This is a genomic window from Paraburkholderia madseniana, assembly GCF_009690905.1.
Classification (GTDB): Bacteria; Pseudomonadota; Gammaproteobacteria; order Burkholderiales; family Burkholderiaceae; genus Paraburkholderia; species Paraburkholderia madseniana.
This window is the reverse complement of the sequence record NZ_VOSW01000021.1, coordinates 1-56270: the sequence shown is the minus strand read 5'-3', so window position 1 is coordinate 56270 and position 56270 is coordinate 1. Positions and strand designations below refer to the sequence as shown.

Sequence of the window (56270 nt, the reverse complement as noted above, 5' to 3'; positions counted from 1 at the left end):
GCATCGCCGGAGGAAATCATCTTCGTGCGCGGCACCACCGAAGCGATCAACCTGATCGCGAAGACGTGGGGCGTGAAGCATGTCGGCGAGGGTGATGAGATCATCGTCTCGCATCTGGAGCATCACGCCAACATCGTGCCGTGGCAGCAGCTTGCCGCACAAACCGGTGCCAAGCTGCGCGTGATTCCGGTCGACGACAGTGGTCAGGTTCTGCTCGACGAATATCGGCGGCTGCTCAATGACCGAACGAAGATTGTGTCGGTCACGCAGGTGTCGAATGCGTTGGGCACGGTGGTGCCGGTCAAGGAGATCGTCGAGCTCGCGCATCGTGCAGGTGCGAAGGCGCTGGTCGACGGTGCTCAGTCTGTGTCGCACATGCGGGTAGATGTGCAGGCGCTTGACGCGGACTTCTTCGTGTTCTCGGGGCACAAGGTGTTCGGTCCGACCGGCATCGGCGTGGTCTACGGCAAGCGCGCGATTCTGGAGGATATGCCGCCCTGGCAGGGTGGCGGCAACATGATCGCGGACGTCACCTTCGAGCGCACCGTATTCCAGCCTCCGCCGAATCGTTTCGAAGCAGGCACGGGCAATATCGCCGATGCGGTAGGACTGGGTGCTGCGATCGATTACGTTCAGCGCGTGGGCATCGAGAATATCGCGCGCTATGAACACGATCTGCTGGCCTATGCGACGAGCGTGCTGCAGCCCGTGCCCGGTGTGCGCCTGATTGGCACGGCGCGCGACAAGGCCAGCGTGCTGTCCTTTGTGTTGAAGGGCTACGAGACCGAGGAAGTAGGGCAGGCGCTGAACGAAGAGGGCATCGCCGTGCGCTCGGGGCATCATTGCGCGCAGCCGATCTTGCGGCGCTTTGGCGTGGAAGCCACGGTGAGGCCGTCGCTTGCGTTCTACAACACCTGCGATGAAGTCGATGCGCTGGTGTCGGTTGTGCGTCGGCTGTCTTCGCGACGCTAATGAAAAGCGGCGGCCGTTTATTGCGGTCGCCGCTTTCCTACGCCTGCATTCAGGCAATTCCCGCCAGATAATCCCACGGATAAATTCCCTGCGCGTGTCCGTCGCTGAACACGATCTGCACGCCGTAGCCCATCGGCTGCACGTCGACAATCGCGAGGCGCGGCTCGATTCGCGCCACCTGGCCCGAACGCGTCAAGCGACGGCATGTCGAGCAAGGGCACCGCTCCCTCAGCGTGGCGTTGTCGATCCACTGCGTTTGGCCATCGCGCCACGTCAGGGACAGTCGCCCCGTCGCGGCATGAATCGTCACGTGTTCGGGCGCGTTCATCAGTGCGCCTTTTCAATCTGCGCCAACGCTATACGTGCGGCCTTGCGTACTTCCGGGTCGGGATCGGTCGCGGCTGTGTGCAAGGCCGGCAACGACGCTGCGTCGCCCAGTTCGCCAAGCGACAATGCCGCTTCCTTGCGCAGATTGCTGATCGCATGCGTGAGCAACACGGCGACCGCAGTGCTCGCGGTAGCGTTTGCGTTTGCATTGCCGAGTTTGCCTAACGCGCGGACTGCCTGCAGACGGACTTGCCAGTAGTCGTCGTCGAGCGCCGCGATCAATGCGCCCTGTGCGCCCGACGCGCGCAGTTTGCCGAGCGTGGCCGCTGCTTCTTCACGGACCTGCCATGCGGCATCGCGCAACGCGCTCAGCAACGCGGCGATGGTTTCATCCGTCGCTGCTGCGCCGATGCCCAACGCGCCGATTGCCGCGCGTCGCACGGCGGCGCTCGGATCCTGCGCGGCGATGGCGGTAAGAGGGCCAAGCGCGCGCTCGCTCTTCAACCAGCCAAGCACGCTCACGGCTTCGAGCCGCACACCATCCTCGCTCGCGCTCAGTGCGGCCAGCGCGGGTTCCAACGCACCCGCATAGCGTAATTCGCGCAGGCCGCGAAGCGCAGCCTGGCGCACGAACGGATCGTCATGCGTGGTCCACGGTGCGAGCAGTGGCCCGGATTCAGGGTTCTTCAGATTGGACAGACTCTGCGCGGCTGCGTCGCGGACATCTTCAGCACGATCTGCCAGCGCTTCGCACAGCGCCGTTACCGCGTCGGCGCGCTCCCATGCACCGAGCAGCTCGGCGGCTTGCGCCCGAACGTCCGATGATGTGTCGGTGCGTAACGCAGCGACAATCGGTCCGAGCAAGGCTTCGTCTTCGAGGTCGGCGAGCGCAAGGAGAGCGATGCGGCGCACGGCGGCGTCCGCGGACGCGAGGCGCGGCAGGAGTGCTGCGGCCTCCGGATCGAGGGAATAGGGGTCGAACGTCAGCGGAAGCGAAATATCAGTCATGAGTTGAGTGGTGTCTTGAGGATTCGCTACTAGCGCAGCAGATAAGGAATGTCGACCCTGACCGCATCGGTCGGGCAATCCTTCTCGCACGGCATGCAGTACCAGCATTCGTCGAACTTCATGTACGCCTTGCCTTTAGTCAGGTCGATCGCGAGCAGGTCGAGCGGGCATACATCCACGCAGACTGTGCAGCCTTTGTCGGCGATGCATTTGTCTTCGTCGATCGTGACCGGCGCTGCGCTGCGCTGGAAAATGTTGTGCGGTGTCGTAGACATGGTGGCTCCTCAGGTGTCCGCCAGCGCGGGCTCGCCGATGCGCAGGTTCTGATAGGCGTGACTCTCGTGGCTGTCGAGCGGCACCACGTACGGCTCGACAGCGCGTTTTTCGCTGACCATGCGGCCCGCTGCATCTTTCTTCAGATGCGTGTGGCAGAACCACTCCGCGTCATTACGCTGCGGATAATCGACGCGATGGTGGTACAGCCCCCAGCGGCTTTCCGTGCGATACAGCGACGCGTGGGCCGCCATTTCGGCGCAGTCGCGAATCGCCCGTACTTCCGCGGCGCGCATCAGTTCGTGCGGATTGTCGGCTTTGATCTGGTCGATGTCGGTGGCGATTTCAGCGAAACGTTGCAGGCCGATTTCCATCTTGCGCGTGACCTTCGGCGGCTGAAGATAGTCGTTCACCATGCGGCGCAGCTTGTATTCGACTTGCGCCGGCGCAAGCCCTGTCTCGCGTTCGAGCGGCGCATAGATTCGCGCCCGTTCGGCTTCGATCTGCTCGGTATCGAGCGCCGCATGCTCACGGCCGTCGACGTATTGCGCCGCGTTTTGCCCCGCGAACCAGCCGTAGGTGAATGCGCCGAGCATGTAGTTGTGCGGTACCGCGGCCATGTCGCCGGCGGCGTAGAGACCGGCGACCGTGGTTTCCGCGCGCTCGTTCACGTAGACGCCGGATGCGCTATGGCCGCTGCAAAAACCGATCTCCGAGATGTGCATCTCGATCATCTGCTGCCGGTAATCGGTGCCGCGTCCCGCATGAAATCGTCCCCGGCTCGGGCGCTCATTCGTGTGCAGAATCTGCTCGATGGTTTGAATGGTTTCTTCGGCGAGATGGTCGAGCTTCAGAAACACCGGTCCGTTACCGCTTTGGAGTTCCTGATAGAACTCCCACATCATCTGGCCGCTCCAGTAATCGCATTCGATGAAACGTTCACCCTTGCCGTTCGCGGTGAAGCCGCCGAGCGGGCCCGTCACATAGGCGCATGCGGGGCCGTTGTAGTCCTTGATCAGCGGGTTGATCTGGAAGCACTCGAGGTTCGCTAGCGCTGCGCCCGCGTGATAGGCCATCGCGTAACCATCGCCGGCGTTGGTGGGGTTCTCGTAGGTTCCCATCAGGTAGCCCGAGGACGGCAAACCGAGCCGTCCCGCCGCCCCACAACTGAGAATGACAGCCTTCGCGCGCACCACATAGAAATCCGCCGTACGACAATCGAAGCCCAGTACGCCGCAAGCGCGCCCTTGCGCATCGGTCAGAACACGCGTGACGACGATGCGATTGGTGATCGCAATGCGTGCGCGTTTGAGCTGCCGGTAGAGCACTTTCTTGATGTCATGGCCTTCCGGCATCGGCAGAACATAGGAGCCAATGTGATGCACTTTCTTGACCGCATAGTCACCTGTGCCGTCTTTTTCGAACTTCACGCCCCAGCGGTCGAGTTCTTCGATGGTCTCGAAACTATGCCGGGCGTAGGCGTAGACGGCTGACTGATCAACGATGCCGTCGTTGGCGATGGTGATTTCCTTCGTGTACTGCTCGGGCGTGGCGTGGCCTGGGATGACGGCGTTATTCAACCCGTCCATGCCCATCGAAATCGCGCCGCTGCGTTTGACGTTGGCCTTTTCCAGCAGCAGGACCTTCAGATTCGGATTCTGTTCTTTTGCTTTGACGGCAGCCATCGGACCGGCGGTGCCACCTCCCACGACGACCAGGTCGTACTCGATCACGTGCGTATTCATTTCGTGTTCCTTTTGGTCTTCTTCTCTTTCTGCCTGTCGATGCGAAAGCGGTACTGAAACGCGTCGCCGCGAAAATAGAGGTATTCGTAATCGATCGGTGTGCCGTCCGCGCTATGCGTCAGACGTTCGATGCGAAGCACCGGGCTGCCTTCTTCAACGTTCAGGGATTCGACGATTTCATCGTCGGCGAGAATCGCGTCGATGGAGACGTCGGCGTGGCCGAGCGGCACCACGCAGTCGTTCTCGAGAATCAGGAAGATGTCGCGCGTGACGAGATCGGCGCCGGCCAGGCGTTTGCCCAACGCTTCCGGCACCCACGTGATTTCGAGCGACACCGGCTCGCGATTGAGCATCCGCACGCGACGGATTTCGGCGACCTTCGTGCCTTCGGGCAGTTGAAGCCGGCTCGCGATGTGCGCGGTGGCGGGAATGAAGCGGATATGTTTGAGCTGGTTGACGATCTCATAGCCCATCGACGACATCGCTTCGGCGAAACCTTGCAACGCACTGACGTTCTGGAAGGCCTTCGGCTTGGAGACAAAGGTGCCCTTGCCGTGCAGTTTGAAAACGAGGCCTTCCTTTTGCAGATCGCCGAGCGCTTGCCGCACGGTGATACGGCTGACGTTGAACCTGGTGCACAGGTCGTTCTCAGACGGCATCTGCGAATGGGCCGCATACGTGCCGTCGAGAATTCGCGAGCGCAAAGCAGTCTTTATCTGCTCGTAGAGCGGCGGGGCGGAGAGAGGCAGCACGTTGGCCGGGTCGGGTTTCTGCATGATCTGTGGGTTGTCTGTACTTGTTATGACAAGTTGCATCACAGTCTAGTGAGGGAGCCTTGAGGGGCGAACGAAGATTTTGTGCTTTGTATTTCTGCGGAACAGCTTTTGGTGTGCCCGTTAGTGCCGGAGCCCCGGCGCATCGCGTTCGGCGGGCGGGTACCGAGTGGTGGGCGGTGGCAAGCAGCGTTGGCGAAGGACGATTAAACTGGCCCGACCTGTTTGCGATGGAGCTTGCTACATGTCACGTCAGCTTCGCCTCGGCGCTTTCATGCGTCCCACGACAATTCACACCGGCGCATGGCGCTATCCCGGCGCCTACCCCGACGCCAATTTCAATTTTGCGCACCTGAAGCGTTTCGCCCAGACGCTCGAGCGTGGCCGCTTCGACGCGTTCTTCATGGCGGATCACCTCGCGGTTCTCAACATGCCGCTCGACGCGCTCAAGCATAGCCACACGGTCACGTCGTTCGAACCGCTGACGCTGCTGCCCGCGCTGGCGGCGGTCACGGAACGGCTCGGGCTTATCGCCACGGCGTCCACTACGTTCGACGCGCCTTATCACGTCGCGAGGCGCTTTGCCTCGCTCGACCATATCAGCGGTGGCCGCGCGGGATGGAATCTCGTGACGACGTCGAACCCCGATGCCGCGCTCAATTTCGGTCTCGACGAGCATGTCGAACACGACGAGCGGTACCGGCGCGCCCGCGAGTTCTTCGACGTGGTGACCGGGCTCTGGGACAGTTGGGCCGATGATGCTTTTATCCGCGATACGGAAACCGGCACCTTCTTCGATCCGGAGAAACTGCATTTGCTGAACTACAAGAGCGAGAACTTCTCGGTGCGCGGCCCGTTGAATATTGCGCGCCCCGTTCAGGGATGGCCCGTCATCGTGCAGGCAGGTTCATCGGAAGCGGGGCGCCAGATTGCCGCTGAAACCGCCGAGGTGGTGTTTACCGCGCAAACCCTGCTGGCTGACGGCAAGCGCTTCTATGCCGATGTGAAGGGCCGGATGGAAAAGCTCGGACGTGAGCGCGATCACATGAAGATACTGCCGGCCGCCTTCGTGGTTGTCGGCGATACCCTGGAAGAGGCGGAGGAGATTCGGGCGCGGCTCGACACGTTCGTGCACTACGAGAGCGGCATCGCTTCGTTGTCGATTGCATTGGGGCATGACGTATCCGGTTTCGATCCGGACGGCCCGCTGCCCGAGATTCCCGAGACCAATGCGAGCCGGACCGCGCGGCAGCGGGTGGTTGAATGGGCGCAGCGCGACGGGCTGACGATTCGTCAACTCGCTCAACGCATCGGCGGATACTCGGGGCTCGAGATGGTGGGCACGGCGACAATGATCGCCGATCAGATGGAGCAATGGCTGGTGGAAGAGGGCTCAGACGGTTTCAACGTGATGTTCCCGTATCTGCCGGGCGGTCTTGACGACTTTGTTGACAAGGTCATTCCCGAGTTGCAGAAGCGCGGGTTGTTCCGGCGCGAATACGAAGGCGCGACGCTGCGCGAGAATCTGGGCTTGCCTCGGCCTGAGAACCGCTTTTTCGCTCGGGTGAAATAACCGGACTACAAATTGGCTTACTTCACGGCGCGTTTACGCGCCGAGGTAACGTCCGGAATCTCAATCGCGTGTTCGCCGGTCCGAGTATGCAGCGTGTTGAAAAAGAGCGCTTACGCGGTAGTGGCCGCTTCCCGTGGATGCAGATGGCGGCTGACAGGCCGTCGCAACCTGAAGTGTTCGCGCAGGGTGCGACCCTCGTAGTCAGTACGGAAAAGACCACGTCGCTGCAGAAGCGGAATCACGCCGTCGGCGAAGTCCTGCAAGCCACCCGGCAGAACATCCGGCATCAGATTGAAACCGTCGGCAGCGCCGCCTTTGAACCAGTGTTCGATATCGTCGGCAATCTGTTCCGGCGTGCCGACGACAACACGATGTCCGCCACCGCCCGCAAGCGCGCGGATCAACTGACGCGCCGTGTATCCATGGGTCCGCGCTTGTGCGAGCGTGGCGTTGAAGAACGTGTGATTGCCATTGCCGCTGCCGGGCAATGAGAGATCGTCCGGCAGGCGCTCGTCGAGTTTCAACCGGTCGACGCTAATGCCCAATATGCCGGCCAGCCGAGTGAGGCTATAGCTCCACGGAATCAGGTCGACCAGATCATCGCGACGGCGCAGGGCCTCGGCTTCGGTTGCGCCGATGATGGTGGTGAGACCGGGTAGCACGCGAATTGCGTTGTTGCCACGTCCCCATGCCGCAGCGCGAGATTTCAGTTCGCGCGCATAGGCGGCTGCCTCGTCGAACGACTGCGATACTGAGAACACGGCTTCCGCGTGCCGGGCCGCGAGTTCGCGTCCGTCAGCCGAGCCGCCGGCCTGGATCAGCACCGGATGACCCTGCGCACTACGCGGCAGGTTGAACGGACCATCGACACTGAAGTATTTGCCGCGATGGTCGATGCGATGCACCTTCGTGGTATCGATGAACCGGCCGCTCGCCTTGTCGCCGATGAAGGCGTCGTCTTCCCAGCTATCCCACAGCGCCTTCACCACCTCCGTGAACTCGGCTGCGCGCTCGTAGCGTTGCGCGTGATCCGGCACCGCCTCGCGGCCGAAATTGCGCGCTGAGCCGAGATCGGCGGTCGTCACGATGTTCCAGCCGGCCCGGCCCGCACTGAGCTGATCGAGCGTGGCAAAGCGGCGTGCGATGTTGTATGGCTCGTTATAGCTCGTCGATGCCGTGCCGATTACGCCGATATGCGTCGTGGCCGCAGCAATGCCGGCGAGCAATACGGTCGGCTCCAGCGCCGTGATCGGGCGGAAGTCGATCTGATCGGCAATCGAGGCGTTATCGGCGAGAAACACGGCATCGAATTTCGCCGCCTCGGCAATTTGCGCGACGCGAACGTAGTGGGCGATATCGACGAAGGCGCGCGGATCGGCTTCGGGCGTACGCCATGCGGAAGGGACAAAGCCGGAGTGGAGGATGTTGACGTTCAGATGAAGCTGGCGCGGCGGGTCGGTTCTCATGGTCTTTTCGAATGCGGAAGCAGCCAGCAACGAACGGACGAACGCTCTGACCGATTTGCCCATTGTCGAATAGCGAATCGCTTGAGACCACGAATGAATTCTGACATCGATATGCCGGTGAAGACTAAGCGTACGGCAATGTCTCTCTCTGGTGACGGTATGCAATGCGTCGCCATTGCCGGAGCATGTCGCGGCTGCAGTGGGTCCGCTTGGCCGGACCCGCCGGAGAAACAATGAAACGTCTGCCCTTGCTCAATTCGGGTATATGAAGGCTCCCATTAACTTGACCCGCCCACCGCTTCCCGATCGTACGGAAAAGCTTCCGCGTTCGAGCGAGCCGATCCTGACTGCCTCTGCGCTCACGAAGCGCTTTGGTGCAACCGTCGCGCTATCCAACCTCGATTTCTCGATCCATCCCGGCGAAGTCGTCGCGTTGATGGGCGCCAACGGCGCGGGCAAGTCGACACTCGTCAAGATCTTAAGCGGCGTGTATGCGCCCGACGGCGGGACCTTGACGCTGCTGGACAAGCCGTATCGACCTACGTCACCCCAAGCGGCTAAACAACTCGGCATTGCCACGGTGCACCAGTCGATTGCCGACGCGGTCGTACCGGCGCTCTCGATCGCGGACAACCTGCTGCTCGACCGCTTGTGCGATCCAGCGTCGCCATGGCGTGTGCCGCCCGCGGCGCGCCATGAGGCTGCGAGGCCGCTTGCCGAGCGGGTCGGGCTGGATGTCGATCTGTCCGCACCGCTCGGGTCGCTCTCGCTCGCGAGTCAGCAGCTCGTGACGCTGGCGCGCGCACTGGCTTCGCGTCCCAAGCTGCTGATTCTCGATGAGCCCACTGCCAGTCTTTCTGCCGCAGAAGCGGAACGGCTGTTCCTGCGGCTCGAGCCATTGCGTGAGGAGGGTGTCGCTATCCTGCTGGTTTCGCATCGGCTGGGTGATCTGCGGCGCATGGCGGACCGGGTAGCGATCGTGCGCGACGGACATCTCGTTGCCGATCTGCACCCGCCAATCGATTTTGACGCTGCCGTCGAGACGATGATTGGACGGCCTCTGCCGCAAGGCCGAACTCAGAACGCGAAATACGCAGCTTCGCTCGAACCCTGTTTCAGCGTGCGCGATTTTCAATTGACGCCGGCCAGCCGCTCATTCGATCTCGACGTCCAGCGCGGCGAGATCGTAGCGATAGCGGGGCCGGTGGGTGGTGGCAAATCGCGCTTCGCGAGAGCGATCTTCGGTGCGACCCACGCAAGTAGTGGTCAGATGGTGCTCGACGGCAAGCCATGGTGTCCGCGTTCGCCAGCCGATTCAATTCGCGCCGGCGTGTTCCTCGCCGGCGAGGATCGTTGGCGCACGTCGTTGTTTCCCGGCAGCGTGCCGTTCGCATCGATTGCGGGGACGCTCAGCTTTCCGTTTCTGTCGAACTGGTTCAGGCGCGGCGTGGTACGCGAGGCCGCAGAGCGCGGTGCCGCGATCGAAGCGATCAGAACCTTCGGCATTCGTTGCACCGGCCCCGACGATCGCCTGACGCGCCTGTCCGGCGGCAATCAGCAGAAAGTCGTTCTCGCGCGCTGGCATGTCGAACGCGCGCGCTTGTTGCTGCTCGACGAACCGTTTCAGGGCGTCGACGCCGGCGCGCGCGCCGACATCGTCGATACCTTGCGGCGACATGCCCACGAACGCGCGACGATTGTGTTCGTCAGCGATCTCGAAGAGGCGTTGGAGATTGCCGATCGCGTCGTGCGTTTCGATCGTGCGACGCTCGAGCGCCCAACTGTTCAACCAATCCATGACGCGAGCTCTGAACTTCATTAATGAAACCCCTCACACCTTCTATTACCGGCCAAGTGAAATCCGGCCGACGGGCGCAGTCAGCATGGCGTAGTTTGCGCGATCACATGGAGCGTACCGGCATCCTGCTCGTGCTGGCGATTCTGATTGCCGTGTTCGCCATCAGGGAACCCGCCTTCCTGAACATCGACAATCTGTTCAGCATCCTTCAGGCAGTATCGATTGTGGCATTGCTCGGCATTGGCGTGACGATCACGTTGGCGGCGGGCGGCTTCGATCTCTCAGTGGGCAGCGTGGCCGCTTCGGCTCAGATGGCGGCGAGCTATGTGCTGATCGTCTGGCATGGCAGCGCGCTGGCGGCCGTGGCCGCATGCGTCGCACTCGGCATCACAGCCGGTTTGTTCAACGGCTTGCTGATCACGCGGCTGCGCGTGCCGGACCAACTGGCGACGCTCGGCACTCTGTTCCTGCTGGCCGGTCTGCAACTGATTCCGACGGGCGGCCGCTCGCTCGCAACCGGTACCGTGTTGCCCGATGGCACGGAGGCGAGCGGGATATTCTCCGATGCGTTTCTGGCATTGGGGCGTCTGCGTCTTTTCGATGTCGTGCCGCTGCCCGTCCTGATTCTCATTGCGTTGACGGTGCTCGCCTGCATCGTGATGGAGACGACGCGCTGGGGCCGCGTGATCTATGCGATCGGCGGCAATGAAACGGCCGCGCGGCTGGCGGGTGCACCTACGGCGCGCTACCGGATCGCAGCTTATGTAGCCTCAGGGGCGATTGCGTCGTTGGGCGGCGTGCTGATCGCCGCGCGGGTCGGGCGAGGCGACGTCAGCGCCGGACACTCCCTGCTGCTCGATGCCGTGGCGGCTGCGCTAATGGGTTATGCGGTGTGGGGCGCGAAGCGACCCAACGTGTTCGGCACCGTAGTGGGAGCGGTGTTCGTCGGCGTGCTACTCAACGGCCTGACCATGCTGAATGCGCCGTACTACATGCAGGATTTCATCAAGGGTGTGTTGCTGGTCCTTGCGCTGGCGTTTACGTTCAGTGTTGGACGGCCTGCGGACTCACGCGGCTGAGGCCACCGGGTCGCCGAAATGTCGTTTGCCATCCGAAGGAATATCGATTGCCGAATCGTTCAGTTTGCGCATGCGGTGTCCGCTGATAGATTGAGCGCACAGTCATTCAAGCGGAGATTCCCATGGCAGAGATTGGCGAAGCGGCTTCATCGAATACCCGCGACGAGAGTAGACACGCGGTCCGTGTGATCGCCGATGACGCGCAGGCCATCGCGGTGGCGCACGAGCTTGCAGGCCGCCTCGCGCAAGGCGCGGCCGAGCGCGATGCCGAACGCCGCTTGCCCCACGAGGAGATCGAGTGGTTCTCGCAATCCGGGCTGTGGGCCATTACGGTGCCGAAAGCTTACGGCGGAGCGGGCGTGTCGTTCGTCACGTTGACTGAAGTCATCAAGATCATTGCAGCAGCGGATCCGTCGCTTGGGCAGCTACCGCAGAATCACTTCGGTCTGGTCGATGTGATCGCGCTAACTGGAACGGAAGAGCAGAAGAAGTACTTCTTCGCGCAGGTGCTGGGCGGCAAGCGTTTCGGTAACGGCTTTTCGGAGAAGGGCACAAAAAACGTGCTCGATCTGAAGACGAGCGTGAAGTGGGACGGGAGCGACTACGTCGTACAGGGCACCAAATTCTATTCGACCGGCGCGCTATTCGCCGACTTCGTCCCCGTACTGGGGCTCGATAGCGAACGCAAAGGCTGGCTCGCCTATATTCCGAAGGGCACACCGGGGCTGACCGTGATCGACGACTGGTCGGGCTTCGGTCAACGCACTACGGCAAGCGGCACAGTCGTGTTGGAAAGCGTACGCGTGCCGTCCTCGCACGTGTTGCCGGCGCATCGCGTGTCCGATTTTCCAACGCTCAACGGTCCGATTTCGCAGATCATCCAGGCCGCCATCGATGCCGGCATCGCGAAGGCGGCGCTCGACGACACGCTGACGTTCGTGCGCTCGCGCTCGCGGCCGTGGATCGACAGCGGGGTCGAGCGCGCGAGTGACGATCCGCTGACCGTGCGGGAGATCGGTCATTTGCATATCCAGTTGCACGCCGCCGAGGCCTTGCTCGAACGGGCCGCGCGCGTGATCGACGAGATCGCCGCGAAGGCCGAAACGACCGAAGACGACGTGGCGCGCGCATCGGTTGCCGTGGGCGAAGCGAAAGTGTTGACGACGGAAATCGCCTTGCTGGCTGGCGAAAAACTGTTTGAACTCGCCGGTACGCAGTCGACGCTCGGCGAACACAATCTCGACAGGCACTGGCGCAACGCGCGTGTGCATACCCTGCATGATCCGGTGCGCTGGAAGTATCACCTGGTCGGTAACTACTATCTGAACGGCGTCAAGCCGGCACGCCACCCCTGGAATTGACGCCAGGCGCACTCCTTAACCGAACCCGATCATGGCCAGAGAAATCCGCCTTAACGCATTCGACATGAACTGCGTGGGGCATCAGTCGCCAGGCTTATGGGCGCATCCACGCGACACGTCGTGGCGTTACAAGCAACTCGATTACTGGACCGACCTCGCGAAACTGCTCGAGCGTGGCAAGTTCGACGGTCTTTTCATTGCTGACGTGCTGGGCATCTACGACGTTTTCAACGGCAACGGGGAAGCCGCGATTCGCCAGGCCGCGCAAGTCCCGGTCAACGATCCTGTTCTGCTCGTCTCGGCGATGGCGAACGTGACCGAACATCTCGGCTTCGGCGTGACCTGCTCGCTCTCGTATGAGCACCCGTATCCGTTCGCGCGGCGCATGTCGACGCTCGACCACCTGACCAACGGCCGGGTTGGCTGGAACATCGTCACTTCGTATCTGGACAGCGCCGCACGCAATGTCGGCTTGCCGGCTCAGGCCAATCACGACGAGCGCTATTCGCTTGCCGAGGAATATCTCGAGGTCTGCTACAAGCTGTGGGAAGCGTCGTGGGAAGACGATGCCGTGGTGCGCGATGCCGCGCGAAAGATCTTCACCGAACCGTCGAAGGTTCATCCCATCAACCACCGTGGGCAGTATTTCGACGTGCCGGGCATTCACCTTTGCGAGCCGTCGCCTCAGCGCACGCCCGTGCTCTACCAGGCGGGCGCTTCGAAGCGTGGCAAGGACTTTGCCGCGCAGCACGCCGAGTGCATTTTTATCGCTGCGCCGTCGCGCACGATCCTGAAGAATTTCGTCGCCGATATCCGGGCACGCGTGAAGTCATTTGGCCGAGACCCGCACGACGTGCTGATTTTCAATCTGCACACGGTGATCACGGGCAAGACATCGGCGGATGCACACACGAAGCACGCCGACTATCGCCGCTACACGAGCGACGAGGGCGCGCTCGCGCTGATGTCGGGGTGGACCGGCATCGATCTGTCGAAGTACGACCTCGACGAACCGCTGCGCTATATCGAGAGCAATGCGGTGCAATCGGCCGTGGAGGCTTTATCGAGCGCGGATCCGACACGAGTGTGGACCGTGCGTGAGATTGCGAAGTGGGGCGGTATTGGGGGACTCGGACCGCTTTCAGTGGGAAGTCCGCAGGAGATCGCCGACGAGTTGCAGTCGTGGGTCGAGGAGACCGACGTCGACGGATTCAACCTTGCGTATGCATTGACCCACGAGAGCTTCGCGGATTTCGTCGACCTGGTCGTGCCGGAACTGCAACGACGAGGCGTCTACAAGACCGATTACACCAACGGCACGCTGCGCGAAAAGTTACATGGCGGTGGTCCGCGACTGGCGGAACCGCATCCCGGCGCGGCCTACCGCACGCACACGCCGGCCCATGCTGGATAGAACCCCGCTTACTCAAAAAACGTCGACTAACAGGTTGGAGATCATTGATGAAATCGTTTCTTCGTCGCAAGCTGGATGTGAGCCTTACGTTCCGCACACTCGCCCTGGCGGCGGCCACGATGCTGGCCGGCGCCGTAGTGCACGCGGCTCCGCTCAAAGGTGCGCCCGCACCGTTCGACAAGGGTGGCGTGAAGATCGCGCTCGTCAACTATCTGTCGACGGGTGATTTCTTCCAGGCCTATGAAGCCGGTGCGCAAAAGCAGGCCAAAGCGCTCGGCATCGATCTACGCATTTACGAAGGCCGTCAGGATGCGGCCGAACAACGTGAACAGATTCAGCAGGCGATCAGTCTGGGTGTGTCGGCAATTATCGTGAATCACGGTTTGCCTGAATCGCTCAAGGACGTCGTGCAGCGTGCGTTGGATAGGGGCATCAAGGTCGTCGCGTTCGACGTCGACCTGGGTAATCCGAAGGTACCGCAGATCGAGCAAAGCGATCGCGATCTGGCCGCGCTGCTGCTCGATCAGGCGGTTAAAGATAACGGCGATACCTTTGCTGCCGGCTACGTGTACGTAGCGGGTTTCGCACCGCTCGACCGGCGCGATGCGGTATGGCGTGACTTTAAGGCCGCCCATCCGAAGGTTCAGGAGAAGGCGCGCTGGGGTACGGTGGACAATCCGATCGCGCAGTCGGTGGCCAACCAGGCTGCTGCAGCCTATCGTGCTCATCCGGAGATTCGTGTGGTGTTCGCGCCTTACGACGAATTCGCACGCGGTGCGAAGCTCGCTGCGGACGAGGCGAACCTGTCGTCGAAATTGCGCATTTACAGCGCCGATATTTCGACCTCCGATATCGAGGCGATTCGCGCGCCGAATAGCGCGTGGGTGGCGACTGCGGCGACGAATCCGGCGGTGGTCGGTGCGGTGTCCGTACGGGCCGCGGCTTTGCTTCTTGCGGGGCAGACGCCCGAGCACCGGATTGTCGTCAAGCCGACGCTGATCACACGCGACGATCTGGTGAAGAACAACATCAGGACGATCGCCGAACTCGGCGATAAATTCCCGGCATTCCGTTCGAGCGACGCCGCCACGGCAGCGTGGATTCCGGCGGCGGAGTGAACCTCGTTAAGGGCCGCACGGGGTTGTCGTGCGCAATCGCGTCGGGAGCACGTCAAATACGAGGCTGGGCTTCGCAACGCGGCCGCCCAGCCGGCGAGCTCGACGCGAGATCTCGCCGTCAATCATCTCCTTTGGACTTCCATGAGCAAACGTAGCGGACACCTGCGCCTCGGCGCTTTCCTTTACCCTGCCGGACACCACATTGCGGCGTGGCGGCATCCCGAGGCACAAGCGGACGCCGGCGTTAACTTCCGTCACTATGTCCGACTCGCGCAAGCGGCCGAGGCCGCGAAGTTCGATCTGATCTTTCTCGCCGACGGCGTGGGGACACGCGGCGACAACGTCGACTTTCTGAGCCGCACGGCGCACAGCTACGTGGCTCAGTTCGAGCCGATCACGTTGCTGTCGGCGCTGGCGGCCGTGACTGAGCGCATCGGTCTGGTCGGCACCGCCTCGACGAGTTTCAACGAGCCGTATCACATTGCCCGCAAGTTCGCGTCGCTCGATCACATCAGCGGGGGGCGTGCGGGTTGGAATCTGGTCACCTCGTCGAGCGAGCATGAAGCGAAGAACTTCAACCGTGACAAGCATTTCGACCACGCCGAGCGTTATGCACGCGCCGCTGAGTTCGCGGAAGTCACAGGAGGTCTGTGGGACAGTTGGGAAGACGACGCGTTCGTCCGCAACAAAGCCGAAGGGCGTTTCTTCGACCCCGCCAAACGGCATGTGCTGGATCACAAGGGACGTTTCTTTCAGGTCAAGGGACCGCTGAACGTTGCGCGTTCTCCGCAGGGGCATCCGGTCGTCGTGCAGGCCGGGTCGTCCGAAGCAGGCCGGGACCTCGCAGCGAAGACCGCCGAAGTGATTTTCACGGCGCAGCAAACGCTGCAGGACGCGGCGGACTTTTACGCGGACGTGAAGGGACGCATGGCGGCTTACGGTCGTCATCCGGACGATCTGAAGATCATGCCGGGCGTATTTCCGATTGTCGGCCGCACCGAAGGTGAGGCGAGAGAGAAGTTTGAGCAACTGCAGTCGCTCGTTGATCCGAAGGTCGGACTTGCGCTCGTATCCGGGCTGACCGGTGGGTTTGATCTCTCGGACTATCCACTCGACGGGCCGATCCCTGAGCTGCCCGAAACGAATGCGAGCAAGAGCCGTCAGGTGTTGACGATCGAACTGGCTCGTCGCGAGAACCTCACGATCCGCCAGCTCTATTTGCGGGTCGCGGGCGCGCGCGGCCATTGGCAACTCGTCGGCACGCCGGCGCAGATCGTCGATCAACTCGAAGAGCGCTTTGTGAATCACGCCGCCGACGGTTTCAACGTGATGCCGCCCGTGCTGCCGGAGGGTTTGACCGATTTCGTCGAACTGGTATTGCCGGAGTTGCGGCGACGCGGGTTGTTCCGCGAAGACTATGAAGGACGCACGCTGCGCGAGAACCTGGGATTGCGGCGGCCGGAAAACCGCCATTTTTCTGTACACCAATCCGGCGCTTAACTTTCCACAATTCGTTATTTCCTCCCTGCGTGGCCGTCGCCTACGCTGAAACGATAGATGCATGCGCCTGCCGCCGCCACGCGTTGCGTGCAGCGGCCATAGCCTACTGGTATCTCCATCGGCAGAGGCGCAGCGCGTGGTCGCAGGCAATCGATTTGCGGCCGTTCAACGAATCGTTTTAACGTGATGAGGATGCGAACATGAGCGATATCGTCATCGATGCACCGGTGTCTGCCGCGACGGTCGAGGCAGAGTTGAACTACCTCGAGTTCACCGGCGAGAAGCCGGTGTCGTACCAATACGAACCGCCGCCGGGCGTTCCGAAGCGCAGTGGCGTGTACCGGCCGCATCGGGTGAGCATTTCAAATGCCCGCGTCGCGCCGCCGCCTGGCGCGTTGTCGCTCGATCGTAACGGCTTCGAACTGCATCGGCACGCTAGCGCGCTGAACGATTTCTCCGATCCGGCAAAGATCGAATCTGTCTACTATCGTGAAGCGGAGCAGTTGCTGAAACAGGCCACCGGCGCTCGCCGGGTGGTCGTGTTCGATCACACGCTGCGTGACGGCAATCCTGAGCGCAGCAATGGTGTAAGGGAGCCCGTCAAGTACATCCATAACGACCAGACTTTTGTGTCGGGGCCGCGCCGGGTGCGCGATCATCTGCCGACAGGTGAAGCGGAGCGGTTGCTGCAAGGCCGTGTGGCAATCGTGAACTTGTGGCGTCCGATTGGAGAAACGGTGCAATCGTCGCTGCTCGCGCTATGCGATTCGCGCAGTATCACGCTCAACGATCTGGTGGCATCGGACCTGGTTTATCCCGACAAGGTCGGCGAGACGTATGCGTTGGTCTTCAATCCGCGGCACCGCTGGTACTACTTTCCGCATATGTCACCCGATGAATTCCTGCTGCTGAAGATTTACGATTCGGCGGGCGACGGCATCGCGCGTCTCACGGCCCACACGGCATTCGACGATCCCACGTCGCAGGCCGATGCGCCGCCGCGCCGGAGCATCGAATTGCGCACGCTGTTGTTCTTTTGAGCGCCGGCGTTGAGCGCACCGGCATGCCGTGAAATGCAGGGCAGCCGATAGCGGGACGTGTCTGCTGCAGCATCGCAGAATCTGCAATATCGAAAGCGTGAATTCTTGTTTGTTTGTGACGCAACGTTTGGTTAGCATGCGGCGTTTGGGTCGTTGCATTACCTCTTTGGTCGACACAGCTTTTGTTTTTCGTCGAGCGAGGTGAGCGTAACGCTTGCCCGGTGCGTTTTCACAGCTCTCACGCCTTCGACATGTTAAGCCTCCATGCATCCAACGCCGGCCAGCAGGCCACCGGCGTGACACGACGGCTGGCCGCCGCGATCGCTCAGGCGTCGCCGTCCCGCGACGCCGCTGTCATTGCCGCCGCAAGACGCGGCATTCTCGACTTTCTCGCCGCTGCATTTGCCGGTGCGAGCGACAGCGGCTATCAAAAACTCCTGTCAGTCAGCGCCAACGACTCGCGCGGCGAAGCGTCGGTGATCGGCAGCAACGCCCGTGCATCGGCGCAGCAGGCTGCGTTGCTCAACGGTTACGCGGGGCACGCGCTCGATTACGACGACGTGCATAGCAGCGTAAGAGGCCATCCTGCGACGGTATTGCTGCCTGCGCTGTTCGCGCTGGCACAAACACGCGGCAGCAGCGCGCTCGACTTGCTCGATGCCTACGTCGTTGGCGTCGAAACGATGGCGCGGCTCGGTCTCGCGCTCGGCAGCCGACACTACGAGCAGGGCTTTCATAACACCGCGACATTGGGCGCACTTGGCGCGGCAGCCGCTGCGTCTTATCTGTTGAAGCTTGATGCCGGTGCCGTAGAGAACGCGCTGGGTCTTGCCGCCACGCAGTCAGCCGGCCTACGCCTGCAGTTCGGCAGCGAAGCGAAACCCTTGCATGCCGGGCTCGCCGCGCGCGCCGGTTTATTCGCCGCCGAACTCGCGGCAGCGGGACTGCAGGGCTCGCCGGAGGCACTGGATGGACCGGTCGGCTTTTTCGCCGTGTTCAGCGGCGGCGCCGCGCAACCCGAACGCGTGCTCGACGGTTGGGGCGCACCCTGGCAAATCGCAGTCCCGGGTCTGTACTTCAAGCCGTGGGCGTGCTGCACGGCGACGCACTACGCCGTGCATGCCGCATTGACGTTGCGCGACACATACCGTCTCACGCCGGACGACATTGCCGAGGTGGCGGTGATATTTCCGCCTGGCGGCGACACACCGCTTTCCAGACATTTGCCCTCGACCGGTCTCGAAGCGCGTTTCAGCGTCGCCTACGCAGTCGCGGCCGCGCTGACGGATGGTTCGCCCAGCGTGGCTACATTCGCCGATGTGCCCGTGCGCGACGACCTGATTGCACTCGCGCGGCGCGTGGCAAGCCGTCACGATGAAACCGCCGCGCGCGCGTCGACCGATCCGGCCACGCGTTTCTCGACCGTCGAGATCGCATTGCGCAATGGGACGGTACTGAGCCATAAGACCGACCGTCTCTACAGCGCGGAGGATCTGGCCGCGAAGTTCGCGGACGCCACCGGTCATGACGAACGCCTCGCTTTCATCCCCGCGCATATCGACACGATGCAGAGCACCGCAGACCTCGCTTCCCTTTTCAATGTCTTCGCACAGATCCACGTATGAGCACGAATTACAGCAGTACCCGCAGGCAGATGCGTCTCGGGCTCTTCATTCAGGGCGCGGGACACCACGTCGCCGGCTGGCGGCATCCTGACGCGCAGGCGGGCAGCGAGAATCTCGCGCTGATGCAGCGCATCACGCAAACCGCCGAACGTGCCAAGTTCGACATGGTCTTTCTTGCCGATGGTCTCACCAGCGGCCCCGATGCGCATCCGTCGATGGCGATGCGGCTCGAGCCGCTGTGCCTGCTGTCGGCGCTCGCTATGGGCACGCGCCACATCGGTCTCGCCGCTACCGCGTCGACCACGTATAGCGAGCCGTATCACGTCGCGCGCGCGTTTGCATCGCTGGATCATCTGAGTAGCGGGCGGGCGGCCTGGAACGTCGTAACGACTTCGTACGACCGCACGGCCGCGAATTTCACACGTGGCAATCACCCGGATCACGCGCTGCGCTATGAAATGGCGGGTGAATTCGTCGACGTCGTCAAGGGGCTGTGGGACAGCTGGGATGACGACGCGGTGCTCAAGGACAAGGCGCGTGGCGTCTACTTCGATCCCGCCAAGGTGCATACGCTGGATCACAAGGGTCAGTTCTTCGCCGTCAAAGGTCCCTTGAATGCGTCGCGTCCGCCACAGGGACATCCTGTGGTGATTCAGGCCGGCTCGTCCGGACCGGGGCAGGACCTGGCCGCGCGCACGGCGGAAGTGGTGTTTACCGCGCAGCAGACTATTGAAGAAGCGCAGGTCTTCTATCGCGATCTGAAAGGCCGCTTGCCGAAATTTGGCCGTGAGGGCCAGCAGTTGCACGTGATGCCGGGCGTGTTTCCTGTTATCGGCAGGACGGAGCAGGAAGCGAAAGACAAATACGCACAGTTGCAGGAATGGACCGATACATCGGGCGCGTTGTCACTGTTGTCCGATCGGCTGGGGCACGACGTGTCGAAGTATCCGCTCGATGGTCCTCTGCCGGAGTTGCCGGAATCCGATCAACTCAAAAGCCGTGCCAAACTACTGACCGATCTCGCACGCCGCGAGAATCTGACTTTGCGCGAGCTGTATTACCTGGTGGCCGGCGCGCGTGGGCACCGCATCGTATGGGGTACGCCTGTGCAGGTGGCGGATGCGCTCGAAGAGTGGTTCACGGGCGAAGCGGCCGACGGCTTCAATATCATGCCTCCGTATTTCCCGGGCGGTCTCGACGACTTTGTCGAACTCGTCGTGCCGGAGTTGCAGCGGCGTGGGTTATTCCGCACCGAATATAGCGGTACGACCTTGCGCGATCACCTCGGTTTGCAGCGGCCTGTTAGCCGCTATGCGGGGCAGTGAGATACAAGCAGTAAAACGCGGAAAACAAAACGCGGCGTCTGCTCAGCAGACGCCGCGTTTTTTTCAAGCTTGCATCCCGACCCGCGCCGTACTCGCAGGTCCAGATCGTCTAGATCGCGAAGTAACGCAGATCCAGTGCCAGCGGTGCGCGGGGCGGCGCCGCATGGGCAGTCTCCGGCGCGGACGGTGTATGCGCCAGAAACTCACGCGCACGCGGACTGACTGGCGCGCGGAACAGCGCGTTAGCCGGACCGTGTTCGACAATCACACCGGCCTCGGTGAAGTACACCGCATCGCTCACTTCCTCGGCAAAGCGCATCTCGTGCGTGACGAGCACGCAGGTCATGCCATCCCTCACCAGATCGCGAATCACGGTCAGCACTTCGCCCACGGTCTCCGGGTCCAGCGCCGAGGTCACCTCGTCGAAGAGGATCAGATCCGGCTGCATCGCTAGCGCGCGTGCAATCGCCACGCGCTGTTGCTGACCGCCCGACAGTTCACCCGGATACGCATGCGCCTTGTTCTCAAGACGGACCTTCTTCAGCAGATCGTAAGCGGTGCGAGTGGCGTCGGCTTTGTCGCGCCCCAGGATGCGCACCGGCGCGACAAGCAGATTGTCCAGTACGCTCAGATGCGGAAACAGGTTGTATTGCTGGAACACGAAACCAACGCGCTTGCGTAGTTCGATCTCGTCGCGTTCAGAGGCGAGCTGGTCGACACGGGTACCGTCGACTTCGATCTCGCCGTACTGGGGACGCAATAGCCCGGTAATGCAGCGCAAAATCGTCGACTTGCCCGACCCGGATGGTCCGATGATCGACACGGCCTGCCCGCGGAACACGTCGAGGTCGATGCCCTTGAGCACCGGCGTCGCGCCGAATGACAAATGCACGTCGCGCAACCGGACCAGTGGGCGCGGGCCCGCAGCGGCTGCGGGAGCGAGCGAGACATCAGCTGAAAGCATAGCGTTTCTCAAGAAGGCGGGTGAAGCGCGCGATCGGGTAGCAGTAAGCGAAGAACAAGCCGAGCACGGTGAAATAGACGAGGACCGTGAAGTCCGCACGCGCCACGGTATTGCTCGCCACCTGCGCGGTGTCCAGCAGATCGTGCACACCCACCAGCGACGCGAGCGCGGTCGCCATCGTGATGCTGGCGTACAGGTTCATCCACGGCGGCAGCATCCGCTTCACGCATTGCGGCAGGATGATCCAACGGAACACCTGGGTTCGGCTGAACGCAAGCGAACGTGCCGCGTCCCACTGTGCATGAGGGATCGACTGGATCGCACCGCGGAAGATCTCGGCGAAGTTGGCGCTGGCCGGCAGCGCGAGTCCGAGCGTGACCTTGAACCAGTCAGGAAACGGCACGATGTGTTGACCGAGCGCGATTTCGAATGGGAACACGTAGGTCGAAAAATAGATCAGCACGAGCAATGGGGCATTTCGAAACACCTGCACATAGCTGCGGACAATCAGACGGACGCCCCGGATCGGCGACAGCAGCAAGGGGCCGAGCGCAAGACCGGCGAGTGTGCCGAGTGCAATGGCAAGCAGGCTGATTTCGATGTTGACCCACAGAGATTTGCCGAGCGCCGGCGCCCACGTGATGAGTGCGGCGAGTGCGGGATAGCTTGCGCCATGCGCGATCTCGTGTTCGGCGAGCGCCAGCAGGGCGGCGACACCGACCACGCTGGCAAGGGCAAAGAGGGAACGGTACCGCCCGTCCCGCGCGGGCACGATGATGGATTCAGTGGCCATAGCCTGGCATCCTCAGACGGACTTCGAGCCAGCGTCCTGCGCGATTGATCGCAAAGGTCAGTGCACCGAAGAACAGCAGGATCAGGATCATCAACTCGAGCACGTTGTCGCGCTGTGTCCAGATCATGATCGATGCATACGTGACGTCGCCGACGGCGATTGCGGAAGCGACGGTGGTCATCTTCACCAGGTCGACCATGTTGTTGACGAGCGCAGGCAGGGCGAAGCGCAGCGCGAGCGGCAACTGCACGCTCCAAAGGCGTTGGCGGCGGCTGAAACCGAGCGACTGGGCTGCTTCGAGCGTGGTGCGCGGCACCGCTTCGATACCGGCGCGCAGGGCTTCGGCATGAAACGCGCCCTTGTGCAGCGAGATGACGATCGCGCTCCAGATGAACGGCGTCAGCGGATTGCCGCCCAGATTGCGCAGTGCCTCGCTGAGCAGCATGTTGATCACCAGAAAGGCGCAGAAAAGCTGCACGAGCGTCGGCGTATTGCGCGTGATCTCGACGAACACGCGAGCGGGGCGCGCGAGCGCCGGACGCTGGGAAGTGAGTAGCGCCGCCAACACCACACCGGCGCCAAGACTGCCGAGCGCCGTAACAAGCGAGAGTTCCAGCGTGACCAGCATGCCATGCAGGAACGACGCGAGTTCGTCAGGCGCGAGAACGAAACTGTAGTTCAGCCCGATCCTGCTGATCGCATCAACCACGCTCGCGGCGGCGTGCGAGAGCACTTGAGTCGACTCGCTCATGCACCTTGCGCCTTGTACTTCGCATGCAGATCGAGCACGGCTTGCGAGGGCTGCATGCCGTTCTTGTGCTCGACGTCGATCAGCCAGCCGCTGCGATGCCAGTCCTGCACGATTTTTTCGAGCGCGCTCTGCGTATCCGTTTCACCCTTGCGAACCCAGATTACAGACGGCGATGGAATCAGCTCGTTAGATACGGGAATCGTATAGTCCTTCCAGTCCGGATTGCGCGCGACGAGCAGGCGCAGCGTAGGGGCAACGTGAACCGCGGCGACGCAGTTATTGCCGCGCAATGCGAGCAGCGACTCCGGTTGGCCGCGAAACGCCTTCACCTGTGCGCCATATTCTTCGGCGAGCGGCTTCGTATAGTTGCTGCCCTGCGAGACGCAGACGGGCTTGCCGCGCACGTCGTTCCAGGTCTTGATGCCGCTGTCCTTGCGGGTAATCAGCGCACCGCCGATTTCCTCGAACGGGGTGGGCGGATAGGAGAAAAGCTCGGCGCGCTCCTTGGTGACTTCCATGTTGGCGATCAGGGCATCGACCTTGCCTTGCTGCAGGAACTGCACGCGATTCGACGGTTGAACCGGCGTCAACTCCACGTCGACGCCGAGGCGTTTCGCGACGTCGTTCGCGAGATCGATATTAAAGCCGAGCGGTTTCTGTGTGGCCGGGTCCAGCGAGCCGAACGGCGGACCGGACAGGATCACGCCGATGACGATCTTGTGCCGCTGATGAATCCGATCGAGTGTCGTATCGGCGTGGGCGGCACTGGCGCCCAATGCTGCGAAAAGCGTTACGGCGCGCAATGCGCGCTGGAGGGTGGGGCGGGTCGGTCGGCTGAACATGAAAGATAGGCGGAAGTCAGGTTGGATCCTGATATCGCTCCGGCCGATCGGTGTGACTTCGTTGCTATGAGGCCACCAGGACTTGCCGGAGGAGAAATACAGGACGCGATTCGGGACTGCCTATTCTCGGCATGTGTGACGCCGGAAAGAACCAAGGATTTTTCATACCGTTATCTGATTCGCGCATTTATGCAGACGCGAGCGTCGTTGAAACGGAGAAATGGATGTTGTGGCGGATTTGACCGGCTATGCACCGGTTGTGTGTGCCGCGCTATATCCGGCTGACACGTTTGCTCCTGTTGCAGCACGCCGGCATGCTGTGGAAAGCATGCCGGCGTGCTTGTGCGGCTAGCGCGTTGACGCTCAGAATCAGAAATCCAGTCCCGGCCCACCTGCGCCCGGACCGCCAGGCTGGCCGGCTGCCGGCGCATCCTTCGGTGCTTCGTGAACGGTGGCATCGGTGGTCAGCAGCAGACCCGCAACCGAGGCCGCGTTTTGCAGCGCCGTACGCGTGACCTTGGTCGGATCGAGCACGCCCGATTCCACGAGGTCGCCGTATTGGCCGGTCTGTGCGTTGTAGCCGAAGTTGCCCGTACCGTCGGCCACTTTCGCGACCACTACGCTGGCTTCTTCACCGGCGTTCGTCACGATCTGGCGCAGCGGTTCTTCGAGCGCGCGCAGCACGATCTTGATGCCCGCATCCTGATCGGCGTTCACACCTCTGAGTCCGCTGATGGCCTGCTTCACGCGGATCAACGCGACGCCGCCGCCCGGCACGATACCTTCTTCGACCGCAGCGCGCGTGGCGTGCAGCGCGTCGTCGACACGGTCTTTCTTTTCTTTGACTTCGATCTCGGTCGCGCCGCCCACCTTGATGACCGCCACGCCGCCCGCCAGCTTCGCCACACGTTCCTGCAGTTTTTCCCGGTCGTACTCGGAGCTTGCTTCCTCGATCTGCGTGCGGATCTGCTTCACACGCGCTTCGATGTTCTTGCTGTCGCCGGCGCCGTCGATAACCGTGGTGTTCTCCTTGCCCACCTCGATGCGCTTGGCTTGACCGAGTTCCGCAAGCGTCGCTTTCTCGAGCGACAGCCCGGTTTCTTCGGCGATCACCTGGCCGCCGGTCAGAATCGCGATGTCTTCAAGCAGGGCCTTGCGGCGGTCGCCGAAGCCCGGCGCCTTGACCGCGACGGTCTTCAGAATGCCGCGAATGTTGTTGACCACAAGCGTAGCCAGCGCTTCGCCTTCCACGTCTTCCGCGATGATCAGCAGCGGGCGGCCGGCTTTGGCGACCTGTTCCAGAATCGGCAGCAGATCGCGGATGTTCGACACCTTCTTGTCGTGCAGCAGCACGAACGGGTTATCGAGCACGGCAACCTGTTTGTCCTGATCGTTGATGAAATAGGGCGACAGGTAGCCACGGTCGAACTGCAGGCCTTCCACCACGTCGAGTTCATCGTCGAGCGACTTGCCGTCTTCGACGGTAATGACGCCTTCCTTGCCGACCCGGTCGATCGCTTCGGCGATACGCTGGCCGATCGACTCTTCGCCGTTGGCCGAGATCGTTGCGACCTGGGCGATTTCCTTGCTGGTCGTGGTCGGCTTGCTGATCTTCTTCAGTTCGTCGATCGCGGCGATCACGGCCTTGTCGATGCCGCGTTTCAGGTCCAACGGGTTGAGGCCTGCCGCGACGTATTTCTGGCCTTCACGCACGATGGCTTGCGCGAGCACGGTCGCGGTGGTGGTGCCGTCGCCGGCGGCGTCGCTGGTGCGCGAGGCAACTTCCTTCACGAGTTGCGCGCCGATGTTCTGCACGCGGTCCGGCAATTCGATTTCCTTGGCGACCGAGACGCCGTCTTTCGTCACCACCGGCGAGCCGAAGCTGCGTTCCAGCACCACGTTGCGGCCCTTCGGACCGAGCGTGACCTTGACCGCGTTGGCCAGAATGTTGACGCCTTCTACGAGCTTCGAGCGGGCGACGTCGCTAAAAATGATTTCTTTTGCTGCCATGGTTTGATGCTCCGTTCGTTATTGCGTGACGACTGCGACGACATCTTCTTCGCGCAGCACGAGCAATTCGTTGCCGTCGACTTTGACCGACTGGCCGGCGTACTTGCCGAACAGCACACGTTCGCCGACTTTCAGGTCAGGCTCGATGCGTTTGCCGTCACTATCGCGCTTGCCCGGCCCAATGGCGATCACTTCGCCCTGGTCCGGCTTTTCGGCGGCGCTTTCGGGAATGACGATGCCTGAAGCAGTTTTGGTTTCCTGGTCGAGACGCTTGACGATCAAGCGGTCATGCAAGGGACGTAGGCTCATGGTTCGACTTCCGCGATTGAAATTTGGCACTCGTCGCTGGTGAGTGCTGACCGGAATCGAGTATAGAAAGATGCTGCGCGACGCTCCAATAACGGATTCATCGATCCTTATCGGCGAATGGCATTTCAGAAACGCGCATATCCATAGCTTGATTCGCTGGTTTTGCAAGGTGGGCCGCGTCCCTATACTGATCCGTCGAATCGGCACGTCCCATCGGGATGCCGATACACGCTCCCAGGACAAACAGCCGGATCAAGCCTGATCCGCGCGCTTATACAAGGAATGACGGCATGCAGGTCTCTCAGGAAAGCACGGCACGTGCGCGGCTTCAGGCGGCGCTCACCGCGTTGCCGGCGCTCGCTAAAGCGATCGGCGAAGATGCCGCGCAACGCGAGGTGCGGCGCGAGTTGCCGTTCGACCGCTTCGCATTGTTTCGCGAATCGGGCCTCGGCGTGCTCCGTTTTCCGGTTGAATGGGGCGGCCTCGGCGGTTCGCTGGAAGACCTCTTCCATGTGATCGCCACGCTGGCTGCGGAAGAGTCGAATGTCGCGCATGCATTGCGGATTCATTTCGATCTGACCGAACAGTTGGTGCTGTCACCGCGCGCCGCCTTCAACGACACGCAGATCGAGCGCGTACGGGAAGGGGCGATCTTCGGCGGCGCGTCGACGGAGCTTGGCACATCCAGGCCCGGTGAAATCGTCACCAGGCTGGTGCGCGACGGTGAGCACTTTCGCGTAACGGGCAAAAAATACTATTCGACCGGCACGGCGTTCTCCGACTATGCGCGCATCAATGTGCAAGACGAGAACGATGAGAAGGTGTCGATTGTCATCCCGGTCTCACGTGAGGGCCTGCAGGTGCTCGACGATTGGGACGGGATGGGGCAGCGCATGACGGCGAGCGGCAGTCTCGTGCTCGACAACGTGCAGGTATTTGCCCATGAAATCGCAACACGCGGCTATACGAGTCTCGCAGGCCGCCATGGCAGCGCGGTGCGGCAATTGCATCTGGTAACGGTCGCGGCAGGTATCGTGCGCAACATTCTTGCGGATGCACGGCGCTACGTGACGCAATACGGGCGCCCGGTGCTGCATAGCCCGGCACCCTCGGCACGCGAGGACGGTTTCGTGCAGCAGGTGGTAGGCGACCTCGCGGCGCACAGCCTCTCGATCGACGCGCTGGTCGTGCAAAACGCACGCACCCTGGACCGCTCGGCAAATGCAATCCGTAGCGGCGCAGCCAATGCGGAAGACCTCGTGCTGGAAGGGTCCTTGGCTACCGCCAAAACGCAACTGGTGGTCAGCAAGCTGGCGCTCTATGCGGGCGAGCGCCTGTTTGAAATCGGCGGGGCATCGGCCACGGGGCGAGCGCACAATTTCGACCGTCACTGGCGCAATCTACGCACGATCTTCAGCCACAACCCGTTACTGCATAAAGCACGCGTGATCGGCGATTACGAGTTGAACGGCGTGACCACGCATCTGACTGAAGGGCGCGTTTTCTGAAATTCCTGGAAAAAACGCTGCGATCCATTTACCCATCATCCCACTACTGAATGCCATGAGCCGAGATCTGCTATTGCTGTTGGAACCGGGCTTTACCGATCCGAACCACCCCGGTGAGCGCTTTATCTGTCCGGATGGCGCGCCTATCGAAGGTTTGCTCGCGAGCGACCCTGCGCTTAACGCACGCCTGGACATTCGCCGCTTGCCGTTCCCGCGTCCCCGCGCCGCGGTCGTGGAGGCGCTCGATGCCGAGCACCAGAGTCTGCCGGTGTTGATTTTCGGCGACGATCAGCCTGCGCCGGAAGATGCCGAGACGCTGGGCGAGAAGCGCTTCGAAACGGATACGCGCCGGATCCTCGACCTGCTTGCGCAGCGTCACGGTTTCCTCAAGGTGCATTGACGCAGCGGCTGCAAGCCGGCTTGGCGCAGTAACGGCAGTACGCGCTCACCTAATAAATTGAGGTCAGGCCGGAAATCGAAGAAACTCAGCTGCACGCCGTCGACGCAGATGAGGGCGCAGCCAGAGTTGAGTAAGTCACCGCGAGCCTCAGTTCAACGCGACTGCCGCCGCGGCGCTCACCGGCGAGCCTTCGATCGCGACCGACTGCGCACCGTCCGGGCCAACCGGCACATCGCCCACCAGCGTCGTGCGATACAACTGCCGGTCGAAGTCGAGATCGAAAATATCTGTGGGGGCGAGGTGAGCGGTCGCGCGGTTGTCCCAGAACGCTACGCTGCCGGCCTCCCATTTGAAGCGAACGGTGAACTCCGGCCGCGTCACGTGTTCCCAGAGCAGTTCGAGCAGCACCTGGCTTTCGCGCGGCGTCACGCCGACGATCGACTTCAGGAAGCTAGGGCTGACATAGAGCGCCCGCTCGCCCGTTTCCGGATGCACTCTGACGAGCGGATGCTCGGTAACGAGAATGCGTTGTTCGACGGCTTTGACGAATGCTTCCGTTCCGCTTGCGCCGGCTGGCGGCGTAAAGCGATGCAGTCCGCGCAGGCCATCGACGAACGTGCGCAACGGCGCGGAAAGCTTCTGATACGCGGCCACCAGGTTGGTCCACTGCGTATCGCCGCCGTAAGGCGGAATCGTCACGCCGCGCAGGATCGACGCCCAGGGCGGATTGACCGCGGCCGTCACATCCGTGTGCCAGCCGGTCCAGGGGCGCTGCAGCGCTTGCCCCTCAAAACGCGTTGCCTTGCGGTACTTCGAGATCGAATAGATTTCCGGATGGCCGTCGACATGGCCGAACACCGGATGTCCCAAAGTTAACTCGCCAAACTGTGCCGAGAAAGCGACGTGCTGTTCGTGCGTCAGGAACTGCTCGCGAAAGAACACGACGCGCCACTTAAGAAGCGCCGCGCGAATGTCCGCGATCTGACGTGTATCCAGTTTCTGTGTGAGATCGACACCGTGGATTTCTGCGCCGATATGCGCTGAAAGCGGGTTGACCTGAATCGACTGTACTTCCTGCAATGCGGCTGCGCTCATGCGAGGCTCCTGGCGAAGAGAACGTGTTGCGTCAATATCCCGCTACGGCGGGTAGCTGTTTTGTCTCGGCGGTATAGCGGTTTGCAGGTCGCGGCAGCCCGAGATTCTCGCGTAGCGTGCGGCCCTCGTATTCAGTGCGGAAAAGTCCGCGCCGTTGCAACTCCGGCACCACCAGTTCGGCGAATTCCGTCAACCCGCCCGGTAACCACGGCGACATGATGTTGAAGCCATCCGCGCCTTCTTCTTCAAACCACTGTTGCAACTGGTCCGCGATGCTTTGCGGCGTGCCGACCACCTGCTGATGGCCGCGAGCGCCGGCAATGCGTAGATACAGATCGCGGATCGTCAGGTTTTCGCGCCGCGCGAGATCGAACAGCAAGCGTTGACGGCTCTTGCCACCGTTGGTTTCCGGCAACTCGGGCAACGGCCCGTCGACGGGATACTGGGAAAGGTCTACACCGCCCGACATATTCGACAACAGCGACAGACCAACCGTCGGATGAATCAGGTCCTGCAGCGCGGCGAACTTCGCGTCGGCCTCTTCCTGCGTGCGGCCGACAATCGGAAAAATGCCCGGCATGATCTTCAGATGATCCGGCGAGCGGCCGTATTTCGAGAGGCGGCCTTTGACGTCGCGATAGAACGACTGCGCTTCATCGAGTGTTTGATGCGCGACGAAGATCACCTCCGCGGTTTGCGCGGCGAGCTCACGTCCCGCTTCCGATGCGCCGGCCTGGACGACGACCGGCCATCCCTGCGGCGAACGCGCGACGTTTAGCGGTCCGCGCACCTTGAAGTGCTTGCCTTTGTGACCGAGCACGTGCAGTTTGTCCGGATCGAAATAGACGCCGCTTTCCTTGTCGCGGATAAACGCGTCGTCTTCCCAACTATCCCAGAGGCCTGCGACCACATCATAGAACTCGCGCGCGCGTTCATAGCGGACCGCGTGCTCCGGATGGCGTTCGAAATTGAAATTGAGCGCTTCGGATTCGGTGCTCGATGTGACGAGATTCCAGCCCGAGCGTCCGCCGCTCAGATGATCGAGCGAAACGAATTTGCGCGCGAGGTTGTACGGCTCGTTGAACGTGGTGGAGACCGTGGCGATCAGGCCCACGTGTTTCGTCACGACCGAAAGCGCGGACAGCAGCGTCAACGGTTCGAAATGATCGGCGCGCGCCGTGCGGGATAGCGAGGGTAGATTCGTGTCGCGTACGCTCACGCTGTCGGCGAAAAATACCGTGTCGAATTTGGCGCGCTCGGCGATCTGCGCCAGTTCCGCGTAGTGTGCGAAGTCGAGTCCGCCACTCGCGTGTGCATCCGGATGCCGCCATGCGGCGATATGGTGGCCTGTCTCCATCAGGAAGGCGCCTAGTTTGATCTGCCGCTTCTGGCGATTTTCACCGCTCATCGTTCTCTCCGCGAAGGGTTTGTGTGTATGGGGGATGCCGCGGGTGTCACCACGCGAGCCGCCATTCGGTGATCGGTGGATTCGCTACTGGAATGCGCGTGCCGCCGTGTGGCGTGTCATCGTCGTGAGGCTCATGGCGCGCGGCGTCGTACTCGGCGAAGTCGGCCAGCACTTCGTCGCGCAAATGAATGAAGCGGGGATCGTTACGCTCGCGTGGACGCGGCAGAGCGACATCGACAATCCGTTTGATGCGGCCCGGCCGCGGCGCCATGGTGACGACGCGGTCGCCGAGGTAGAGCGCTTCGTCGACGTCGTGCGTGACGAGAATCATCGTGATGCGTTCGTGTTCCCAGATGCGTTGTAACTCGTTTTGCAGGCGGCCGCGCGTGAGCGCATCGAGCGCGCCGAATGGCTCGTCGAGCAGGAGCACGCGCGGGCGGTTCACGAGACCGCGTGCGATCGCCACACGCTGCGCCATGCCGCCCGATAACTGATGCGGATACGCATTCTCGAAGCCGTTCAGGCCGACGAGCGCGATATGCTGCGCGACCGCATCGCGCTTTTCTCGTGCCGACAGCGGCGCGTTACGCAACGCGGCGAGAATGTTTTGCGATGCCGTGAGCCACGGAAACAGGCGGTGATCCTGAAACACGATGCCGCGCTCGAGCGAGGTATCGCGCACCTTTTCTCCGGCAACGACGATGTCGCCGCTGTAATCGGTGTCCAGTCCCGCGATCAGCCGCAGCAAGGTCGATTTACCGCAACCGCTCGAACCGAGCACGCTGACAAATTCGCCGGGGCGCACCCGCAGGCTGATGTCATCGAGCACCGCAAGCGATGTGCCGCCTTGCTGCGTATAGCGCTTGCTGACGTGGAGAATGTCGATGCTGTCGGAAAGCGTGGAGGAAGTCATGTGCGGACCTTGATCTGTAATCTGTGTTCAGTGCAAATTCAGTGCATAGCCGGTGAATATCGGCTGCGTGCTTATCGAGCGGCCGCCTGTGAACGGCGCGCAAAGATCGCTCGCTCCACCGCGCGCGCCAGCGCGTTCAACGCCCAACCGGTCACACCGACCACGATCACGCCGAACAGAACCAGATCCATGCGGAACTGCTCACTGCCGTCGATCAGCGTGTTGCCGATCCCGCTGCCTGCCACCAGCAGATATTCCGCGCCAAGCGTGGCGAGCCACGAATAGATCAGCGCGAGATAGAGGCCGGTAAAAATCGACGGCAACGCGGCAGGCAGAATGACTGCGCGGATCAATTGCCAGCGCGAATAGCGAAAAGCGCGCGCGACTTCGATGTAGGCGCGCGGCACGGCGTGAATACCGTCACATGTATGCGCGGCGACCGGCAGCAACGCGGCGAGCGAGAGGAACACGACTTTCGCTGCATCGCCGAGACCGAACCACACGGAAATCAGCGGAATCCATGCAAACAGGGAGATCTGCTTGAACGTGTCGAAGCTCGGGCCAATCATGCGTGTGGCGAGCCGCGAGAAGCCGAGCACACTGCCAAGCAACAGGCCGCCAAGCGTGCCGATCACGAAACCGCTCGCTTCACGCACGAGCGAGGCGGAAAGGGCCTTGAAAAGCGCGCCGCTGACGATTTGCTGCCAGGCGGTGGCCATCACCTGCGCGGGGCTGACCAGCAAGCCGCTCTTGACGACGTGCGCGTCCGAGATCGCCCACCAGATCGCAATGGAGACGATGGGCAAGACGGCGCCGCGCCAGTCGACGCGTGTGAGCAGGGGCCGGCGCGGCCGCGCCGCGCGCTGGAAGGCGGCGGGCACGTTACTACCGCAGTCGCAGGACGCATCGGCTGACTGTTTCGATCCGGCAGGCCGCTTAAAGAGAGCAAGACTCATCGTGGATACCTCATATGCGGTGCGTGGCAGCAATCGGCGCCATTACCATTACTCGCGAAACGCCGACGGTTGACCGCGCCGCAAACGCGCTTCGAGCGCGTCGAGCGAACGATTCATCGCGTAACCGATGGCCCCGACCACGACCACCGAGGCCATCACCAGGTCGAGCTGGAACAGTTGCCGGCCGTAGACGATCAGATAGCCGAGCCCTTCGGAAGAGGCCACCAGTTCGACCACCACCAGTGCGAGCCAGGCCTTGGTGAACGCGAGCCGCACGCCGGTGGCGAGCGTCGGCACGGCAGCGGGCAGGACGAGATAGACGATCCGTTGCCAGCGGTTGTATTCGAAGACGCGCGCGACTTCATCGAGCGACGCGGGTGTCTGGCGGAATCCTTGCAGCGTGCTCAATGTCACGGGAACAAGCGCGGCATGTGCGATCAGGATGTATTTGAGCGGCTCGCCGACACCGACGAGCAGCAGTAGAAACGGCAGCCAGCCGAGCACCGGGATCTGCACGAGCGCATTGAAGCTCGGCAACACGTAGGCCTCGAAAGTGCGCGACAGGCCGAGCGCCGCGCCGAGCACAAAACCGACCAAGGTGCCCGCAACGAAGCCGAGCAGCACGCGCTGGAGACTGATGAGCGTATTGCTTGCGAGATCGCCGTTGCGTGTCAACTCGACAAAGGTGTCGAACACCCGCTCGGGTGGCGGCAAAATCTGCGGCGCGATCCAGCCGCGCTGGCAACCGGTCGCCCATAAGGCGAGCACGACGACTGGCAATACCCACGGCGCGAGATGCCAGGCGAGTGCGCGCAGGCGCGCATTGCGATAGAGCGGCGCGCGCTGCGCCGCGGCGGCGTGGCCGAGCCGTTCGCTATCGACCTGGAGTGCGGTTTCGCTCATCGTGATCGCTCCCGTTTTAGCTGAGCGGCTTGCCGGCAGCGTCGTAGCGCGTCCAGTAGTGGTCGAGTTTTTGCGCGCGCAGCGCGTTGTCGAGATACTTCGTCTCGAACCAGCCGTCGACCTGAATGGGTTGCCGGATCAGTTTGAGCTTCAGCGCATCCGCCGCGACCGCTTTATAGCGCGCCACGATGAACGGGTCGATCAACGGCGAATTGCGCTCCTTCAGACTTTGATTCGCGAACTCGGCCTGCCATGAGGAATAGGGCACGCCGCTTTTCGCCCACAGCTTGAAGAGCGCATCGCGGTTCGCTTCATCCGACGACCATTGCGCGCCCCGAACGAACACGTTGACGACGCGTTGCACGACATCCGGATGCGCGTTATCGAAATCGTCGAGTACCAGCAGATGCGCTTGACGCGTGAATTGCGGCCCATCGTTCTGCGATTCGTAGACGATTTTCGCGAGGCCCTGGTCGCGCAGCTTGTACAGGTGGTAGTCGTTGACCGACGCGTCGATCCCCTTGGACGCCAGCGCGGCGAGCGAGCTGGCGGTGTCGAGATTGATCACGCGCAGGTCGCGCTCTTCGAGCTGATTGGCGGCGAGCGCGTTGTCGGCGACCAGTTGCAGATTGGTGCCGCGAAAGATGGAGACGCGGCGGCCTTTGAGGTCCTTGATCGAACGCACGTCCGAATCCGTGGGCACGGCGATCTTGATACCGGTACGCACGCCCGAGGCGAGCAGGAGGTGAGTCTTCAGGCCGTTGGCGCGGGCGAGTACTGCAGGCAGATCGCCCTGAAAGGCGAAGTCGAGTGACTTGTCGGCAATCGCTTCATTCACGGCCGGGCCGGCGCCTTTGAAGAACAGCCATTCGACCTTGATGCCGTCGGCGGCGAATTCCTTTTCGAGCGACTGCTGCAATTGCACGGTCGCCGCGGGGGTGCCGCCGAAGGTAGGCGGGTCGCCCGTGCCCTGCTGCGCAACGCCGATCCGGATCACGGCGGGTTTGTCAGCATAGGCGTGAACCGCGGCAAGCGACAGGGTTGCCACGGCAACGAAAGATTTCAGCAGACGGAAATAGCGCATGCGGCGATACCGATGGATGGAAGAGAATGGAGTGCAAATGCTCAGATGGGCAGAGAGCTGGCACTACACGTTAGATTCGCGTGCCTTCGAATCCAACCAATCATTGCTGATAAGAAAATCTGCAGTAGTTCGAACCACGTTGCCTAAAAGGGTCCGTGCGGCACTGGCGCGGTGCAAGTGCGTGATTCCCGATTTGCATAGTTAAATTCGTCGTTTTGCGTGCGTGGATTGCATGGCTACCATGCGACGCTTCAGCCATTCATGCGAACGCGAGATCATGTCCACTGTTGCTTTTCCATCTACCGTCGCCGACCCGCAAGCGCCTGCGGGTAACACAGCGTCTCCCACTGTCATCCGTAGCGCACAGGATGTTTCGCGCATCGTCAATGCGGGCGCTGCAAAGGGCAGTAACGCACGCATCGTGATTGCGATCGCCCTGGGTGGAGTCTTTCTCGATGCTTACGACCTGACGTCGCTTGCTTACGGGATCAAGGACATCGCGCGCCAGTTTTCGCTGTCGCCGGTTCAGGTGGGATTCGTCTCGTCGGCGATCACGTTCGGCGCGATCCTCGGCGCGCTGTTCGGCGGGTATCTGACTGATCGCATCGGCCGTTATCGCGTGTTCATGGCCGATATGCTCTTCTTCGTGGTGGCGGCGATCGCAGCCGGTCTTGCGCCGAATGCGTGGGTGCTCGGCGGGGCGCGCTTTCTGATGGGCTTCGGCGTGGGGCTCGATCTGCCGGTGGCGATGGCGTTTCTCGCCGAGTTCTCGCGGGTGGCGGGCAAGGGCAACAAGGCGGCCAGTGTCGCCGCGTGGTGCCCCGCATGGTACGCGGCCACGAGCACCTGCTATCTGCTGATTCTCGGGCTGTACGCGATTCTGCCCGAGCATCAGCTTGGTTGGTTATGGCGTCTGACGCTCGCGTTCGGTGCGGTACCGGCCATCGTGATTATTCTCGTGCGCAGCCGCTATATCAGCGAATCGCCTGTTTGGGCAGCGAATCAGGGCGATCTCGAGGAGGCCGCGCGCATTCTGAAGCGCTCGTATGGCGTCGACGCAGTGGTTGAACGAAGCGCGACGCCGGTCAAGGCGCCGCGTGCGGCATCGTGGCGCAACTATGGGGTCCTGTTCAACGCCACTTACTGGCGCCGCACGATTCTTGCCGCGGTGATCGGCAGTGCTTCTTCGTTCGGTTACAACGCGATCATTTTCGGCTTGCCGGTGATCATCACCAGCTTCTTTCATCAGGGGCCGCTTACGACGATCATCGCGGCGCTCTCGCTGAATCTTGCATTTGCGTTCGTGGGTGGGCTGATCGGCGTGCGCACCGCGCCGACCGTCGGCGCATGGAAGATGACGGTGCTCGGACACTCGCTGCAGTTCGCCTCGCTTATTGGGCTCGCGCTGATCGGCAAACCGGGCAGCGATGCGCTCGTGGTGGTCGCGATCCTGTTGCTCGGCGGCTATCTGTTCGGGCAAGGTTTCGGACCAGGCTCCCATTCGATGACCTATGCGTCGCTGAGCTATCCGACCTCGCTGCGCGGAATCGGCGTGGGTTTCAACCAGACCTTGGTGCGTTCCGCGTCGACGGTCTCGCTATTTCTGTTCCCGGTTCTGGCTACCGCGCTGGGTACGAAGGTCTTCTGGTTGATCGCCATTGCGCCGCTGAGCTCGCTGCTCGTGCTGCTGGCGATCCGTTGGGAGCCGTCGGGGTACGACATCGACGCCGAGGACTACGCGGATTCAGGAGTGACGTCACGAGCGTAGGGCGCCACGAAACAAATAAGCAAAGCGAAATTTGTTGGTTTGGGTAAGCCTGCGGCGCCGCGATACTTGATCGTCCGATGCTCACGCCATTCGATTTCGACGCATCCGTCTGCTGTTCAACTCCCAGACCGAACCCGACACCATGACGCAATCCAATCACCCCGATCAGCCTGCGCTCGACACACTGCGGCTGATCGGTCCCTCACCCGAGAACTGGGTCCCGCCGCGCGATGGCATCGACCATAACGTGGTGGTTGTCGGCGGTGGACAGACCGGCGCGGCGTTCGCTTTCGCCTTGCGGCGCGCCGGCATCGGTCAGGTCAGCGTGATCGACGCCGCTGCCGATGAAGGCCAAGCGGGCGTCTGGTTGAATCGCGCCCGCATGAACAAGCTGCGCACCCCTAAATCATTGGTGGGCCCCGAGGCGGGTCTGCCGGGGCTGAGCTTTCAGGCATGGTATGAAGCGCGCTTCGGCGCCGCTTCGTATGCGGAGATCGACCGGATTCCTCGCACGCGTTGGGCAGAATATCTCGCGTGGTACCGGCATTTCCTCGAAATTCCGATTCGCTACGGCACACGGCTTACGCGAATCGAACCTACGGGTGAGCATTTTCGTTTGCATCTGGAAGTACGCGATGGCGCCACGGTGCGCAATATCGTGGAGACGGCACGCAAGATCGTCCTCGGCAACGGCGTTGCGGGTAACGGCGGGCCGAACATTCCTGCTGTGCTGAAGAGCCTTCCGCCGACACTTCGTGCTCACACCTCCGAGGCGATCGATTTCGCTGCGCTGCGCGGCAAATCCGTGGCGGTGATCGGCGGCGCGGCGTCCGCATTCGATGCGGCAGGCACGGCGCTCGAAGCCGGCGCAGGGCAGGTGCATCTGTTCGTGCGGCGTGAGCGGATCGCGTCGGTGCCGGTGACCCGCACACGCGCCTATCCCGGCGCGTACGACAACTATTTCCATCTGCCTGACGCGATTCGCTGGTCGCAGGCGCGACGCTTCCGAGTTGCCGGTTCGACGCCGCCAGTCGACGCCCTGGAGCGCGTCACACGCTTTCCGAACTTTCATCTACATCTCGGCGCGCCGTGGGCACGTGCAAGCGTCAGAGATGAGCGTGTGGAGACCGACGTGGCGGGTGAGTCGTTCGCATTCGATTTCGTCATTGCCGGCACGGGCTATGTGATCGATCCGGCACTGCGGCCGGAGTTGGCGCAGATCGCCGGGCATATCCGCCTGTGGCGCGATCAATACGTGCCCGCCGCGAGCGATAGCGACGACGCGCTGGGCGCGCATCCGTATCTCGGCGCCGCGCTCGAATACCTCGAGAAGGTCGAGGGCGAGGCGCCTTATCTGAAGAACATCCACGTCTACAACCCAGCGGCCTTCGTCAGTTTCGGATTGCCGGTCGGCGACGTGCCGAGCATGAAGCGCGACATTCCTGCCGTGGTTCAGCGAATCAGCCGCGATTTGTTTCTAGCCGATCTGGACGCGCATGAAGCACGTATTCACAGCGACATCGCTGCCGATTTCGACGATTCAATCTACGCACGGAGCGTCTGGCAGCGCGACAGGGTCGACGTCGCGTGAAGTGGACCCGAGCAAGCACGCGATCACGATAGTTCAACAAGGCGAGAGGCAGGAGCCGCTATGTCCACGCAGTTCGAATCGATCACAACAGGAACGCCGGCCATCAGCACGGACGTCGGTGACACCAACCGCGCCGTAACACGGCGTGGGCTTTCACGCGGTGTTCTGATTGCGAGCCTCGCTGCCATAGCGTGGTTCGGCAGCGCGGCGCTGACCGAGTGGTGGCCGAGTGCCGACGACTGGGCGTACACGAAAGAATTCATCGCGTTGAAGTTGGTGCTCGCGGCATTTGCTGTTGCGACGGCTGTCGCGGGATGGCGCAACCCGTCCACTCAGGCGACGACGCCCACGCGCACCAGCGCATGGCTTGGGGCAATGCCATGGCTGCTCGCGCTGGCGCTCGGCGTGAGCGCATGGGAAGCGATCACCGCACAACTCGAGTGGCTGCCGCGGCCCTTTTTCGCGCCACCGCAAGCGCTGATCGGCGTCTACGCCGAAGACTACCCGCGGCTTGGTTCGAGCGTCGTTCATTCGTTTGGACTACTCGCCTATGGCTACGTGTTAGGCGCGGCTGCTGGCTTCGTGACTGGCGTGAGCATTGGCTGGTCGCAGGCCGTGAGCTACTGGGTTCATCCGGTCCTGCGCCTGATCGGGCCACTGCCGGCTACCGCGTGGTTGCCGCTGGCGTTCTTCTTCTTTCCGTCGAGCTTCAGCGCGAGTGTGTTCCTGATCGCGCTGGCGACCGCTTTCCCGGTCGCAGTGCTGACCTGGTCGGGCGTAGCCGGCGTCAACTCGGCCTATTACGACATCGCGCGCACGCTCGGCGCGCGGCCCGCTTTCCTGATTCTGCGCGTGGCGATTCCGGCGGCGCTGCCGTCGGTCTTCGTCGGCTTGTTCATGGGCCTTGGCGCATCGTTTTCGGTGTTGATCGTCGCGGAAATGATGGGCGTGAAAGCGGGGCTCGGCTGGTATCTGCAATGGGCCCAAGGCTGGGCAGCCTACTCGAATATGTATGCCGCGCTGCTCGTAATGGCGCTGATGTGCTCCGGTCTGATCACCTTGCTGTTTCGTGTGCGTGATCGCCTGCTGGCCTGGCAAAAGGGATTGCTCAAATGGTAGCCGTACCCGAAGTGTTGAATCAGTCGGCCGCTGCTCGGCCGGTCCGCGACGGCGCGCGCATTGACGTGCGCCACGTCAGTCATCAATTCGCGCTGCGTGGCGCCGCGTTGCCGGTGCTGCACGACGTCAGCTTTACGGTCGAGCCGGGCGAGTTCGTCGCGCTGCTCGGCCCGAGTGGTTGCGGCAAGTCCACCTTGCTGCGGCTGGTCGCTGGACTCGATACGCCGACGCAGGGCAGCGTGCAGGCAGATGGAGCTGCAATTGTCGGTCCCGATCCGTCGCGTGTGGTGGTGTTTCAGGACCCGACCTTGTACCCATGGCGCACAGTGCGCGGCAATGTCGGGGTCGGTCCGCAGGCGCAGCGCGAACGCTTCGCGCGACGCAGCGGTCCGCAAGAGAAGCAGGCGCAGCAACGGATCGACGCCGCACTGGAGTTAGTCGGCCTTAGTGAATTCGCTGAAGCGTTTCCGCATCAATTATCGGGTGGCATGGCGCAGCGCGTGGCGCTGGCCCGCGCGCTCGTCAACGATCCGGCGCTGCTGGTGCTGGACGAGCCGTTCGGCAAGCTCGACTCCCTCACACGTATCCGCATGCAAGGTGAACTCGCGCGGCTCTGGCTGGACGCCCGCTTTTCCGTGTTGCTGGTGACGCACGACGTCGAAGAGGCGCTCCTGCTCGCCGACCGCGTGATCGTTTTCAGCGAGCGGCCGGCGCGTGTGGTCGCCGAAGTGCGTAACGACGCGCCGTATCCGCGCCATCGCGACGATCCGAAACTGGTGGCGCTGCGCCGCGAGGTGCTCGCCCAGCTCGGACTCGACACCTGAACGAATAGAACAATCGATAACGACCAGAGGAACAGTCAACCATGAATCCCTACGATGAATCTCCGCTGAGTCCGGCCCGCCGCGCGTGGTTGCGCAAGACGGCCTGGACCGCGGGCGCGGCGGCGCTCGGTGGTGCGTCGCTGATACCGGGAACGCTCGCGTTTGCTCAAACGCCGCAGGCTCCGCTTAAGCCCCTCAAGCTTTCCTGGAACGCGGGCGCGATCTGTACCGCGCCTGTTGCCGTTGCTGTGAAGCAGGGCTTTTTCGAGCGACACGGTTTACAGGTGGAACTCGTGAATTTTTCAGGGTCGACCGATCAGTTGCTCGAAGCAATCGCGACGGGCAAGTCCGATGCGGGTGTCGGCATGGCGCTGCGTTGGATCAAGCCGCTGGAGCAGGGCTTCGATGTGAAACTGACGGCCGGGATTCACGGCGGGTGCATGCGTTTGCTGGCCACGCGCGCGTCGGGCATCGTCGATGTGGCGGGACTGAAGGGGCGTACGATCGGCGTGAGCGATATGGCGAGTCCGACCAAGAATTTCTTCGCCATCGTGTTGAAGAAGATCGGCGTCGATCCGGAGCGCGATGTGAACTGGCGCCAGTATCCGGCGAACCTGCTCGGCGAAGCGCTGAAGAAGGGCGAAGTGCAGGCGATCGCGGATGGCGACCCGACGATCTGGTCGATCCGCGAATCCGACCACCTGTATGAGGTGTCGAACAATCTGTGCGGTGAATATCAGACGCGTTCGTGCTGCGTGCTCGGCGTGCGCGGTACGCTGGTGCGAAAGGATCGCGCCACCGCGCAGGCGTTGACGCAGGCGCTGCTCGAAGCGACGGAGTGGACTGCGAATCATCCTGCGGATGCCGCCGCGATTTTCTCGGTCTATACGCCGTCCGCCGATGTGAGCCAGTTGGCGGCGATGCTCAAGAGCCATACCGATCGCCACCATCCGGTTGGGGATGCGTTCAAGAAGGAGATCTCGCTTTATGCCGACGATCTGAAGGCGGTCGGCGTGCTTAACAGCGGGACTGATTCCAACCGTCTCGCGGATCGGGTGTTCTCGAACGTGCTGGCTTAACGGCGCCCCGTATCCGTCTGATATGCCGTCTGCGTCGATCGATAGTCGAATTTATCGTTTGGCCATGGCGGAAGGCATCGTTACGCTAATCGGCTTGCCTATGATGCGCCGACGCCATGATGAATCCGCACAACTCCCCGCCGTCGCGCGGCCGCCGTCGACTGCTGGGTCGCCTGGCGGCCGGCGGCCTGGTCGCTTCTCAAGCTGCTACCGCAAGTGAATTGCTCAAGCCGCTCGCGGTCGCGCAATCGAGCCGCGTGCCCGGTGCGCCCGTTCTCGAACATCCATACGGTGTGCCGTCACCGTATGAGGCGAATGTCGTGCGGCGGAGTGCGCGCGCGTGGCCACTGCCCGGCGCGGCTTCGTCGATGACGCCGCTCGCCGATCTGCACGGCACGCTCACACCCAACGGCCTGGTCTACGAACGTCATCACGGCGGCGTGCCCGACATCGACCCCGATCAGCATCGGCTGGCCATTCACGGCCTTGTACGCACGCCGAAACTGTTCACGATGGACGATCTGCTGCGCCTGCCGTCCGAATCGCGGATTCATTTTCTCGAATGCTCCGGTAATACCGGCAATGAATGGAATGGCCCGAGCGGCATGCCGGTGCAACTCACGCATGGTTTGTTGTCGTGCTGCGAATGGACCGGGGTGCGTTTGTCGACTTTGCTCGAAGAGGTGGGCGGTGTGACGGCGTCCGGCAACACAAGCGGCGGCGGCTGGTTGCTGGCCGAAGGCGCGGACGCCGCTGCGATGACGCGCAGCTTGCCGCTCGAACGGATACTCGATCGCGCGCTGGTGGTCTACGCGCAAAACGGCGAACGCTTGCGCCCCGAGAACGGTTATCCGTTGCGTCTGATCGTTCCCGGCTTCGAGGGCAATACGAACGTCAAGTGGCTGCGCCGGCTGAAGGTGGTCAATGCGCCGTTGCAAACGCGCGAGGAAACGTCGAAGTACACCAGCCTGCTCGCGAACGGCACCGCGCGTCAGTTTGCGTTCGAGATGGACGCGAAGTCGGTGATCACGCGGCCGTCGCCGGGACATCGTCTCACCACGCACGGCTATTACCCGATCACCGGTCTGGCCTGGTCCGGACGCGGGACGATCCGCAAGGTGGATGTGTCGACCGACGGCGGCGCGACGTGGCGTCCCGCGCGTCTGGACGGTGCGATCCTGGATCGTGCGCTGACGCGCTTTCAGGCGGACTGGCGTTGGGATGGCGGCGCTGCCGTGATTCTTTCGCGCGCCACCGATTCGACCGGCTATGTGCAACCGACCCGTGCCGAACTCGTCGCCGCGCGCGGCCTGAATTCGCAGTATCACTACAACGCGATCCAGCAATGGCGAGTGGATGCAAGCGGCGAGGTGCGTAATGCGTGATGGCCGCCGTTTGAGAGGTATGCCGGCGCGAACGGCACGGACCGCGCTGGCTGTGCTGGTGTCGCTCTCGGCGCTGGCATCGTGCTCATCGATCGCGCCGGGTGACCAGAGCGCCAGGTCGATCCACGAGATCGGCACGCCGCTCACGGATCAGGACCTCGCCGCCTGGAACATCGACATCGCGCCGGATGGCCGCGGCCTGCCTGCGGGCAGCGGCGACGTCGCCACTGGCGCGCACATATTCGCCGCGAAATGCGCGGCGTGCCACGGCGCGCATGGCGAGGGCGGTCTCGGCGATCAACTGGTCGGCGGGCAGGGCACACTGACCAGCGCGAAGCCGAAGCGCACCGTGGGCAGCTACTGGCCCTATGCGACGACGCTGTTCGACTATATCCGCCGCGCGATGCCTTACAACGCGCCCGAATCGCTTTCCGCCGACGAGGTGTACGCGCTCAGCGCATTTCTGCTCAACCAGAACGGCATCGTGCCGGCGAATACGCGGCTCGACGCAGCCTCGTTGCCGCGTGTGGCGATGCCCAATCGTGGCGGTTTCGTGGCTGATCCGCGTCCGGGGCAGCTATGAGGCGCTCGCGCTGATCGGATGGTCCGGGAGCGGGCCCGAAGCGACGCTAACTGATATTGCCGGCTCGCTCATGCAGTCGTTTTATGCAGTGGCGTCAAGCGGCTGGTGCAGCAGGCGCATTCGGCGTGTATTTCCGCAGCCGCTGGGAAATCAGATGCGAAGGCTTTTCGATCATCCGGTAAAACGCATAACTGATGGCGAATGCCAACGCCACCTGTACGAACCATGCGAATCGGGACGTCTCGTCGAATCGGGTCATTTCCAGCAGGGCGAGCGCCATCTTGTGGCAAAGATAGAGGCTATAGGACCACGCGCCAAAAGTAGCCAGTCTGGACCAGACGCCGCTTCTGGACGGCGTGGCAGTCTCCGCCGCGATCCAGACTGCCGCCAGGAACTGAAATAGCGGAAGCGTGATATCGGGCGTAATCAACGGCACAACGGCCGGTTTGAGATTCGATTCGGACAGCAAAATCATAATGGCCGCCCCGGCCGCGACAATTACCACTCTCAGCGCAACCAGGTGATTCGCGAGAAAACGGGTGCTTCGATCAAGGCCGCGCTTGATCATCAGGGTAAGCGGCGAATATGCGCCACGGATGTGGAACTGCTCCGCGTTGCGCTGAGTCTCCGCGATCAGGCAGCCGAAGATCCATCCAGCCGCATACAGTAAAGCCGTACCCGGAACGCCATACGTCTCAATGACGCAGCCGTGGCAAACCGGGTGCCCGATCAGACGAACCACGGCCACCATCACGCCTGCCGCAACCGCGCAGCCAACGATCATTTCGCCGATGTAGCGAAAGCGGGCGCGCAGGAGCGGATAAGCGGCGTAATACACCATCTCGCAGTAGAGCGACCACAGTACGGATTCCAGATAGTCCTGTCCGGTCGGCAAAGGTTGAACGAGGCACAGCAGGATGACCAGCGGTAATCCAATGCGGATGAATCTGGATGCGTAATAGTTGATCGGCTTTAGCGTCACATCCTTTTGATATGCGTTGTGGATGCAATAGCCGGAAATGACAAAGAAGACGATGACGGCGGCAGGGCCCGCGAACAGCGCTGTCGAGCCGGACCACAATGCGCCGCCGAGGATGGCGAGTTGATGAGACAGAAGTTCTTTAAACGCGGGGGGCTTGAAGTGATACATCAGGACCCAGAAAGCCGCGAGGAATCGAATCGCGTCGATCTTTAGCGACTTATTCAGATTCGCGGACGCTGACAAATTCAAGGTGATCGCCATTTTTGCCCCTTCTTCTATTCAGGCTGCGGCGATCTTACGTCTGTCATCAACAACAAAAATCGAAAAAAATGGGGAAATAAATGTCCCACCAGGCCTCAGTAAAATGCAATGCCGGACGATTGTTTTTGTCAGCGTCAGGGGCGGGTTTACAGCAATAGTTTGCGGCACTGACACAGGTTCTAGCTCGAATAGATTGATGCGGGCACAATTCAAAGCTAGGCTCTTTCGAAACCGAACAATAATTCGAGGCATAAGGATCCAATGACTCCATCGGAAAGCATTGACCAATTGATCGCAGGCATCACGGACTGGCGTGGCAAAACGTTCGCCAGCATCCGCAAGACCATCCTCGAAGCCGACCCGGAGATCATCGAGGAATGGAAGTGGATGGGAAGCCCGGTGTGGTCCCGCGACGGAATGATCGCGGTCGCCAACGCCCACAAAGGGAAGGTGAAGCTGACCTTTGCCCACGGGGCGAATCTCCCGGATCCCGACAAGCTTTTCAACGCGGGCCTCGACGGCAACGCGAGACGGGCGATCGATTTTTTCGAGGGCGATAAGGTCAATGGACCCGCTTTAAAGAAACTCGTGCGTGCCGCTATCGAGTACAACCAGACCAAATTGAAGAAAAATGCGCCTGCGAGTACTCGAGCTAAAGCACATAAAGCTAATGAGGCGTGATGCAATAGCGCTATCTGGGGGAAGCGCTTAGGCCGATTAATCTGATTGGAATATGTGTAGCGTTCAGCGCGACAGCAACGAAACGGTTGCGATGCCCAGGATCGTCATGACGAGCGAAGCCGCCACGTGAATGACGATCTCGCCTGCCGCCCAGCCGAGCCGGCCGTCCTGCAAGCGCTGCACGACTTCCGCTGAGAACGTCGAGAAGGTCGACAGGCCGCCCATCAAGCCCGTGATGATGAAGAGCCGCCATTCGGGCGCGATCTGCGGCGCCCGTGCGAACCCCGCGACCGCGACGCCGATGACATAGCCGGCGATCACGTTAGCGGCGAAGGTGCCGAGCGGCATACCCGTGAACAGGCCGTTCAAACGGATACCGAGAAACCAGCGGAACAGTGAGCCGAGCGCGCCGCCAATGCCGACCGCGAGAATGGACAAATACATGCAAAAGTACTCTGACGTAGTCAAAAGGTCGACAAACCGGGCTCGAGCGGGTGGCGTGATGCCGCGTCCGCAATCGTCCGGGCGAAGCAGGCATCATCAGCCATTGAGGGCGGTTAATGGAGAATGCCATCTCCAGCGCGCCAGTCTAGCATTGGCAGGGCATTGGGGACAGGTGAGAGCCATCGCGGCGCGCATGTGCACTCTGCGTGGTTTGGGGCGTGATCTAGAATGAATCGAGAGCCTGCGAGCATCTGCCGTGGGCCACTGCAACGCCGCAACTGCGCGGGAGGCCGACATGACGAAGGGCTACCAGCTCACGTTCTATACGGAGAAGAACCGGCGCCACGGCCATCAATCGGTCGTGGAATGTCTGCTGTCGATCGCGAAGCTCGTCGGCATTCATGGCGCGACCGTCGTAGCGGCGTCCGAAGGGGTCGGCCACGCAGGCGCACGGCACGCAGCGCGCTTCTTCGAACTGGCGGATCAACCGCAGATGGTGATCTTCGCGGTCACCGAAGGGGAGGCGGAAGCCTTGCTCGAGGCGGTGCGAGCGGGCAGCGTCCCGGTGTTCTACACGCGTTGCCCGATCGAATTCGGCCTGATCGGCGAGCATGGGGACGTGAAACATCCGGCACGCCGCTGACCCTGGTTTGCAGTTAATTTGCGGTCAATTAGCGGTTAAGCCATCAGCCGACGCTTGCATGCTCCGGCGTCGCCGAAATGCAAATCCGCACCGGGATGGGATTCGCACCGATCGCTCCCGATCCGGTAGTGCACCATCCTTTGCACCTCGGACAACGATGAAAGCAAAATGTAAGTGCGCAACGGTTTCATACTGGTCCTAACGTTCCAAATCGGGGCACAGCATTCGATTTGATTTACGTTTAATTCAAAAGCCTGACGTTTTATGCGGATTCGTTGTGCCCGGGTTCGTATTTGGCGGCACAAGCCTGGTCGGTGGCGCGCCGTCTTTGTCTTCCTGCGCAAACGCCGACATAATGTGCCGTCCCGCGCACGATCTGCCGGCCATCGACTTCCAATGCGCACGCATGAGACTGACCACTAAAGGCCTGTTGCTGATCGCAATTCCGGCCGTCTTCGAACTGGCGTTGCTGTCTGGACTCGTCATGGCGCAGGCCGACGCGACGCAAGCCGAACGGTGGGCCATCCATAGCGAAGACGTGCTGCGCCAGACCATCGCGATTCTCGATCCGGTGCTGAGTGAGTCCGTGGCGCTGCGCGGCGCGGTGCTCGCCAACGATACCCGCTTTACGACGCCGGTCACCTTGTGGGTCGACGTCGACCGTCGCATCGATCAACTGGCCGAGCTGGTTGCCGACAACCCGGCGCAAGTCGAGCGCGTGGTGCAGGTGCGCCAGGCCGTGCAGGGGTATCGGCAATGGTCGGACCGCGTTCAGGACATGCTGCATTCGGGGCGGCGGCGTGATCTGCTCGATCGCTTCCGCGAGCTGGCCTCGGCCGACGTGCTCGATCGCTTCCGTCAGCAGGTGGTGGCTTTCCAGGCTGAAGAGCGGCGCCTCGACACATTGCGCTCGAATGCCGCCGACGCCGCGCGTGAACGGCAACAGACGCTGATCGTCGCGGCCGTGTTCGGCTCCTTGCTATTCGTCGCGCTGGCCGTGTGGCTGTTCACGCGCGGCGTGCGCGGCCGGCTTGCGGTGCTGTCCGATAACGCCGGGCGCCTCGCGGGCAACGAGCCGCTGGCGCCGATCAGCCCGGGGCGCGATGAAATCGCCCGGCTCGATCTGACCTTGCATGAAACCAGCCGGCGCCTGCTCGAAGCCGAGCGCATCCAGGCGCGTTTCCAGTCCGATCTGGCGCGGCGCACCAGCGAACTGGCGCGCATCAACGAGACCTTGCGGCAACAGACTCAGGAAAACGAAATGTTCATCTATAGCGTGTCGCACGACCTGCGTGCGCCGCTGGTGAATCTGCAAGGCTTCTCGAAAGAACTGATTCGCGCGTGTGATGAGCTGCGCGTGGCCTTGCGCCAGTCGTCGCTCGCGGCAGAACCGCGGCAGCGCATCGAAAGGGTGGTCGGCGAGGATATCGGCGAGGCGCTGCATTTCCTGCAGACCGCCGTGCTGCGGGCATCTCATATCATCGACGCGCTATTGCGGCTGTCGCGTGTCGGCCGTGTGGAGTACCGGCGGCAAAAGGTCGAAGTGCGCGATATCGTGCCGCGCGTGGTCGATGCCATGCAAGGGTCGATCCGGGCGCGCCGGGCGCATGTCATCGTCGAGGATTTGCCGGCGGTGTGGGGCGACCCGACCGCGCTCGAACAGGTGTTCGCGAATCTGATCGGCAATGCGGTCAATTATCTGGATCCCGCGCGCGAAGGCCGGATCGAAATTGGTACGACGCCGGCACCGCCCGGTGTGCATTCGCTACGGATTTTCTACGTGCGGGACAATGGCCTGGGCATTCCGGCGGTCGCGTTGCCGCGGCTTTTCAATGCCTTTCAGCGGCTGCACGGCAATGTGGCGGCGGGTGAGGGCATCGGCCTCGCGCTCGTGCGGCGCGTGGTGGAACGGCACGGCGGACGCGTGTGGGCGGAGTCGAAAGAGGGCATTGGCACGACGTTTTACCTGTCGCTGCCTGAAGCCGACGTGCGGACGGCGCAACTGGCGGTTGAAACGCATGCGGCGCTGGCGGACGGGGTTCACGCGGTTCGTGCTGTGCGCGAGGGCCTCGGCGATCGTGATGGCCTCGCCCCGCGCGGCGGCGCGCCGGCGCATGCCGCCAATGCCGCCAATGCCGCCAATGCCGCCAATGCCGCGCCCGGTATCAGTACGCGGTAAAGAGCCGGCGCGGCTTGAGGAGTTTGCTGCCGCGTATCGACCAGTAGCAGCCGCAGACGAGCAGGATCGCCACGCCGGTCAGCGCCTCGCGCGGCGCCGGGTGCAGGCCGGGCAGGCCGTCCAGGGCGAACAGGCCGTGCGCGACGATCAACAGCGCCGCCCACAGCGAACACGCCGCTTGCACCAGCATGCGTGTGCCAGTCAGACGCCGCGCGCGGTTTTCTCGCGACCAGTTGGCCGGCGTACGCGCGCAGAAAAAAGCAATCGCCATCAACGTGACGGCGAGCATGACGATCCAGTCAGTCAGTTCCATCGAAAGGGGCTCCCAAGTCAACCGGCGACTATAGGAAAACCTTGCGTTGCGAACTATCGGACGAGTCTCAAATATGGGTGTGTTTTGCGAGCGCGCAGTGCCGCGAGGGCAAGGCGCTCGCTTGAGGATCAGAGTTCGATCCGGGTGCCGAGCAGCACGAGGAACTGACGCAGCCACTCAGGGTGAGCGGGCCATGCGGGGGCAGTGACGAAATTGGCGTCGGTGATCGCCGCATCGACCGGAATGTCGACGTACTCGCCGCCGGCCAGCTTCACTTCGGGTGCGCAGGCCGGGTAGGCGGAAATGCGCTTGCCGCGAATCACGTCGGCGGCAGCCAGCAGTTGCGCGGCGTGGCAGATCGCGGCGATCGGCTTGCCTGCTTCGGCGAACTGCCGCACGAGCTCGATCACCTTGTGGTTGAGTCGAAGGTATTCCGGCGCGCGGCCGCCTGCGATTGCCAGCGCGTCGTATTGACGCGGATCGGCGTCCTCGAACGTTGCATTGAGCGTGAATTGATGGCCGGGTTTTTCGGTGTAGGTCTGGTCGCCTTCGAAATCATGAATCGCGGTCTTGATCTTGTCGCCCGCTTTCTTGTTCGGGCAGACGGCGTCGACTACGTGGCCGACTGCCTGCAGTGCCTGAAACGGCACCATCGTTTCGTAATCCTCGGCGAAGTCGCCGGTCAGGAACAGAATCTTCTTTGCTGCCATCGCATGCCTCCTATTGATCAACGGAACACATCGAACGCTCAGGCAGTCTACTCCAACACGTTTGACAGAACCGCGACGGAGTACGCAATGAAGTATTTCGAATGGCGCGTACTGCACGCTGACCCGCAGCCAGGCAGCTTCGAGTCCGCGGGCTTCCGGGTGCTCGTCGAGGAGAGCGTGCCGCGCAACGGCGTATCATGGGCCCGTTTTCGCATGCGGAAGCCGCTCGATGCGGCTCACACTTAAATATGACTTTATCCATTCGTTCGCCGTTGTTGCGCCGCGTCGCGGTTGTTGCCCTCGTGTTCGGCGGCCTCACGGCTTGTCAGAAGAACGATGCGTCGGCGCAGGTCGCCGGCAAGCTCAACGATGCGGCGCAAGCCGCCGGTCAGAAGCTCGATCAGGCGGCCAGCTACGTCGGCCAGCAGGTCGATGCGACCAAGGCCGCCGCGCAGCAGAACCTCTCATCGGCGTCCGCGCCGTCGATCACGATCGATCCGGCCTCGCTGGCGTCGAGCGCGCAAGCCAACCTGCAAGGCGCGGCGAGCGCGACCAATGCGCAACTCGGCAAGGCGGCGGCGCTGACCGGCCAGGGTCTCGAGACGGCGGGGCGCAAGCTGCAGGAATGGTCGGCGCAAAGTTCGGCGTCGGCGGCGGGCGTTTCTGCTTCGGCGTCGGCATCGAGCGATTCCAGCGATGCGCAAAAGCAGATGGACAAGTGAGATGGCGGCCGGTGCGTCCGGCCGTTCGTTTGTCCGTTTGACAGTCGGATTAAATGTAATTACTATGGTTACACATAGTCGTCGCCGGGCAGGTTTGCTGTGAATACGAGTAGCCGGTTTGCATTTGCAGTGCATGTGCTCGCGCTGCTGTCGTTGCAGGAGGGCGTGCCGCTCTCGTCGGAGATGATCGCGGGCAGCGTGAATACGAATCCTGCGTTGATCCGGCGTTTGCTGAGCATGCTGGCCGATGCGGGCCTCACGACCTCGCAACTCGGTGCTGGCGGCGGCGCGTTGCTCGCCAAGGCGCCTGACGAGATCACCCTGCTTCAGGTGTATCGCGCGGTAGACGACGCGCAATTGTTCGCCATGCATCGCGAGGAGCCGAACCCGGCGTGCATGGTGGGGCGGCATATCCAGGTCGTGCTGCGCGGCATTATCGACGAAGCGCAGCAGGCCATGGAAGCGTCGCTCGGTGCACGCACGCTGGCTGATGCCACTGCCGACCTGATGCGCGCTGAACGGGCGCTGGAACGCAAGCGGCGTTCGCATGGCTGATGCGGCGACGAGTGTGGCAAAGAAAGTAGCAATGAGGCGGTATCGAAGGGCGCGCCCGATGTAGACGGAACCTGCGCACCTGAGAACGGACGGGGGCTTACGCCCCTCTTTTTTCCACGTTATATGTAATCAACGTAGTTACACATAAGCTAATGACAGGAGCATTGAAATGAGCAAACAGTTGAAGATCGCGTTGTTCGGCGCCACCGGGACGATTGGTTCGCGGATCGCCGCGGAAGCTGTCCGCCGCGGGCATCAGGTGACGGCGCTGGCGCGCAATCCGGCGCGCGTGCCGGCCGACGTGGCGAATTTCAAAGCCGCGCAGGCCGATCTGCTCGACGCCGCGAGCGTCGGCGCCGCGGTGCGTGGCCACGACGTGGTGGCAAGCGCATATGCGCCGCCGCACGACGATCCCGCGGCGGTGTCCAAGGCGACCCATGCGCTCGTCGACGGCGTGCGCGCAGCGGGCTTGAAGCGTCTCGTGGTGGTGGGTGGCGCGGGCTCGCTCGAAGTGGCGCCGGGTAAGCAGTTGGTCGACACGGACGGTTTCCCGGACGCCTATAAAGCGGTCGCACTGGCCCATCGCGATGCACTCAATTACTACCGCGGCGTTACCGACCTCGACTGGACGTTCTTCGCGCCGGCCGCGCTGATTGCGCCGGGCGAGCGCACCGGTACGTTCCGCACGGGCGCGAACACGCTTCTGGCCGACGCCGAGCGCAATAGCCGCATTTCCGCGGAAGACTATGCGATCGCCTTCGTCGACGAATTGGAGCAGGGCCGTTTCGTCCGTCAGATCGCGACGGTCGCTTATTGAGTCTTGACGGAGTGCCGGACCGCGCGCGGCTCCTGTCGTGCCTGGTCCGTTGCGCGCGCCCTGGCGGCAGTTCGAGGGGGTGAAGGCAGCCCGCCGTTCCTCGAACTTGCGCAAGCGTCCTAACATTCGGTTACGCATGTTCGGGCGCTGGTGGTGAAACTGCGGCTACACTGGCGTCTCCCGTTTTCTTACGGATCGCCATGCAGTCATGCCCATTGCGGCGTGAGTCCGGGGCCGCGCCGTCTAACGGCGGGCAACTGGCGACTCGCGCCGTCTTTCATTTTCCTTCCAGTCGTATCGGGCGCGGCATTCGCGCTCATGTCGCGGCGTGGTTCGGCGCGTGGGCGGCCACGGTCTGCCTCGTACTGACCCTCGGCATCGGATGGATGCCTGCGACCGCCCAGGCCGCCGGTGCCGGCACGCCGGTCATTCCGGCCTTGCAGAGCCTGATCAATAGCGCGACGGCAACGCCGGCGTCTGCGGCCTCGGGTGCCTCGGCCGCGGAAGCGGCCTCCGCGCCGTCGCCCGCGAGCCAGGCGGAACTGACGCGCTCGCTCGACAGCGTGATCACCACGCTCGACAACGACAAGCAGCGCACCGCGCTCGTCGCTCAGCTCAAAAAGCTGCGTGACGTGTCGCAAAACGCTGCGCCAGCCGCGCCCGCGTCCGCGACCGCCCAAACGAGTGCTGGCTTGCTCGGAGCGATCGCGTCGGGCATCGCGTCATTCGAATCCAATGTGCATCAGGGCCGCACGCCGGTGCGCTATTGGGGCGGGAGATTCAACGCGGCCGGCAACGAGCTCTACACGATCATTTCGGGCCAGGGGCAAGAAGGCTTCGGGCGCATCGTCTTTGCGATGATTGCCATGCTGGCCGGCTGGGGCGCGTGCGCCGGCGCGCTGATCTACGTGCAGCACCGGCTATACCGGCGCTTCGGTATCCTCATGGGGCTCAAACCGAATCCCACCACGCGCGAGCTGCTGATTTTCGCGCTGCGCCGCGTCGGCCCGTGGATCATCGCCTTTCTCGCCGCGTTGCTGTTCGTGCGCGCGATGCCCGATGCGCTCGGCCGCACCCTCGGCCTGGTGGTCGCCTATGCGATCGTCGCGGGTGCGGTGTTCTCGGCGATCTGTCTGATCATGTTTTCGCTGTTCGGCTCAGGACATCGGCGGGTTGCGGTGCACCTGCTGATCGAACACGCGCGGCGCGTGCTGTTCGTGGTGGGCATATGCGCTGCCCTCGGCGATGCGGCGGTCAATTACGACGTCGAGCATCAGCTCGGATCAAATCTCGCCGCGCTGATTTCGACGGCCGCCAACATGACGGCCGCCGTGCTCACCGGCTATTTCGCGCTGGCATTCCGCCGGCCGATCGCGCATCTGATTCGCAACCGGCCTTACGAGCAGCGCCACGATCACAGGGCCGCGACCGACGCGTTCGACGTGCTCGCCTCGCTCTGGCACTTGCCGGTGCTGGTGCTCGCCGGCGCGTCGGTGGTCGCCACGCTCGGCGGCTCGGGCTCCAGCGAAAACGTACTGCAGATTTCGGTGGTCACCGCACTGTTGCTGGTGTTCGCATTTTTCCTTTCGGCCATCGTGCTTCGTGTGACGCGCCCGCGCAGCCACCGCGCGCGGCGCCGCTCGCCTTATCTGTCGCGCCTGCTGCGCTTTTGCGGCACGCTGCTGACGCTGTTCATCTGGCTGTTCTTCTTTGAGCTGGCGGCACGTTTATGGGGCGTGTCGCTCGCGGAAGTCGTGGAGAAAAACGTTGCAGCGCGCGGGATTGCGCACGCGGTGACCGCGATCATTGCGACAGTGTTCATTTCATGGCTGCTGTGGATTCTGGTCGACACGGCAATAACCGAGGCCCTCAATCCGGGTGGTCCGCGCAACAAGTCGCGCAATCCGAGCATGCGGGCGCGCACGATGCTGCCGCTGCTGCGCAACGTGCTGCTGGTGACGATCATGACGATTGCCGGCATCGTCACCGCGGCGAACCTGGGCATCAATGTGACGCCGCTCCTGGCCGGCGCCGGTGTGATCGGCCTCGCGATCGGTTTCGGCGCGCAGTCGCTCGTGACCGACCTGATCACGGGGCTGTTCATCATCATCGAAGATACGATCTCGGTCGGCGACTGGATCGACGTGGACGGCGGCCACGCGGGCACCGTCGAGCATCTGTCGATCCGCACCGTCCGCCTGCGCGACGGGCAAGGCGCGATCCACGCGATTCCGTTCTCGCAGATCAAGATCGTCAAGAACCTGTCGCGCGACTTCGCCTATGCGGTGTTCGAAGTGCGCATGTCGTTCTCGACTGATGTAGATCAGATCACGCAACTGATTCGCGAAGTCGGCGCCGATCTGATGGCCGACTTCCGCTACCGGCGCGAAATGCTCGGACCGATCGAGGTGTGGGGGCTCGACCGCTTCGATCCGAACTGGATGGTCGTGAAAGGGCAGATCAAGACGCGGCCGTTGCAGCAATGGAGCGTGGCGCGCGCCTTCAATCTGAGGCTCAAACGCAAGATGGACGAAGCCGGCATCGAGATTCCGGTGCCGCAGATGCGGGTGTACACGTCGTCGAAGGATAGCGAGGGACAGCCTTTGCCGGACGATGAACTGCCCGAGGTCGGCCCGCATGGGCATGGGCACGCGCATGCTGAGGCGGCGGCTGCCACGCGGACCGCGCACGCTGCGATGGCGGTGGCGCGCGATGTGTCGCACGAACCGCGTCCGGCACCGCCGCCGACCGGGCAGACCGCGCCGATTCCGCCGCAGATTCCGACGGCCGGAGAAGCGGGTGGTAAAAACTGATTGGGCTGGATGCGAGGCGAGGCTAGCGGACCTTGGCACGGTCCGCGTCCGCCGTTCGCGTCTTTAGGCAGAGCCTACTGGTTTCAGACGAGCGCCGGCGCGTCGGCTGCGCGCACGATGTCGTTGACGTGCGTGGCGATCTGCGCGCCTGCGACACCGTAGATATGCAGCGAGACGGCAGGCGCGTCGCTGCAATTACCCAGCCGGTGAATGCCGCCCTTGCCGCCGCGTACAAACGACACAGCTCCGGCATTGCGCGCCTGGGTACGCGTGGCGCTTGCGCAGTGCTGCGCGCCATTCCATTCGAAGACCGTTTCGCTCAGCGTGCCGTCGAGCACCGCGTAGCCGCACCACGTGTGGTGCGCATGCACCGGGCTTGCCTGGTGCGGCAGCCACACCAGCGCGGCGATCGCATAGCGGCCGTGCGGATCGGCGGCCAGCAGATGACGGCGGTAATTTTCAGTGGAGCCTTCGCGTTGCGCCGAGGTGAGCAAATCGGGATTCGCCGCGGCTTCGGCCAGCGCGATGCGCATGCTGCGCGCGAAGAAGGTCGAATCGGACGGTTCGGGAAATTTCACGCAGGCTTCGAACATGGCGTCGAGTGCGTCGCACAGGTGCGTAAGCGGCGCGGTGCGGTGCGCGCGCGAGGGCGTTTCATTCGCTCCGGCAAACTGTGCGGCATGGGCTGAGGAACGGGCGGCGGGTGTTGAACGGAGGTCTTGGCTCATGATCGCGGCGCAGCGGCATGGCTGCTTATCGGCTATTTTTGGATAGACATATTTATACCGGTTTGCCCGGAGAAAGAGTTTCCATATAATTCCCCCTGAAGTCTTAAAAGTAGAATAATTTCCTATGGGGGTGTGAAGATGGGAATGGATATCATCGATCGGAAGCTTCTTGAGCTGCTGCAGGAAGACGCAACCATGCCGATCGCCGAACTGGCGCAGCGCGTGAATCTGTCGCAAACGCCGTGCTGGAAGCGGCTGCAGCGTCTGAAAGAGACGGGTGTGATTCGCGCTCAGGTGGCGCTGTGCGATGCGCGCAAGTTAGGCGTGGGTACCACCGTATTCGTCGCGGTGCGCACCAACCAGCATACCGAGGCCTGGGCGCAGACCTTTACGCGCGCGGTGCGGGAGATTCCGGAGGTGGTGGAGGTGTACCGGATGAGCGGCGAAACCGATTACCTGCTGCGCGTGGTGGTGTCCGATATCGACGACTACGATCGCGTCTACAAGCTGTTGATCGCCGCGGTGCCGCTGTACGACGTGAGTTCGAGTTTCGCGATGGAACAGATCAAGTATTCGACGGCGCTGCCGGTGCGGCCTTCGGCGGTGGTGGAGGGGCGCTGACTGCAAGCCGTGTGCAAGCTCAGTGGGCGTAGAATGCCGCCTTCCCAGACACTATCCGCGACTGCCTCGCGAACCGAGCCCGCCTCATGAACAAACCGCCGCGCAAGAAGAACCCGACCTTTGGCATTGCTGTTTTCATCGTGGTCGCGGTACTGCTGGTGATCGCCACGCTCTTCTATAACGCCATCACGGAAAAGCGCGAATTCGATCGCCAGAACGCGCCGGCGCCGACGATTTCATCGGACGCGGTGGCTGCGGCTGCTGCGGCTACCGCAGCGAAGCCCGCAAGCGGCGCCGCGCAATAAGGCGACCCGAGCGTTTCACTCGTCCGGCAGGCGAATGACGCTCGCATCCTTGCGAATCTGCGCCGACGCCGTCAGCATCTGCTTGCATTGATGGGCGAGCAATTTCATGTCATGCACGGCATCCGCCGAGTGGTCCGGCGATTTCTCCGTCCCGACCACCATCGCATCCAGCTCACGCGACAATTGTTTGATCTGCTCGGCCTGATCGGCGGGCGGGGCGCTGCCGGCTTCGGCTTCGGTCAGATTGTCGCGGACCGCGCTCAGGGCACGTTGCAAGGGCTGTAGCGAGACGTTGTCGGCCCGCTGCGCGGAGGTGCGCAGCAACGGCGCCGCCACCGTGATCTGCGAGGCGAGCACGTGGCTGCGCACCAGCAGGTCGTTCAATTCCGGCACGAACTTCTGCGCGGATTTTGGTTCGAGCATCATGCGCTGGAACGCCTGGCCCAGATTGGCGAATGCCACGTGGACGTTCTTGCGCGCGAGCCGGTAGCGATAGTCGCGATCGAGCGCTGTTGCAGCGGCTGCGGCGGCAGGGGATGCCCCGCCGACCGGCTTGGCGGTCGGGTTGCTGATCGTGGTGGTGCCGGCGCCGGTTGCACTGGTGATCGCGCCGGGGCTTGCGCCAAAGCTGCTTGCATCTGTGGTTGCACCAGCACTTGCGCCGGCTTTGGGAGCAGCGTTGCCGCCCGCATTCGCTCCGGCGTTTGCCATCGCAAGCGCGGGCGTGCCAAGCTCGATCGCCGGATCCGCCATTGCCGCGGCGGGGGGCGACCCGCCGGGCTCACGCAACGGAGGGACGACCGCGCGGGGCGGG

General features: G+C 62.5%; 53 protein-coding genes, 1 pseudogene and 1 riboswitch (1 of these 55 running past the window's edge). Of the genes and pseudogenes, 30 read left to right on the top strand and 24 right to left on the bottom strand.

Translation table 11 applies throughout. The annotated features are described in order from the left end of the window. On the top strand, positions 1–972 hold the end of the coding sequence (locus FSO04_RS13250; RefSeq protein WP_154560114.1) for a family 2A encapsulin nanocompartment cargo protein cysteine desulfurase. The gene continues 1089 nt to the left of window position 1, outside the view; the window shows 972 of its 2061 coding nt (coding positions 1090–2061); its start codon lies off the left edge, out of view; it ends in the stop codon at positions 970–972. Between the two features lie 49 nt (positions 973–1021). Here the strand turns inward: FSO04_RS13250 and FSO04_RS13245 are convergent, their stop codons facing one another. The 5 genes from FSO04_RS13245 to FSO04_RS13225 are packed head-to-tail and all read right to left on the bottom strand — an operon-like array spanning position 1022 to position 5101. Beyond that, on the bottom strand, positions 1022–1300 hold the full coding sequence (locus FSO04_RS13245) for a DUF971 domain-containing protein (protein ID WP_154560113.1): 279 nt from the start codon (positions 1298–1300) through the stop codon (positions 1022–1024). Beyond that, a complete protein-coding gene (locus tag FSO04_RS13240) occupies positions 1300–2307 on the bottom strand; it encodes a HEAT repeat domain-containing protein (protein WP_154560112.1) in 1008 nt (335 codons plus the stop codon). Before FSO04_RS13240 ends, FSO04_RS13245 begins: the two co-directional genes overlap by 1 nt. Before the next feature lie 29 nt (positions 2308–2336). After that, on the bottom strand, positions 2337–2582 hold the full coding sequence (locus tag FSO04_RS13235; protein ID WP_030102639.1) for a 4Fe-4S dicluster domain-containing protein: 246 nt from the start codon (positions 2580–2582) through the stop codon (positions 2337–2339). Positions 2583–2591: 9 nt separating this feature from the next. Next, on the bottom strand, positions 2592–4325 hold the full coding sequence (locus tag FSO04_RS13230; RefSeq protein ID WP_154560111.1) for a fumarate reductase/succinate dehydrogenase flavoprotein subunit: 1734 nt from the start codon (positions 4323–4325) through the stop codon (positions 2592–2594). Then, positions 4322–5101: a GntR family transcriptional regulator gene (locus tag FSO04_RS13225; protein ID WP_154560110.1), complete on the bottom strand. Its 780-nt coding sequence runs from the start codon at positions 5099–5101 to the stop codon at positions 4322–4324. Before FSO04_RS13225 ends, FSO04_RS13230 begins: the two co-directional genes overlap by 4 nt. A 241-nt stretch (positions 5102–5342) precedes the next feature. Between FSO04_RS13225 and FSO04_RS13220 the strand changes: the two genes are divergently transcribed. Then, positions 5343–6671, top strand: coding sequence for an LLM class flavin-dependent oxidoreductase (locus tag FSO04_RS13220; RefSeq protein ID WP_154560109.1), 1329 nt, complete (start codon positions 5343–5345; stop codon positions 6669–6671). Between the two features lie 110 nt (positions 6672–6781). Here the strand turns inward: FSO04_RS13220 and FSO04_RS13215 are convergent, their stop codons facing one another. Beyond that, entirely contained in the window at positions 6782–8137 is a 1356-nt protein-coding gene (locus FSO04_RS13215; RefSeq protein ID WP_154560108.1) for an LLM class flavin-dependent oxidoreductase, read from the bottom strand. 283 nt (positions 8138–8420) lie between these two features. Here FSO04_RS13215 and FSO04_RS13210 point away from each other — a divergent pair, with 283 nt between their 5' ends. From FSO04_RS13210 to FSO04_RS13165, 9 genes are all read left to right on the top strand, one after another. Then, positions 8421–9959 (top strand): sugar ABC transporter ATP-binding protein, encoded by a 1539-nt coding sequence (locus tag FSO04_RS13210; protein ID WP_233464824.1) that lies wholly within the window; start codon positions 8421–8423, stop codon positions 9957–9959. Then, positions 9959–11014 carry an ABC transporter permease gene (locus FSO04_RS13205; RefSeq protein ID WP_154560106.1) on the top strand — a complete coding sequence of 352 codons (1056 nt, stop codon included), beginning with the start codon at positions 9959–9961 and terminating at the stop codon, positions 11012–11014. The genes FSO04_RS13210 and FSO04_RS13205 overlap by 1 nt, the downstream gene beginning before the upstream one ends. Before the next feature lie 122 nt (positions 11015–11136). Further along, a complete protein-coding gene (locus FSO04_RS13200; RefSeq protein WP_154560105.1) occupies positions 11137–12375 on the top strand; it encodes an SfnB family sulfur acquisition oxidoreductase in 1239 nt (412 codons plus the stop codon). Between the two features lie 31 nt (positions 12376–12406). Continuing rightward, on the top strand, positions 12407–13789 hold the full coding sequence (locus tag FSO04_RS13195; RefSeq protein ID WP_154560104.1) for an LLM class flavin-dependent oxidoreductase: 1383 nt from the start codon (positions 12407–12409) through the stop codon (positions 13787–13789). A gap of 47 nt (positions 13790–13836) precedes the next feature. Beyond that, positions 13837–14907 carry a substrate-binding domain-containing protein gene (locus FSO04_RS13190; RefSeq protein WP_154560103.1) on the top strand — a complete coding sequence of 357 codons (1071 nt, stop codon included), beginning with the start codon at positions 13837–13839 and terminating at the stop codon, positions 14905–14907. A 141-nt stretch (positions 14908–15048) separates the two neighbouring features. Then, positions 15049–16407 carry an LLM class flavin-dependent oxidoreductase gene (locus FSO04_RS13185; protein WP_154560102.1) on the top strand — a complete coding sequence of 453 codons (1359 nt, stop codon included), beginning with the start codon at positions 15049–15051 and terminating at the stop codon, positions 16405–16407. A gap of 200 nt (positions 16408–16607) precedes the next feature. Beyond that, entirely contained in the window at positions 16608–17447 is an 840-nt protein-coding gene (locus tag FSO04_RS13175; protein ID WP_154560101.1) for a CmcJ/NvfI family oxidoreductase, read from the top strand. Between the two features lie 251 nt (positions 17448–17698). Beyond that, the gene (locus FSO04_RS13170) at positions 17699–19072 is read left to right on the top strand and encodes an MmgE/PrpD family protein (protein WP_154560100.1); all 1374 of its coding nucleotides are present in this window, start codon (positions 17699–17701) and stop codon (positions 19070–19072) included. Further along, a complete protein-coding gene (locus FSO04_RS13165) occupies positions 19069–20397 on the top strand; it encodes an LLM class flavin-dependent oxidoreductase (RefSeq protein WP_154560099.1) in 1329 nt (442 codons plus the stop codon). Before FSO04_RS13170 ends, FSO04_RS13165 begins: the two co-directional genes overlap by 4 nt. Positions 20398–20506: 109 nt before the next feature. On the opposite strand, the gene FSO04_RS13160 is transcribed toward FSO04_RS13165, so the two are convergent. From FSO04_RS13160 to FSO04_RS13135, 6 genes are all read right to left on the bottom strand, one after another. After that, positions 20507–21361: an amino acid ABC transporter ATP-binding protein gene (locus FSO04_RS13160; RefSeq protein WP_154560098.1), complete on the bottom strand. Its 855-nt coding sequence runs from the start codon at positions 21359–21361 to the stop codon at positions 20507–20509. Then, on the bottom strand, positions 21348–22154 hold the full coding sequence (locus FSO04_RS13155) for an amino acid ABC transporter permease (protein WP_154560097.1): 807 nt from the start codon (positions 22152–22154) through the stop codon (positions 21348–21350). Before FSO04_RS13155 ends, FSO04_RS13160 begins: the two co-directional genes overlap by 14 nt. Beyond that, entirely contained in the window at positions 22144–22905 is a 762-nt protein-coding gene (locus FSO04_RS13150) for an amino acid ABC transporter permease (RefSeq protein WP_154560096.1), read from the bottom strand. Before FSO04_RS13150 ends, FSO04_RS13155 begins: the two co-directional genes overlap by 11 nt. Further along, positions 22902–23747, bottom strand: coding sequence for a transporter substrate-binding domain-containing protein (locus FSO04_RS13145; RefSeq protein ID WP_154560095.1), 846 nt, complete (start codon positions 23745–23747; stop codon positions 22902–22904). The genes FSO04_RS13150 and FSO04_RS13145 overlap by 4 nt, the downstream gene beginning before the upstream one ends. 369 nt (positions 23748–24116) lie before the next feature. Continuing rightward, positions 24117–25757, bottom strand: a complete 1641-nt coding sequence (groL, locus tag FSO04_RS13140) for a chaperonin GroEL (RefSeq protein WP_154560094.1) — start codon at positions 25755–25757, stop codon at positions 24117–24119. Positions 25758–25775: 18 nt separating this feature from the next. Then, complete coding sequence (locus tag FSO04_RS13135; RefSeq protein ID WP_007177123.1) at positions 25776–26066, bottom strand: co-chaperone GroES; 291 nt, start codon at positions 26064–26066, stop codon at positions 25776–25778. Between the two features lie 290 nt (positions 26067–26356). Here FSO04_RS13135 and FSO04_RS13130 point away from each other — a divergent pair, with 290 nt between their 5' ends. Then, positions 26357–27574, top strand: a complete 1218-nt coding sequence (locus FSO04_RS13130; protein WP_154560093.1) for an acyl-CoA dehydrogenase family protein — start codon at positions 26357–26359, stop codon at positions 27572–27574. 55 nt (positions 27575–27629) lie between these two features. Next, the gene (locus FSO04_RS13125; protein WP_154560092.1) at positions 27630–27974 is read left to right on the top strand and encodes a DUF3088 domain-containing protein; all 345 of its coding nucleotides are present in this window, start codon (positions 27630–27632) and stop codon (positions 27972–27974) included. A 147-nt stretch (positions 27975–28121) separates the two neighbouring features. Here FSO04_RS13125 and FSO04_RS13120 read toward each other — a convergent pair whose 3' ends face one another. The 6 genes from FSO04_RS13120 to FSO04_RS13095 form a co-directional block, all read right to left on the bottom strand. Continuing rightward, positions 28122–29069: a TauD/TfdA dioxygenase family protein gene (locus FSO04_RS13120; protein WP_154560091.1), complete on the bottom strand. Its 948-nt coding sequence runs from the start codon at positions 29067–29069 to the stop codon at positions 28122–28124. A gap of 31 nt (positions 29070–29100) precedes the next feature. Continuing rightward, the gene (locus tag FSO04_RS13115) at positions 29101–30477 is read right to left on the bottom strand and encodes an LLM class flavin-dependent oxidoreductase (RefSeq protein ID WP_154560090.1); all 1377 of its coding nucleotides are present in this window, start codon (positions 30475–30477) and stop codon (positions 29101–29103) included. Between the two features lie 46 nt (positions 30478–30523). Further along, a complete protein-coding gene (locus FSO04_RS13110; protein ID WP_154560089.1) occupies positions 30524–31390 on the bottom strand; it encodes an ABC transporter ATP-binding protein in 867 nt (288 codons plus the stop codon). Between the two features lie 71 nt (positions 31391–31461). After that, on the bottom strand, positions 31462–32346 hold the full coding sequence (locus tag FSO04_RS13105; protein ID WP_154560088.1) for an ABC transporter permease: 885 nt from the start codon (positions 32344–32346) through the stop codon (positions 31462–31464). A gap of 48 nt (positions 32347–32394) precedes the next feature. Then, positions 32395–33249, bottom strand: coding sequence for an ABC transporter permease (locus FSO04_RS13100; RefSeq protein WP_154560087.1), 855 nt, complete (start codon positions 33247–33249; stop codon positions 32395–32397). Between the two features lie 16 nt (positions 33250–33265). Continuing rightward, entirely contained in the window at positions 33266–34333 is a 1068-nt protein-coding gene (locus FSO04_RS13095; protein WP_154560086.1) for an ABC transporter substrate-binding protein, read from the bottom strand. A gap of 277 nt (positions 34334–34610) precedes the next feature. On the opposite strand from FSO04_RS13095, the gene FSO04_RS13090 reads away from it, so the two are divergent. From FSO04_RS13090 to FSO04_RS13060, 7 genes are all read left to right on the top strand, one after another. Then, positions 34611–36101 carry an MFS transporter gene (locus tag FSO04_RS13090; protein ID WP_154560085.1) on the top strand — a complete coding sequence of 497 codons (1491 nt, stop codon included), beginning with the start codon at positions 34611–34613 and terminating at the stop codon, positions 36099–36101. A 142-nt stretch (positions 36102–36243) separates the two neighbouring features. Beyond that, positions 36244–37692 (top strand): SidA/IucD/PvdA family monooxygenase, encoded by a 1449-nt coding sequence (locus FSO04_RS13085; RefSeq protein ID WP_154560084.1) that lies wholly within the window; start codon positions 36244–36246, stop codon positions 37690–37692. A 60-nt stretch (positions 37693–37752) separates the two neighbouring features. Next, a complete protein-coding gene (locus FSO04_RS13080) occupies positions 37753–38811 on the top strand; it encodes an ABC transporter permease (RefSeq protein ID WP_154560083.1) in 1059 nt (352 codons plus the stop codon). After that, positions 38805–39635 carry an ABC transporter ATP-binding protein gene (locus tag FSO04_RS13075; protein WP_154560082.1) on the top strand — a complete coding sequence of 277 codons (831 nt, stop codon included), beginning with the start codon at positions 38805–38807 and terminating at the stop codon, positions 39633–39635. Before FSO04_RS13080 ends, FSO04_RS13075 begins: the two co-directional genes overlap by 7 nt. 41 nt (positions 39636–39676) lie before the next feature. Next, positions 39677–40714 carry an ABC transporter substrate-binding protein gene (locus tag FSO04_RS13070; RefSeq protein WP_154560081.1) on the top strand — a complete coding sequence of 346 codons (1038 nt, stop codon included), beginning with the start codon at positions 39677–39679 and terminating at the stop codon, positions 40712–40714. Positions 40715–40830: 116 nt separating this feature from the next. Continuing rightward, complete coding sequence (gene soxC, locus FSO04_RS13065; protein ID WP_154560080.1) at positions 40831–42099, top strand: sulfite dehydrogenase; 1269 nt, start codon at positions 40831–40833, stop codon at positions 42097–42099. Then, positions 42092–42682 (top strand): c-type cytochrome, encoded by a 591-nt coding sequence (locus FSO04_RS13060; protein ID WP_154560079.1) that lies wholly within the window; start codon positions 42092–42094, stop codon positions 42680–42682. The genes soxC and FSO04_RS13060 overlap by 8 nt, the downstream gene beginning before the upstream one ends. Positions 42683–42776: 94 nt before the next feature. On the opposite strand, the gene FSO04_RS13055 is transcribed toward FSO04_RS13060, so the two are convergent. After that, the gene (locus FSO04_RS13055; RefSeq protein ID WP_154560078.1) at positions 42777–43925 is read right to left on the bottom strand and encodes an acyltransferase family protein; all 1149 of its coding nucleotides are present in this window, start codon (positions 43923–43925) and stop codon (positions 42777–42779) included. 261 nt (positions 43926–44186) lie between these two features. Between FSO04_RS13055 and FSO04_RS13050 the strand changes: the two genes are divergently transcribed. Beyond that, entirely contained in the window at positions 44187–44606 is a 420-nt protein-coding gene (locus tag FSO04_RS13050; protein ID WP_154560077.1) for a DUF1801 domain-containing protein, read from the top strand. A 63-nt stretch (positions 44607–44669) separates the two neighbouring features. Here FSO04_RS13050 and crcB read toward each other — a convergent pair whose 3' ends face one another. Next, on the bottom strand, positions 44670–45050 hold the full coding sequence (crcB, locus tag FSO04_RS13045; RefSeq protein WP_154560076.1) for a fluoride efflux transporter CrcB: 381 nt from the start codon (positions 45048–45050) through the stop codon (positions 44670–44672). A gap of 80 nt (positions 45051–45130) precedes the next feature. Beyond that, positions 45131–45193: riboswitch (Fluoride riboswitch) on the bottom strand. 152 nt (positions 45194–45345) lie between these two features. On the opposite strand from crcB, the gene FSO04_RS13040 reads away from it, so the two are divergent. Together FSO04_RS13040 and FSO04_RS13035 are read left to right on the top strand one after the other, a co-directional pair. After that, a complete protein-coding gene (locus FSO04_RS13040) occupies positions 45346–45693 on the top strand; it encodes a DUF190 domain-containing protein (protein WP_154560075.1) in 348 nt (115 codons plus the stop codon). 406 nt (positions 45694–46099) lie between these two features. Then, the gene (locus FSO04_RS13035; protein ID WP_154560074.1) at positions 46100–47872 is read left to right on the top strand and encodes a sensor histidine kinase; all 1773 of its coding nucleotides are present in this window, start codon (positions 46100–46102) and stop codon (positions 47870–47872) included. On the opposite strand, the gene FSO04_RS13030 is transcribed toward FSO04_RS13035, so the two are convergent. After that, complete coding sequence (locus FSO04_RS13030) at positions 47859–48185, bottom strand: hypothetical protein (RefSeq protein ID WP_054034668.1); 327 nt, start codon at positions 48183–48185, stop codon at positions 47859–47861. The two genes, FSO04_RS13035 and FSO04_RS13030, sit on opposite strands and share 14 nt — an antisense overlap. 128 nt (positions 48186–48313) lie before the next feature. Next, positions 48314–48895 carry a DJ-1/PfpI family protein gene (locus tag FSO04_RS13025; RefSeq protein ID WP_154560073.1) on the bottom strand — a complete coding sequence of 194 codons (582 nt, stop codon included), beginning with the start codon at positions 48893–48895 and terminating at the stop codon, positions 48314–48316. Between the two features lie 87 nt (positions 48896–48982). Here FSO04_RS13025 and FSO04_RS13020 point away from each other — a divergent pair, with 87 nt between their 5' ends. From FSO04_RS13020 to FSO04_RS13000, 5 genes are all read left to right on the top strand, one after another. Further along, complete coding sequence (locus FSO04_RS13020; protein WP_233464822.1) at positions 48983–49141, top strand: hypothetical protein; 159 nt, start codon at positions 48983–48985, stop codon at positions 49139–49141. Between the two features lie 2 nt (positions 49142–49143). Then, positions 49144–49617 carry a BCAL1086 family glycoprotein gene (locus FSO04_RS13015; protein ID WP_166618177.1) on the top strand — a complete coding sequence of 158 codons (474 nt, stop codon included), beginning with the start codon at positions 49144–49146 and terminating at the stop codon, positions 49615–49617. A gap of 99 nt (positions 49618–49716) precedes the next feature. Beyond that, positions 49717–50172, top strand: coding sequence for an Rrf2 family transcriptional regulator (locus tag FSO04_RS13010; protein ID WP_168435666.1), 456 nt, complete (start codon positions 49717–49719; stop codon positions 50170–50172). Between the two features lie 169 nt (positions 50173–50341). Further along, positions 50342–50989, top strand: a complete 648-nt coding sequence (locus FSO04_RS13005) for an NAD(P)-dependent oxidoreductase (RefSeq protein ID WP_154560072.1) — start codon at positions 50342–50344, stop codon at positions 50987–50989. A 200-nt stretch (positions 50990–51189) separates the two neighbouring features. After that, positions 51190–53802: a mechanosensitive ion channel family protein gene (locus tag FSO04_RS13000; RefSeq protein ID WP_154560071.1), complete on the top strand. Its 2613-nt coding sequence runs from the start codon at positions 51190–51192 to the stop codon at positions 53800–53802. An 83-nt stretch (positions 53803–53885) separates the two neighbouring features. Here the strand turns inward: FSO04_RS13000 and FSO04_RS12995 are convergent, their stop codons facing one another. Next, complete coding sequence (locus tag FSO04_RS12995; protein WP_154560070.1) at positions 53886–54530, bottom strand: cysteine dioxygenase family protein; 645 nt, start codon at positions 54528–54530, stop codon at positions 53886–53888. A gap of 138 nt (positions 54531–54668) precedes the next feature. On the opposite strand from FSO04_RS12995, the gene FSO04_RS12990 reads away from it, so the two are divergent. Together FSO04_RS12990 and FSO04_RS12985 are read left to right on the top strand one after the other, a co-directional pair. Continuing rightward, on the top strand, positions 54669–55151 hold the full coding sequence (locus FSO04_RS12990) for an Lrp/AsnC family transcriptional regulator (RefSeq protein ID WP_054034665.1): 483 nt from the start codon (positions 54669–54671) through the stop codon (positions 55149–55151). A gap of 86 nt (positions 55152–55237) precedes the next feature. Further along, on the top strand, positions 55238–55456 hold the full coding sequence (locus FSO04_RS12985; RefSeq protein ID WP_154560069.1) for a hypothetical protein: 219 nt from the start codon (positions 55238–55240) through the stop codon (positions 55454–55456). A 15-nt stretch (positions 55457–55471) separates the two neighbouring features. Here the strand turns inward: FSO04_RS12985 and FSO04_RS12980 are convergent. Then, positions 55472–56270, bottom strand: a pseudogene (locus FSO04_RS12980) (AraE protein); the annotation flags it as partial.

Excerpts from the sequence above, each read along its gene's own strand:
- FSO04_RS12995 (WP_154560070.1), bottom strand. The coding sequence starts at position 54,530 with ATGAGCCAAGACCTCCGTTCAACACCCGCCGCCCGTTCCTCAGCCCAT.
- FSO04_RS13005 (WP_154560072.1), top strand. The coding sequence starts at position 50,342 with ATGAGCAAACAGTTGAAGATCGCGTTGTTCGGCGCCACCGGGACGATT.
- FSO04_RS13090 (WP_154560085.1), top strand. The coding sequence starts at position 34,611 with ATGTCCACTGTTGCTTTTCCATCTACCGTCGCCGACCCGCAAGCGCCT.
- FSO04_RS13015 (WP_166618177.1), top strand. The coding sequence starts at position 49,144 with ATGACTTTATCCATTCGTTCGCCGTTGTTGCGCCGCGTCGCGGTTGTT.
- FSO04_RS13075 (WP_154560082.1), top strand. The coding sequence starts at position 38,805 with ATGGTAGCCGTACCCGAAGTGTTGAATCAGTCGGCCGCTGCTCGGCCG.
- groL (WP_154560094.1), bottom strand. The coding sequence starts at position 25,757 with ATGGCAGCAAAAGAAATCATTTTTAGCGACGTCGCCCGCTCGAAGCTC.
- FSO04_RS13240 (WP_154560112.1), bottom strand. The coding sequence starts at position 2,307 with ATGACTGATATTTCGCTTCCGCTGACGTTCGACCCCTATTCCCTCGAT.
- FSO04_RS13050 (WP_154560077.1), top strand. The coding sequence starts at position 44,187 with ATGACTCCATCGGAAAGCATTGACCAATTGATCGCAGGCATCACGGAC.
- FSO04_RS13145 (WP_154560095.1), bottom strand. The coding sequence starts at position 23,747 with ATGTTCAGCCGACCGACCCGCCCCACCCTCCAGCGCGCATTGCGCGCC.
- FSO04_RS13030 (WP_054034668.1), bottom strand. The coding sequence starts at position 48,185 with ATGGAACTGACTGACTGGATCGTCATGCTCGCCGTCACGTTGATGGCG.
- FSO04_RS13110 (WP_154560089.1), bottom strand. The coding sequence starts at position 31,390 with ATGACTTCCTCCACGCTTTCCGACAGCATCGACATTCTCCACGTCAGC.
- FSO04_RS13165 (WP_154560099.1), top strand. The coding sequence starts at position 19,069 with ATGAGCACGAATTACAGCAGTACCCGCAGGCAGATGCGTCTCGGGCTC.
- FSO04_RS13060 (WP_154560079.1), top strand. The coding sequence starts at position 42,092 with ATGCGTGATGGCCGCCGTTTGAGAGGTATGCCGGCGCGAACGGCACGG.
- FSO04_RS13205 (WP_154560106.1), top strand. The coding sequence starts at position 9,959 with ATGAAACCCCTCACACCTTCTATTACCGGCCAAGTGAAATCCGGCCGA.
- FSO04_RS13035 (WP_154560074.1), top strand. The coding sequence starts at position 46,100 with ATGAGACTGACCACTAAAGGCCTGTTGCTGATCGCAATTCCGGCCGTC.
- FSO04_RS13185 (WP_154560102.1), top strand. The coding sequence starts at position 15,049 with ATGAGCAAACGTAGCGGACACCTGCGCCTCGGCGCTTTCCTTTACCCT.
- FSO04_RS13100 (WP_154560087.1), bottom strand. The coding sequence starts at position 33,249 with ATGAGCGAAACCGCACTCCAGGTCGATAGCGAACGGCTCGGCCACGCC.
- FSO04_RS13130 (WP_154560093.1), top strand. The coding sequence starts at position 26,357 with ATGCAGGTCTCTCAGGAAAGCACGGCACGTGCGCGGCTTCAGGCGGCG.
- FSO04_RS13125 (WP_154560092.1), top strand. The coding sequence starts at position 27,630 with ATGAGCCGAGATCTGCTATTGCTGTTGGAACCGGGCTTTACCGATCCG.
- FSO04_RS13200 (WP_154560105.1), top strand. The coding sequence starts at position 11,137 with ATGGCAGAGATTGGCGAAGCGGCTTCATCGAATACCCGCGACGAGAGT.
- FSO04_RS13000 (WP_154560071.1), top strand. The coding sequence starts at position 51,190 with ATGCAGTCATGCCCATTGCGGCGTGAGTCCGGGGCCGCGCCGTCTAAC.
- FSO04_RS13245 (WP_154560113.1), bottom strand. The coding sequence starts at position 1,300 with ATGAACGCGCCCGAACACGTGACGATTCATGCCGCGACGGGGCGACTG.
- FSO04_RS13195 (WP_154560104.1), top strand. The coding sequence starts at position 12,407 with ATGGCCAGAGAAATCCGCCTTAACGCATTCGACATGAACTGCGTGGGG.
- FSO04_RS13040 (WP_154560075.1), top strand. The coding sequence starts at position 45,346 with ATGACGAAGGGCTACCAGCTCACGTTCTATACGGAGAAGAACCGGCGC.
- FSO04_RS13160 (WP_154560098.1), bottom strand. The coding sequence starts at position 21,361 with ATGCTTTCAGCTGATGTCTCGCTCGCTCCCGCAGCCGCTGCGGGCCCG.
- crcB (WP_154560076.1), bottom strand. The coding sequence starts at position 45,050 with ATGTATTTGTCCATTCTCGCGGTCGGCATTGGCGGCGCGCTCGGCTCA.
- FSO04_RS13175 (WP_154560101.1), top strand. The coding sequence starts at position 16,608 with ATGAGCGATATCGTCATCGATGCACCGGTGTCTGCCGCGACGGTCGAG.
- FSO04_RS13105 (WP_154560088.1), bottom strand. The coding sequence starts at position 32,346 with ATGAGTCTTGCTCTCTTTAAGCGGCCTGCCGGATCGAAACAGTCAGCC.
- FSO04_RS12985 (WP_154560069.1), top strand. The coding sequence starts at position 55,238 with ATGAACAAACCGCCGCGCAAGAAGAACCCGACCTTTGGCATTGCTGTT.
- FSO04_RS13225 (WP_154560110.1), bottom strand. The coding sequence starts at position 5,101 with ATGCAGAAACCCGACCCGGCCAACGTGCTGCCTCTCTCCGCCCCGCCG.
- FSO04_RS13080 (WP_154560083.1), top strand. The coding sequence starts at position 37,753 with ATGTCCACGCAGTTCGAATCGATCACAACAGGAACGCCGGCCATCAGC.
- FSO04_RS13025 (WP_154560073.1), bottom strand. The coding sequence starts at position 48,895 with ATGGCAGCAAAGAAGATTCTGTTCCTGACCGGCGACTTCGCCGAGGAT.
- FSO04_RS13220 (WP_154560109.1), top strand. The coding sequence starts at position 5,343 with ATGTCACGTCAGCTTCGCCTCGGCGCTTTCATGCGTCCCACGACAATT.
- FSO04_RS13150 (WP_154560096.1), bottom strand. The coding sequence starts at position 22,905 with ATGAGCGAGTCGACTCAAGTGCTCTCGCACGCCGCCGCGAGCGTGGTT.
- FSO04_RS13230 (WP_154560111.1), bottom strand. The coding sequence starts at position 4,325 with ATGAATACGCACGTGATCGAGTACGACCTGGTCGTCGTGGGAGGTGGC.
- FSO04_RS13020 (WP_233464822.1), top strand. The coding sequence starts at position 48,983 with ATGAAGTATTTCGAATGGCGCGTACTGCACGCTGACCCGCAGCCAGGC.
- FSO04_RS13095 (WP_154560086.1), bottom strand. The coding sequence starts at position 34,333 with ATGCGCTATTTCCGTCTGCTGAAATCTTTCGTTGCCGTGGCAACCCTG.
- FSO04_RS13190 (WP_154560103.1), top strand. The coding sequence starts at position 13,837 with ATGAAATCGTTTCTTCGTCGCAAGCTGGATGTGAGCCTTACGTTCCGC.
- FSO04_RS13120 (WP_154560091.1), bottom strand. The coding sequence starts at position 29,069 with ATGAGCGCAGCCGCATTGCAGGAAGTACAGTCGATTCAGGTCAACCCG.
- FSO04_RS13085 (WP_154560084.1), top strand. The coding sequence starts at position 36,244 with ATGACGCAATCCAATCACCCCGATCAGCCTGCGCTCGACACACTGCGG.
- FSO04_RS13235 (WP_030102639.1), bottom strand. The coding sequence starts at position 2,582 with ATGTCTACGACACCGCACAACATTTTCCAGCGCAGCGCAGCGCCGGTC.
- soxC (WP_154560080.1), top strand. The coding sequence starts at position 40,831 with ATGATGAATCCGCACAACTCCCCGCCGTCGCGCGGCCGCCGTCGACTG.
- FSO04_RS13055 (WP_154560078.1), bottom strand. The coding sequence starts at position 43,925 with ATGGCGATCACCTTGAATTTGTCAGCGTCCGCGAATCTGAATAAGTCG.
- FSO04_RS13170 (WP_154560100.1), top strand. The coding sequence starts at position 17,699 with ATGTTAAGCCTCCATGCATCCAACGCCGGCCAGCAGGCCACCGGCGTG.
- FSO04_RS13070 (WP_154560081.1), top strand. The coding sequence starts at position 39,677 with ATGAATCCCTACGATGAATCTCCGCTGAGTCCGGCCCGCCGCGCGTGG.
- FSO04_RS12990 (WP_054034665.1), top strand. The coding sequence starts at position 54,669 with ATGGGAATGGATATCATCGATCGGAAGCTTCTTGAGCTGCTGCAGGAA.
- FSO04_RS13135 (WP_007177123.1), bottom strand. The coding sequence starts at position 26,066 with ATGAGCCTACGTCCCTTGCATGACCGCTTGATCGTCAAGCGTCTCGAC.
- FSO04_RS13215 (WP_154560108.1), bottom strand. The coding sequence starts at position 8,137 with ATGAGAACCGACCCGCCGCGCCAGCTTCATCTGAACGTCAACATCCTC.
- FSO04_RS13155 (WP_154560097.1), bottom strand. The coding sequence starts at position 22,154 with ATGGCCACTGAATCCATCATCGTGCCCGCGCGGGACGGGCGGTACCGT.
- FSO04_RS13115 (WP_154560090.1), bottom strand. The coding sequence starts at position 30,477 with ATGAGCGGTGAAAATCGCCAGAAGCGGCAGATCAAACTAGGCGCCTTC.